A 57,671-nucleotide genomic window follows, 5' to 3' on the forward strand; every position below is an offset into this window, starting at 1 on the left:
CCGGGATGGTCTCCGAGCTGAGACCATCCCTGGAGATGTTCAACTAGCCCTTGCTGAAGGTGCATATCTCCCCGATTGGTCGCCTGCTACGAGACAGTGGCGAAATTCATTGGGGCTAAACACGTACCCCATATCTTTCTAAAACTAATTTTCAAGTATAAACCTTGGCCTCGTCAATCATACTCTAGTGAGGTAACTGTCTGTAGCATCCGCGTAATCACTGATGACTGCTTCCATATTTTCGATGTGCTCACGTATCTCCGAGATGTTCTCTACGGCTAATCCATCAATGTACGATCCAAAACTAAACAACCCACGTTCGTAGGTTCGTCCGTCGATATGATCTGGAATTGTACGCCGGAAGAAATCTACAAACTCGCCGTATTTTGATGTCGATGTTGTTGCTCCTGCTGGAAGCCGATCCGAACCATCCCGACGATCAGTAAGATAGACGAATGCAGTCCATACGCGTGCGTCAAAGATGGGAAACCGCTGGGAATATGCCCCCCAATCACTGTCGGCAACGTGAAGTACAAACGCAGGGGCGACTACAGTCGCATTGGCGAGGGCTCCGTCTGAGACGAATCGCTGTCCAAGTGCTTCGACAGCAGCATCGGAATCCATCTCTAAATACCGGTTGACGTCGATTGATTCAAGCGTTGGCTGCACCGCATCGAAAGGAACACCTCTACTGAGATCTTTCCAGTCCCACAATTGCGCCGCACGGTCAACAAGTGTGTTAGACTCGGTGAGCGCCTCCTCGTATACCTCATCATCATCTTCATTGGTCTGATAAAATGTACTCCAGTACTCGGCATTGATTGGTGGTACAGACTCTAAATCCATTTCTGTAATGTTTGAACTGTCGCTAATCATTAACACATTCGGTCACTGTCGTACTGAAATAGCCGTTATCAATTTAAGTACCATCCTCTATCTGGATAGAGTGCCCTCCCGGGGAGGGCAGTGCTCACCCATGACTGATATCACGTACGACGGCGGCGGCGAGCGGCTCGTGGCTGACTCCCACCACGACAGCACCGAAGAAGAAAAAGAAAAACGCAAGCGCCTCACGCGGGGCAGTCTCTGACGGCGGTGTAGGGTTCTGAGTCGAATCAAGGAAACACATAACCGTGGAATCCGGTTTCAATTTATATACTGAAGATTTCCTATTGGAGTGAATCATGGATACACATGTTACCTTCGTACTGGATTCATCAGGATCAATGTCGTCGATCGAAGACGACACCAGGGGCGGGTTCAACACATTTCTCTCTGACCAGAAAGACGAGGAGGGAACGGCGACAGTAACCCTGTTTGATTTCAATACCTCAGTTGAGTGCGTCTACCGTGGTCGAGCTTTGGAAACAGCACCGGAACTAACACATGACACTTTCACTCCTGGTGGGAGAACAGCGCTCCACGACGCTATCTCAGTAGCGATTACAGATACAGTCGATTTGTTATCAGAGATTCATGCAGATGAACGGCCTGACAATGTAATCGTAGTCGTTCTGACCGATGGGAAAGAGAACGCCTCCGAGACGCCCCAGGAACGAGTTCGTGAGCAGGTTGAGAAACGGCGTGAAGAGTTCGACTGGGAGTTCCTGTTCATTGGCGCGAATCAGGATGCGGCGCTCACAGCGAGCAAGATGGGTATGAATCAGAATAAGTCCCTGGACATGGCACACAGCGGTGAAGGGGCACAGGCGGCCTACGAATCGACATCTGAACGGATCAGTGAAGTTCGTCGTACAGGTGAGACGAGTGGGTACGACGAACAGGATCGGCAGCGTCAGGAAGACACAGACGGAAATTAATAGCACTTCATCTCAATTTTCGCTCTGCGTTCGGACACACCACTCGTATAGTGCTTGTTTTTGTTCATTGGTAACCTCTCCGAACAGCATACCAAGTCGCCATCCAAGATTGTACCAGGTGAGAGAGTCCAACGCGTCACCCATAGATTCTCCATTCACTGCTTTCGTCCAGCCGGATTTGAACGCGCCTTGGTGAGAACTATTTGGATTAGTAGTTCGAATATCCTCTTGATAATGTAACCCATCAATAGACGCTAATTGTCCAGAGGTGCTGGTTATATTTTCTGGGTTGAATTGCTCTCTAATAATCTCATCAGTATGTGGCTTGATCCCACCCTCCGGGGTAAAAATCACCTCAAGCGGGGTATGATCAGAGAGTTCATCATACTGATGAAGATACTCTGCAGTGGTGGGATCGAGGGCTTCGCTTGCAAACATGTGATCGAATCGGCGACGCCACTCGTTATCCCCGTTTTTTGTGACGAAGCTGTAGGCATTGTCCCCGTACCCGTTCACTGTTCTATAAGCGTCTGCAAGGTCGTGTTCTGCCAGGCCGACAATAACGCTCCGTTCACCCTCAATCCAGCGGTTTTCGCTTCCCCAGACAGTAACCTCACCGCTTGCACTCTCTTCTTTCGGTGAATTGAAATCACCACAGAGGAAGCGGTACTCTGGATGGTTATCGTCGGCCACCAAGCGCTGATATATCCCCTCAAACATCTCTATTTTTTCGATACCGAACATACTGCCGGGGAGAACGTGCACTGAGTGGCCTTCAATACGTCCAAATGGGGTATAGAATTCGGCTGATAGTGCATGATGTTGATACGGCATATCGAATGTATCGGGGGATAATACCCGGAATGGCCAACGGCTGGCAAAGGCGATTCCGGAACTGTTGTCTCCAGCACCGGGATTGAACTCATGGCTATGTGCCGCATACTCGAAACCATGTTTACGAAGCAATTCACGTGCTTGACGACCGGCTTTGATACCGAACTCCTGTAGAGCAATAATATCTGGGATCCGTTGATTCAGTGCTCTAAGTTGATCACCAAGTCGGTCGATACTGCTCCGTTCGATATTCCAGGAGATGAGCTTCAACTGTGGGTTGGACATCGTTCTTGTCATTACCTAATATTTACTGGACCCAAAATTTGTTCGACGAATTTTAACTTTATAATTCAAATCTATATGAACTACGGTGAGTATTGTATGATAAAAATCAGTATAGTATCCTTTACATATCAGAAACAACTATACTAAAAGAAATATAGAATTGAGATATGACTGAAAATCAACCTGATATTGACGATATCACGAAAGAGATCGACGACATTCTCAATGATATCACAGGAGACGAAGATACAGACGCGGCATCAACCGAAGATTCATCACCGCGGAATCGCGGTCACTTTGCGTCACAGTCGACCGCAGAACAGGTGTTAGAGGTTCTCCAAAAGGATGCTAGAGCATCGTATAAAGATATTGCTGACCGGGTAGGTGTATCAAAACCAACTGTGAGAAAATACATCAACCAATTGGAAGAGAAAGGAATAATAACTGGATATTCTGTCGACGTAAGTCCTCAAAACCTCACAGATACCACAATTTCGGTTGTAAGGATAGAAATCGAAGATGAAGATTTAGATGAGACCAGCGAAAAGGTGGCGGAGATCGATGAAGTCTTCTCTTTATTTACAATGCAGAACACATCTGGTATAGTTGCTGAAATCAGAGCAACTGATTTTATATCCCTCAGCAAAGTCGTTAGTGAAAAAATATCGACTCTTAGCGGAGTTAAATCAACCTCGTTGACGATACTAGAACGGCAACATCATTGAATTCAAACAACAGTCTTGAGTATACCAGTTTATTACAAATAATAAAAATATAATCGAAGATACATTTATTGACTTCCAACAACTGCCCTAATAACGGTGACCTGTTGTTCTGAAAGGCCATCGATGGCAGCGAGTTCTTGATCGCTCGCTGCCTTGAGGTCAGCACGTGTTTTGTATCCGGCTTCAGAAAGGGCATCAGCAACCATCGATGAAACACCCCGGACATCTTCTACTGGGAGATCGCTGCTCTCGCTACTCGCGTCGTCCTGCGGTGGAGATGAAGATCCCTCAGATATATTCAGTTGTGTTTCCGTCGGAGCCGAACCTGATTTCTCATTATTAGGTAGCCTATTAAGTGACTCTGGAGGAGTCTCTTTATTAATTGGTTTACCCTCAGAAGAAGCAAGAACCGGCGGTGACGGCCGGAACTCAGCTAATAGTGCTCTGGCACGCTGCAGTTCAATTTTTGTTTCGACAAGGACAGGGAGTGGTGTTTTCGAATCAGGAGAGACTGGCACATACCAAGCGTTGAGGTCAGACATTCGTTCATTCAATAGCCCGAAGACTGCCGGAGAAGGATGAGTAACATCAAGAAAATTAAACTCGGTGAGGCGTTTTTTGTTTCCTCGCTCGTCACGGTATTCACTGATACTTACACGGTCCGTGTTCTTCAGTTGTCCACCATACCCTGTCGTCTGTTCACCAAATCCTTCCTCGTCGATCATTGAACGTGTGTCTCGAACCCACTGCCTGAACGGGTCGGATTCCTCAAGTTCATCGAGACCGCTTTTCAATAGTGCTTTGTGAATGAGACAAAGGCTACGGAATGCATCATAATGTTCGACAAGCGGCGATGTAGCGGGAACTGAGTCTCCGTCAGTAGAGGTGGATTCAGAGTCCTGATCCGCCATTATTTACAACTCAGTAGGCAAAGCACTCACAACTATCGGTTTTATTGTTGATGCTATCAACCCAGTTTAAAGAAAGTGACAGAGATATTTACGACTCTATGTGCCATTTTTTCTTAAAATAGCATGTTTGGTATAATTTGTTACTAGAGCGTGTGCTACAAGTATTCACATGTTCAGTCTATCCAAGTACTAATAGGCCCTGTGTGCAAGTCCCAGGATTGATGAGTCGTTCGTGCTATCTACACTTTTTATTTTTTGTACTTTCTTTTATTACTATTCTCAGTCCAGTATACCTATTTTGCATCATAACAGATTAGCAGTGATTCTTTTAAATATAAGTTACATCAAAACTAAATTAGCAACTATATTGGATTAAAAAGTATAATTTTTTAGTATCTATTTATTATCATTTAGTATAACCCGTAGTTCATATTTAAGTAGCTACGGTAGGCTGGTGAGAACGAGTCCAGTGGAATTGACCCCGATGTCTCAATCACAAAAGAATCGGCGGCAGACCGTCCATCCGAGTCGTATAGCACAGTTTTATAGCCTGAATCAATGCCCAGCGTATCTTGCCCACGAGTATGGCGGTGTGATGGATGAGGGTGAAATCGACGATGTTCCCGTGAGCCCGTTGCTCGAAACCGCCGGAGCCTCCCACGAGCGAAGCCAATTGAAGGCGGTGTTAGACGCTAATGTGGAAGCAGTTGGACCACGGGATCACCGACTCGCTGAACGATTTGATCGAACATGGAGCGGAACTGTTAATTCCGACGTTGACACGGTCTCCGCCCTTGTCGAAGACGTTGCAGACGACTCAGATCGCGGACCTATTGTGTTACATGAAGCACCGATCAGTGAAACGATTGGAGCCTGGCCCGTCGAAGGCCGTGCTGATGTGGTTTTCCTAATCCCTACCGACCGCGGAGCGAGGATTCACATCGTCGAAATCAAATCAGCTTCTGAGACGTATACTCATCACAAGCTACAGGTAGCGGCCTATGCATTGGGATTCAAACAGCAGTTCGAAGACAGGCACGATGTTTTCGTCAGCGCAAGCGTGACCAACAGTGAACAAACGCTCGCATCAGTGGTAACTGCGAAAGCCGGAATCGATATCGAGGTGTTACCGAGAGTTGATTTACGCCCTCACGAAAACGACATCAAATTACTACTGGAGAAAGGGGGTCCAGTCGACAACACATTACCCGCAGGTGATGACTTACCACCGCATCAGCTCAATACGAGCTGTGAAGGATGTCCACACCAATCGAAGTGCTTGGGACACGACATCGTCAATCAAGACCTAGCTCTTCTACAATTACCAGAAAGCACGCAGCGAACACTCGAAGAACATGGAGTGACAACTGTTTCAGAGGTGGCATCACTGTACAAAATTCCCACCGATTCTTCTAAACGAACGCCGGTGAATTATAATACCCTGCAGCCTGCTAAACCGGAACTCGTAGAGAGAATTCAAAACGAGACGGATCGTTCCGATCTGGCTGAACTTGCGCAAATAGCCCATCGTTTTCGTCGTGAACTGGAACCAGCGTTTGACCGTGACAGACGACAGAATGCTGATGAGGGACCCTGGCCGCTCTCGCTGGTTGGGAGCGGCACAAATTTTCCTGATGACGACCCAAATGATGAGAACTGGGACGGTGAGTGGGATCGGTATCCGAAACGATCGCTCGTCCGCGTATACCCGACTGTCGTCCATGACGAGGTTCGGAACAGAATTGTCTATCTTGGCGCTGCGGTCACGTCATCACGATATGAAGATGCTGGTAACGACCCTGTGAAAGTCGTGGCAAGGCCGAAGGAACTCCCGCAAAGAGAGAAAGACAAAGATGCAGAGGAACGTAGGCTTCTTGAAACGTTTTTCAAGGACCTTTCAGATGCAGTCTCCACAGTGGCACCGGATCTCTCCGACGAGGATTCAAACTGTTCGAATGGCGATGGATATATCCATCTCTATTTTTGGAGCGAGCGTCATCGGGATGCGCTCACGGATGCAACGAAACGTCACCCCGACGCGACAGCTAGCACACCACTACGAAAACTCCTCGGCCTTCGTCCCGAGATCGATCAGGAGACAGTCAGTGTCCTCACAGCCGAGTTCCGGAATCGCCACGCATTGCGGTACCCAGGGCTTGGGATTGTACAGACGGTTGCACAATTCTATACGGGCGAACCGCTCGACTGGAATGATAACTGGAACCGTGATGACTATGATATTAAAGAGGTATTCGATGAAGGTCTCTTTCGGATGGCAGTGCCAGTGGAATCTTTAGGTGGGAACCGAATTTTACCACAGTTCGATGATGGATATGTGATCCCCGACGATCGCCTTGAGGACGATGTGTATCCTGTCCTATGGCGCCACCGTGATACCGTACCACTCGAGTATATTTGGGCCTCTCAAGAGTTTGATGCACTCCGACCAGAGAATGCCGATGACAGGGAAACGAGAGAACGGATTCAGCGATACCGCCACTACGACGGCCCGGAGACGCCCAGAATCACGTTATCCGATATCGACCGACTTGTCGAAGCATTATGCAATGCGACGATGTACGTTGAACGGGCAATCCATTTCAAAGACGAAAGTGTTCCAAAGGAACCGTTGGCAGTCGGAGCACTCGAATCAGAAGAATTCGCTGAGACTGCACTGCAACGGGCCTGTATCGAGTATCAACAACTAGATCACGGTGCAAAGAAGGACGCGATTGTAGAAACATACCGCCGTCCACTCCAACAACGTATCGCAGATGGTGACGCCGTAGCGTTTGAGTGCTCGCGCACACCAGCCGAGGGTGAGGCTACTATTCGAGGTGATATTATCACTAATATCGGGCGTGGCTCTTTCGGGACCGGGCCGCTCTCTATCAGTCCGGGAGACTGGGTTGTGATAACACCTCTGGAAGAAAACGACGGGCAACTCACGGAGACTCCTGACAAACCGTCGTACTATGGAAACTCGACTCTGGCCGTCGTCGAGCGAATCAATCACGACACAGTATCGCTATTTTCAATCTGGGACGAGGGTGACTGGCCACACTCGACGGACCCCAGTATGACCTGGCATTACGGGTGGACATCATCCGAGCAGGAAGCGAAAGAGGCCGAGCATTTCCGGAGCCAGGCAGGACGTAGATATGATAAGACACTGATCCGTCGCGGGACAAAATTTGTCGTCGATACTGCCATCGACGAGTACACTGCCTACCGATCTCGAAAAGCCCTCGAACATGCAACAGAGAATGTCATCCACAATCGGTTAGAGGCAGTGTATGAAAAAGAAGAGACTGATGCGCTTCAACAGACAGTGTGTCCTGAAGAACCCGTCGAGGAGTTCTTAGAACTCTTCGATGAGGTGATGCCAGACGATATAAATGAGGAACAGAGGTCGTTTGTTCGACAGGTCGATCACACGATTACTGCACTCCAGGGTCCGCCTGGAACGGGGAAGACCAGCATGGCATCGACCCCGGCTATGCTTTCTCGGGCCTTCGCCCAGGGATCAGGATTTAATGGCCTTTGTACAGCACACTCAAACACCGCTGTGGACGAACTTGTCAGCGATGCTGCGGAAGGACTGCGCCGACTTCAGAACGAGGGACACCTGAGCGATATCGAACTTATCAGGGTTCGGTCTGCAGCAACTTATCACAAGACACCGCCGAACGTGAGTGATATTCATTACCGGGAGGAAGAAGAGAAATTACTGGAACTGTTCAACGAGACAATGAGCAGCGAATCGAGCGTTATCATTTTCGCTACGCCAGTCACTTTGCGGAATGCTCTCAACAAAGTTGTGCAGTCTGAGAGCGAAAACCACGATACGGTAGAGGAAATGATGGCCGAAGGAAAATCTAAGCTGTTCGATGCAGCACTGGTCGACGAGGCCAGTATGATGGACCTTCCGGTGCTGTTTCTCGCGGGGGCTTTCATTCGTGATGACGGGCAGCTAATGCTGGTCGGCGACCATCGGCAGATGCAACCGATCCAGGCCCACGACTGGGAAACTGAAGATCGCCAGCCGATCGAAGAACATACACCTGCACTATCGGTCCTCGATTTCATCCGGTTCGCACGCGGTGATGTTGGTGCTGAACTGGATTATCTCGAGCGTGACCCACCGGAGTGGCCGAATTCAGATGCGGTTCTACCAATGGTGCAACTGACAGTCACGTATCGACTTCCTCAATCCGTAGCCGAGCTTGAAACGGACCTCTTCTACAGTCGTGACAACATCGGTCTTGAGAGTGGTATCGATAATCCCCCAACTATACCAGATGTGCGTTCAAATGTCGATACCGAGTGGCTCCGAGCAGCACTTGATCCTGATCCAAGAGTGACGCTCTTGATCCACGATGAAAACAGAGCCCGACAGGAGAGTCCCTTCGAAGCAGAATTAACACGACGTGTTGTGGACGCCCTGCCTACAGCATCCCCGGCAGACCGACAGGTCGGCCAGTCCATCAGTTCTGGGGTCGTCGTGCCTTTCCGCAGGCAGCGCAGGCGGTTACGGCAAGAACTGGCACAACACGTACAGGTCGATACTGTAGAGAAGTTCCAGGGGGGCGAACGCGACCTTATCATCCTCTCAATGACAGCCGGTAACCAAGGGTACGTCAACACACTCGCAGAGTTCTTGCTTGACCCAAACCGGTTCAATGTCGGAGCAAGCCGAATGCGACAAAAACTGGTCATCGTTGCCTCGAAGGCGCTGTTCCGGGCGGGTTCGACAGATGCCAGTGAGTACGCCGATCAGAAGTCTTGGAAGCTACTGTACAATCGTCTTGTCCGTAACGAAGCGTCAGACGCTAAAATAACATTCACAGATGCCGATTTCCCTGGTATAGACGGCCAGAGCGTGACACTGGCCGTCTACTCCGGGTTCCGTGACCGCGGAAACAATTAATACTGTACAACAGACATCAACGCCAATCACAAATAATCATGAAAACACCTCAAACTCGTCTCGACAACGCGGTTGACCGCGCGGCAGAAGTCACCTGGTGGAATCGGCAGATGACCAAATTAACAGACATAGACGGTGTCGGTGATCCAGAGTCGTTCGTTGCCAACGAGATCGTTGAGCGGAAAGGTCCTTACGTCGAATTCGTTGACGCCCCAGCTTTTCACGAGGCGTCTGCGGCCAAATTCCTTCATAACCTCGGATACCACGACCACATCATCGACGCGATGACTGCAGAATTATTTGGTGGCGACGAATCCGGATCACTCTATCAGCATCAGGCAGAGACGATATCCGCGATTGAAAACGATAACAAGGACAATATTCTGGCAGTACCGACAGCAGCTGGAAAGACCGAGGCGTTCTTCCTTCCAATCCTTGATCACTGTCTATCAACAAACGAACCCGGTCTGAAGTCTATCGTGCTATATCCGATGAAAACACTCGGCGTTGATCAGCTCAATCGATTTGTCACATATCTCGACCAGATCAATCGACGGCGTGATCCCGAAGACCGAATCACGATCGGGATCTGGGATTCTGATACTCCAAGTCGTGTTGGAACACGCGACCATGAGGTTGAGGCCGGTTCGTTCGTCCGCGGGCTCGAATGTCCGCGGAGTGGTGAGAAATTAAAAGTGCTCGGGGATATCAGCGTGGGCACAGACGATAATCAATATCCCTGGTTACGCGTAACACGGGAAAGTATCCGCCGCGGTGTCGATATTTTGCTCACCGGTCCAGAAGCTCTGGATTTCATGTTCGTTAGCGATAATGAGCAGACAAGGTCAATCCTTGGTGAGCAGCCTGGTGAGGCCCCACTAAGACATATCGTTTTTGATGAGGCTCACGTCTGGTCTGGTATCCAGGGCGCTGCGATTTCTCTCTTGTCCAGACGGCTCAAAGCGCACTACGCTGATAGAGACCCACAGATTACGATGGTGTCTGCGACAGTAGATAATCCAACTGAACTCGCCGCTGACCTCACCGGAACATCCGAAAATCAAATTAACACTGTGGAGTTTACGCCGCGAACCTTCGAGACGAGTGGGTCGCCCTTGTTCGACCGATTCGAACCCTGCACGTTACAAGATATCGTGACAACACTCGCAGTGATTCGGGCGGCCGATGAGATGGAACTCAACAATTTGGGACTTGAAAGTGCCCTTGCAACGTTGCAATCAGTCGGCCTCGTGACTGAGTCAGCCGAAGTCTCCCCCGAACATCAATGGCTGACGAGTACGGTTGATGAGGCGATCGACCGGGCAGTAGAACATCTATCGGACGATGACTCTGTGATGTCTGTAGAACGGTCAGAAATAGTGATGGAAGACCGTGGTCAGAAGAAAATTATCGAATCTGTCCTCGAGATGGGCGGAACTCAGTCAGAGTGGTTCGACTTCGCTGTAAAACACGTTCCTGAGGTAGAGCAACTTGCTGACTGGTTCAGTGAAGATACAACTGGGGTCGTAGAATTCAAACACTATGACGACCTCGTCGAGCGGATGGCTGAGACGGGTGTCGATGATCCAGAAGGAACGCTGCAGACGGTAATGTCATTCGGTCGACTCGCAGGTGTCGTGACGGAAAAGTATCACACTTTCCTCAAACCTCCGCACAAGGTCTTCTGGTGTCGAGAGTGTGAGCGGCTGTCCCGCGATAGCCGCTGTCCAGAGTGTGGTCATAGCCTTCCGGAGATACAATTCTGCCGCCGCTGCCACCAACCACACGTGGAAATCCCAGCAGAAGACGAGACATCATTCATGCCAGTAGGTGGCTACGCTTCCCAGAATGCCAGTCAAGAAGGGGAATGTCCTGGCTGTCACCGGTCCCCGCAGTTGACAGACATCGGCGTTCCAACCTCATCACTTCTTTCGTACATGTTGACTGAACTGTGTCGTGTTTCGCCATCGAAGAAGACACTCGTATTTTCTGACTCTCGGAGTACGGCCGAATCAGTTGGAGACCGAATCATCGACACAGAGTATGGTCTGATGGCTGAAACACTCTATGTCAAGGAACTTCTCGATAACGGAGGCCGGATGGATAACTACGACCTCTTCCGATCAGTGTCAAATCAACTACGGGAAGCATACTGGGACCCGCTCATCCAGAACAATATGAATGAGGACGGAACTGCCTACAATTTCTTGCGCACGTTATTGGATGAGATCGAAGGCAAGGCGATGCTCTCAAACTGTAGTAACTTGCTTGACAGCACACTCATCACTGCTGCAATAATTTACGATACCGACGATCTCGATAGGTTGCTTGTCGGTCATGCGCTGTATAAACTGTTCGTCGGGAAATCGAGCGCGTCGTTCTCTAAACAGCGAATGCAATTCGACGGGCTGACGCGATCAAAAATAATCGACCGACTCAGATCACGAACCGGATTCACTCAACAGACTGTCGAGGAACATCTTGACGCCGTATTAAAGGATTTGCTCGACAGCGGCGTCATTGGCGAAATTCCGTGGGAGGAAATTCGGGATACGATACAGTCATCGACACAAGGGGAAGCGGTCAAAGATGAAGTGTTCGATTTCATCGAGAACGCGCGCGAAACAGCACTCAAACATGGACTGACGGATGAGGGCGAAAGTGGGGTATTCCGCCGAACCCCGCGACAGGACGACACTGAAATCGCCCTTCTTCCACAGGTAGCGTTCTGTGAAGAGTGTTATCGGTCATATCCTGTTACGAGCAATGGTGAAAGTCTCGACCACTGTCTCCATTGTGGGCACTCGGTTACCACGCATACAAGATTTACAAAGAACAATGAGGGGCGCCTCGTAGCTTCTCCCGGGTATGCCACAGAGGTTGGAGAGTGGGAGTACGCACTCGATCACTGGGCACACGATATTACGATGCCAATCCGTGACGGTGCCGATCCAGAGTTTATCTCAGTAGGCATCCACAAAGGAAATATTCCACACACCCTCCGTGGGGCTATTGAGGAGGGATTCCGCAAGGACGACCCAGATGTTAATATCGTAAGTGCAACCCCAACAATGGAACTGGGCGTTGATATCGGGACTCTCGATACCGTCGCCCAAGTTGGAATTCCGCCAACATTGACTAATTATGTCCAGCGAAGCGGTCGGACTGGCCGAACACGTGGCAGTTCCTCGCTGGTCGTTACAGCAGTGCGTGGGAACCACCCCGTCGATAGCCACTACTATGGGAATCTGGAGACGTTCCTTGGGGACTTCGAACCGGTCCGAGTCCCAGATCCGTTTGACTTTGACGAATTGCTCGCGGGCCATGTAGTCACGGAAGTCTTCGCGTACTTAGCTCGTAATCCCCACGAAAGCAATGTCTTCGAACGGATGTATACCGTCGATGAACGGAAAGAGAACCTCGTCAATTTTGTGAACAAGGTGACAGAGCAACTCGACATCCTCCGGGAGTTCATGCTGGAGGAGCGGCGGCCAGCTGTTGAAAATCATATTCGTTCCATCTTCGGTGAGCGCGGTGTCGAGACACTTGAGTTGGTCTTCGAACAACACGGCCCTCTCTCGCTTGACAACCGGATGGATCGAACCTTCTCAAATCTCACCGATGTCGCCGCCGATGGTGAGCAAAATAAGGCGTTCACCGACCAGAACAACCGTTTAGATCAGTGGCTTCAGCATCTTGGCTATTTGGCTAATTATCGTTCCTTTGGCCAGAGTTTCCCAGTCAATTTCACAGGAGCGAATGACGGTATTGAATTCGAATCTGAGGGCCGCCTATACGACATGTTCCCAGGAGAAGAAAACGATCTTGGTGCCGTCCTGACACTCCACGGGACGGACTACATCGTTGACGATGTCCACGGAACGGCGACACCCCTCACAACAGTTGCGGTTTGTGAGAACGAAGAATGCGGGCGTCCGTTCCAGAGCTACGAACCGTCGGTTGATCATTGTCCACACTGCGAGACAGAACTTTCCGAAACAGAGGTTCACGGCGTGGGATCGGTTGAGTGTACCGCTGCCAAGGGTGGTCAGAAAGGCTATTCCACTCGAGGCTTGCAGTCCACCTACATTGAGGAGCCAACTACCGAATCTGCGGTCCGATCACGGGATGAACAGACGCTGTTCGGACTGGACTGCCAGCTTACCTTCGGCCAGTTGGAAGTGACCGATTTCGTTTCTGCCTTCGAACGCTGGCACTCTAGAGGGAGTTCCAAGGAGATACTCCGCTCGGAGGCCGTCATTGAACAGGATGAGGCAACTAGCACAGGGAGTGGCTCCTGGCGAGATCGGATGGATGATGCCGAAGAAGAGATCTATCGTCCGGTTGGCCAGCAGTACTTCACACAGGGACTTGTGTTGCGATTCGATAAGGCACCACTCCAGTCTCGCTACGAGACGCTCACCCACGAAACAGTCTCGTGGCCACAGGCAGTGGTGAGCTTGGAACAGGCCCTAGAGAAATCGGTCGCTATTGTCGCCGAGTGTGATCGGTCGGATTTCCGTGTCAAGACCACCACGACAGCGGACGAGGTGATTGTGTATCTCGTAGACTCCCGCCAGGGTGGAAACGGAATTACCTGGCAGGTCCTCCAGCAACTGGACAGTGTCGTACAGCGTGTCCGGGAGGTGGCCGGCTGCCAGCGCTGTAGTGACTACTGTGATGAGTGTCTGCTGCTAGCTCGGACTCCGGGATACTACCTGGATAACGACTTGCTGGACCGACGGACATTGGCAGCGATCATCGGTGATACAGAATGATACGTGACCGACTCCTGAGCGAAGTCAAGGATGCCGACATCGCCTACATGTACGACCCCCGAGAGAACTCCAGATGGGGTCTCTTGCGCGGAATCCCCGCTCTGTATTATCTCGGTGTTAATGACTTTACATACCCGACGTCTTGGTGTCAATTCAATCGGGGCGATCGCCATTTCGAGTTAGATTACGAGTACCACGTTGTCAGCAATGGACTGGACATCCCAGACTCGAATCCGGAGTTCGGCGTGGTAACAAACGATCACTACGAACACGAAACACCATACACGATTAAATACCTGATCAATCGGTATACAGTTGCTGACGCTACGCTATTCGTACTCACGGATAGCAAGCGATTTGAACCGCAGGACGCCAAACGCCCACTCTATCAGGACCCCTGTGCCGAACTGATCGGCTCGTACAACACCGTCTACGATGCCTTCGAGAGGGCATACAACGAGGCAGGATGGCAACTGCCGCTAACTGATACGAAGAATCTCTTTTTGCAAGACAATGCGAATCTCTTCGAGTTCGTCGAGGGCAGAACTGTGACTACCACAACAGAACTGTTCAGTAAACTGCCCGAAAATCCGTACCTGCCGCTATACGATGCAATGTCGAGCGTTTTCAGTCGGCCTGATGAACTTGGCACCGTGCCACTTGATGGTGACAACGGAAAGCCAGAGTTGGTCCGTTGGCTCAGACGACGAATCGAGTGGGACCGCGATACAGCCCGGGGGGTTGTCACGAACCTCAACCAGGCCGTTATCGACGATGGGAGTCGGTTCGATAAGGCTGCTGCAAGACGAACTCCGGCCGTTCGGGACGCTTACCTCGAAGCGAAGAAACTCGATAGCAACGACTCACCAATAAACAACCGATACACAACGTGGCTACAGCGATACAATCTATGAGCGAAGGATATATCCTAAACACACTACAGTCGCCAGCACTCCTCAAACCAGTGTACGAATCTGTCCAGAACGGGAACGTAACCCGAGAAGAAATCTCAGAGAATACTGGGTTAGACTCTAATGATATTCAAGAAGCAACAGGGGGATTACGCCTCGCACGATTACTTGGTAAGGAAGACGGTGAGTACTACACGGCAGAGGTACCGTGGGAGATTACAGATACAGAACTCGAGTTTCGAATCGGAATTCTTCACGGCCTGGCCAAAGAGTGCCAACCTAGTGACTGGGGAAAACAGGCAGTAGTGTTACTAAATTATCAGTATTTCATGGTTAAAGATATTCAGTACTTCAACCGGACAGATTCGGTGGTTTACGATACAATCAATGAGTGGCACCGGTCGGAGAAAGATTACGTCCCGACATCGAAAAACGGGGAAATTGACCTCAATAAGCACAAAATGGTCAACTGGAGTCGGATCGCAGAGTACTTGGGACTAATACACCAAGCTCGTGGCGCTGAATACACGGTGTATCCAGACCCGGAGCTTCTGCAGACTTCCATCTCGCTAGCGCTTGCTGACAGGGGCAGCGATAACCGCGTCGGAATTGAGGCCTATCTCAACTGGCTCGAAAGCAATCTTCTCCCAATCGAGTTGACCGCTGACGGTGATATACCAGCCCCGTTCGCCAGGGTACTCTTTAATCTCGTCAAACAAGAGGAGATCGAATTGGTTGAGTACGGAGACGCAGGGGCGATACAACTGGCACGAACTCCACGAGCGGACGGGATTGACCCTGATGCGAACACGATCAAGGTGATGAACAATGAGTAGTGAGAGCCGTAATTCATCGGTGTATTGCCCCCATCTAAAAGAAGTCGATAACGAAACACTCCAGCAACTGTTTAGCAAAGTTGCCGCCGTTCGATCGCAAAATCGAGAACTGTTCGATTTCACCCATCGGGAAATATCGGTGTTCCGAACAACCGGTAAGGATCGATCAGTAGTCTCAGAGAGAGAAGTATATGACCAGTTCGATCCTGACAGGCCGAAAAACTTCGCGGTTGTCATCGAGGGGGAGGTTGGCACCGGGAAATCGGAACTGTGTGCCTATCTAGCCCACCGACTCAAAGATGAGGGACGCCCTCTCCTGCACGTTGACAAAGAAGATGATCTGATGACTTTGTTGAGCGACCGCCTGCCAGAATTCTATTATGAGCAGTTCGGGATGGAGATGGAAGGTGCAGCACAGTTCAAACAGTTGCGTGAAGATATCGAGACGATGCCCAATGCAGTGGCAAACAGCGCTACTTCGACGGCAATACTGAATATTAAACGGCGTGGATACGATGTCACAGAGGGTGACGCCGACGTTGGGACGATAAAGGAGTTTGTCCAGTCTAAGCTTCAGTTGCTGGTCGAAAAGGGGGAGTTCGCCACGAAAATCCAATTTGTTACCGAACAAGAATATAAACAAGAAGACTTCTTGCAAATATTCGGGTCGGCAGTCGACGTTGCCGAAGCTGTCGAGGTCTTCAACGATGAGCTATGGCGTGTTGTTCGCGAACGGTACGATACAGCGTCACTTAGCGAGGTGCTCAAGCGTATTGGGAAACAGCTCGAGGATACGCGACCTGTCATCGTTTTCGAGGACTTTTCCATCACAGCCATGGAGGCGAACAAGCTTGCCAAGTTTATCGAGAGTGACCAGACGGAGAGCGCCTGGGACTTCATTATTGCTGGGACGAGAGACTCAACTGGCCCATTACACACCCAGACAGCGGAATCGAGATACGATTTCTACCAAACAAATGAACGTAATTCCCAGAGTGTCCTGTTTCTTGACCGGGATACTGCGGTTGACTTTGTCCGCCCGTATTTGGGGTATTTCAAGTCATTCGACGAGAGTGTCCGGTACAATGGTAAAGAAGACGGAGGTTTCTCCCTCCGAAAAGCACCGCCTGGTTCACGCTGTGCAGACTGTGGACTCTGTGAGGAACAGTTTCGTGATCTCTTCCCATTCAATGGGCCATTCCTAGAGCGCATTTATTCTGGTATGGAGGAAGCTGATAGACAGTCTCCTCGTGAATACATCATGACGGTTTTCGATGTTTTGAGTGACTATTACGAGGGAAAAGTGGACGTACCTTCTAACGCGGATACGTTGCGACCGCTCATCAATCGTGTCTCTGTGGCTGACGAAGTATTCGAGAATGCTGAAACATTCGCGCATCTGGCCCGGTGGTACGGCCGGCCGAACGATATCAACGACACTATAGAAATCGACAAACGCTTCGGAATAGCTTTTGAACTCTTCGAACGTGATGACGACGAGAGCAACCTTCCAAATCCAGTTCAATTCGATAATGGGAATATTGTCGTTCCTGCAGTTGGTGGATTAGAAGGCAAGTCGAAGGACACAGATCCCGAGCAGGAAGATGAAGACGATGATGACGAGAATGATGTCCCAGACACCGACCCCGTGGAAATTGAGTTCGAAGACAAGGCACCACTCATAAACTCCTGGCTTGAAGAGCCATCGAATTTCAAAGAAACGGGCAAATATATCGAACGTGGCTTACAGGATGCGATTGCTCGCCTGACCGACGAGTACACGTTGTATCCGGGAACGAAACTTGAGTATAACATCAGTTCACAGAAGCGTCCGTTCGTATTTTCTTCTCAGGAAAAGTTACCGGATAGTGACCAGATAGTTATCAATCTTGACGAATTCCGGCTTTCCGATTTGCGGGGTCTTCTCCGGTTTGGAATCGAACGAGAGAAAACACCGCGTGGTGCTGGTTACGAGGCGCTTTTGCAATCGATGGGAACACAGTTGACGGCGTATGCCCTTGCTTGGCGTAACGAAGTCCGTCATCAAAACTTGGAGAAGAGAAACAGGCTATACAAGCAGCACCCGAACTATGACTTCGCTGATTTCGTGATGGCGTACTATAGCTACGTCGTCATGATTGATTCACCGTGGGATGAGGTAACAGCCGATACCGTTCAGAAACATTTTGGTAGTGCCGATATCGACATCGACAACCGACTAGACGAATGGCTTCGGGATGAACTTGAGCATGAATCCTACCAGGCCATCCATCAGATGGTGGATGCTGCTGAAGATATTGAAAGAATGGTCGGCCACCTGTTCGGTGTCAGTAGCACGACGCTTGACGCACACCGGGTGCGTAGTTGGTTCGAAGACAATTCGCCGGAGGATATCCTCTCGAAACTCGGCCGTAGTCATATTAGGAATATTGATTCGAAGGTTCGGTTCAGTAATGGGTTCAAACTACGAGATATAGCAGATACAGCCTATGATGTCCGCAAAAGCTTCTCAGAGATACCAAACCGGTATCAGAAGTCAATCGTGGATGAGATTGCATCGAATCTTGATGGCTTCTCAATGAGTGATTGTGCGAACATCGTGGCCAACCTCGAGACATACGATGTTGACCCAGATCTAATGGAACCGCTCAAACGATTCAACCATCTGTCTCAGGAAACAGTCGATGAGACTGTGGATGCAGCATCGATGGCTAAGCAACTACACAATGGTTCGGGACTCGATCCGATACAGGCGACGCTGGCTAGTGTCGCGTTACGGGAAGGACAAGTCTATCAGCGGTATAGCGAGATACCAATGAAGTCTGCCAGTAGAACAAGCACGATTGGCAAGCGATTCCAAGAGGTGGGTGATCATTATGTCCAGTAATGAATCATTCGATCAGCAACTCGAAACGCTCTACGGACGATACCGACGCGAACATCTCGATGACCGACTGACAGAGCTTGCGGAAACGATGGAGGAAACATTGTTACACAAGGCTGTCGCTGACGCATTCTTCGAGGCGTCGGTCCAGATTGATACGTCGGTCAAGAAAACTGTCGAGGGAGCTATCGAGACACTTGAGTCAGGAGACTACGATACAATTGAAAACAACCTATCTGAGATTGAGGACGAGGTAGAACAGGCCGAAACCAGGGTAACTAATCAGGTTCAAGAACTCCGGATCAACCGAGAGGAAACAGTGACTGCAATGCAACGATTGAACGAGCGCGTCGACCGTGTCGATAGCGCGCAGGTCAAGGCTCTAAAGACTCTTCTCGACGATTGGAACTGGAGACCAATGGTGTATACCGAAGACAACGCGACGCTTGAAGAGCGTCGACAAGAAGCAACTCAATATGGGGAGGACATGTCGTCTGTGTATCACCAATTGAAACACGACCTCTTCAAGCGGTACGATGGGACTGAGCTCAGACCACTGGTCGACCGCTTATTAGACGAAGATCGTCTCCGACTCGGAGAACTCTCTGAAACAGAGCGGGAGCAATTGGCAAAGTCGGACCTAGCGGATGATATTGAATTGAAACTGTCGTAGACAACGGGGAATAGCTTAAAGCAACGGCGGTTTAATCAGAAGAGTATCAACGGTTCATAATGCAATATATCGATACTAATACTGACCCCGCTCGGGTTCCTGAGGATGTCGAACCTCTGTTGCAAGCGATGCTCTCGAATCAGCAGATCAGGTACGAGGGACAAGATGATCTAGCACGTGTTACTGATGCAATAAAATACGAACGGGAGCGACAGGATAGACGTCAAACGTCCCCATATACTGGAAATAGCGAGTTTGTCGAATCGATTATTGATGTCTTTGGGTTCGACCCACTAGATTTTCAGGTAGAGAGTTGGGAAACAGTAGATGCGTTGGCCGAAGAGTGTCATACTGGGAGCGAGAGCAAAGCGGCCATATTTTCTGCACCAACCGGGTTCGGAAAGACGGAGGCTTTTCTCGGACCGCTGTATCAGTTATTACGAGAAGAGCGTCAGGAGTCAGTGGCAATTGTCTATCCAAGCCGAGCGCTACTACAGGATCAACTCGGTCGTATTCTTGAACATATACACAGTATCAGAAGTGACCATGGCGACCAGCTCTCTGTCGGCTGTTACGTCGGTGGTATGCCGTGGGAACGCTCTGAAGTTGGCCAGAAGAATTTCTTCGAAAATAGTGGAGGCCGACCACGCTTTACACTCTGTAACTGCTGGTGTGGTGAAGCCGATTCTCACTCATTTGAGCTCCACGGGACGAGCAAATCGTATATGTTGCAGTGTGAGAATAACTCCAAGCACAGTTTCAACGACAAAGAGCTAGTGCTCTCCCGGAAGGATCTGGTATTTAATTCGACACCGGACATCGTGCTGACGACACTTGAATCGCTGGAAAACTTCGCACACAAACCCCACTATTCATTGGTGGACAAATTTGGCACGATCGTTCTGGACGAGGTACACCTGTACACAGGCCTCCGTGGTGCCCACGCATCACACATCATCCAGAATGTCAACGATATTTCCGATGACCCCTTGCTGTGGCTCGGTTCCAGTGCGACCATTGACAATCCAGAACGGTTCGGACGGCAGATTTTCGGCCTCAACTCGTCGAATATCGAAACGACTGAGCCGCCACAAACTGACTACGATGACAGTCACGACGATCACGAGCACTACTACTTCATGCTTTCTCCAGAAGATGGACCAGGAGTGACATCTATGGCCATCCAGCAATCTATGCTCTTGGGTCATACTATGCTTGAAGATACTGGGGGTAACCGGAGCAAGCAACTGTCGTTCATCGACAGTATTTCTCAAATAAACCAGCAACGCGTACAACTGTCGGATGCAGATGGGAGCAATGAGTTATGGCAATATCACCGTAATAACCAATTTGACGAAGACTGGGACACAGTTGCGGCAGATATGGGTCAGCAGTTTATAGACGAGTCGCTGGAATTAATGCCAGTCTATTCAGACGCAGGCTTTGACCGAGAGCGAGCAGCTGAGAGTGACATACTCTTGTCTACTAACTTTCTCGAAGTTGGTATCGACGTTGGAGAAATTAAGATTATCACACAGCATCGAACACCGTGGGATTTATCGTCCTTCCTACAACGAGCTGGTCGAGCTGCTAGAAAACCTGGAATGGATTCCCATATTGCTGTGTACCTTTCTAATCTCACAGGTGATGCAAATATGTTTTACCGGGCAGACCGGTTCCTTGGATCAGATATTCGGACCCCCCTCAACACAGACAATCGTGTCGTCAAGTGGATGCACGAACGGTTTAATCAGTACTACAACACGATAACAGAAATTAACGAGCAACGGTTTCGGTCAGCACTTGAAGAGCATGAGACGTTCTTAGAAACGTATCTGTGCGACGACCTGGGATATGAACCGTTCTATCGGATGTTGATGGAGCCACAGGCGTTTTTCAAAGAGCAATTTGGGATGGATGTAGAGGCTGACCGACTACTATCGTCGAATGTCCTCGAAGACATCTGTGGCCAGATTGATGAGTTTCAGTCGGAACAGCGGTCAGAAGTAGCAGATATTGAGGAGTACTTCGATATGGAGGACGGTGATGTGGTTCACGGAACCGATGCCGTCGATACGTTCTTGCTGAAAGTCCAAAATCAAACCTTGGAGGTAATCCACACCTTCGATGGCCAAGTATCCGGGTTCGAGAACGAACTTGAAGAGTACGATGCCAGTGGATATCAGACACTTGTCGCAGAACTTGATACCGAGCTCATGTCTGCTAAAGAGCGGGCCAAAACGCTCCCCGAAGACCCTTCGGTTGCTGTTAACCAATTTTCATCCCTACTGGCTACACTCTTTGGACTGATAGGAAAGCTGATGAATCTACGTAACATGGCCAATAATGCTTCTGACGATGCCTTACCACAAGTTGATCAGGGAAAAATTTCAGACCTGAGTGACATCGTCAATCAACTCGAAATCTTATGCGAAGACGAACGACTGGAAGAGTATTACAAACTTGAGGAGCAGATACACTATCTGGATGCCGCTCTCGACGAGTACGCTTCGTACCTGGACATGAAAACCCCGTACAATTCACTATACAGTATCAAAGACTTGCTTCGAAGTGCGTATTATTTCGATATCTACCTCCAGACCGTTGGTGACCAACTTGACGACGAGATCTGGTTTGTTCCGCCCGATTACTACGGGAGTGCCGGTCAATTTGTTAAGATATTCCGAGGTTCGAGTGATGACAAACGTCCAGAAGAATCTATCGATCAAATCGTCAATACCTATGCCCCGTATCGATCCGAGTATCAGGCGGAGTCTGGTATTATGGAAGCGTTCCTTCCGGAAACCAAAGTAACAGACGTCGGTGTCGTGATGGACTACACAGGTGATGTGACGGGGGAAGAACAGGGTGGCATCCTCGTTCCAGATACCGTCCAACTATCCCAAATGGAAGATCTTTCAGGTGAGAGTGCGATGGAGATTGTCCAGTACTGTCCTGAATGTTTCCAAGTAATTCAGGGCGGACTCGACGAGTGCCTTCGCCACGAAGAGCGTGAGTACGGTAAGATTCACTCCGAACCGCATGTCGACACCACGGTTACAGAACGCACACCGATCGACTCGACGGGTAATTTGACCCTGGCTAATCTTCAGGCACAAGTCTCTCTCCAGAGCGTAACTCTCGAAATTACACCTGGAAAGTACTATGGAGAAGAGATCGGTGTCGCATTCGACAGTGATGCCGATCGGTTTACTCAGGAACTCCAGAGCCCGGATGTGCCACTTGGGTTTCGAACCAGGACTCGCGGGCTTGCGTACGACATGGAATCGTTCCTGGATGGTCTCGAAGAGAAAGTCGGTGAGTACGTTAACCGCTACAAAGATACCAGTGAGTACGATATCTCATTTCTCGCATATCACACTGCAGCCCACTTCTTCATGCAATTCGTGACTGATGTAAGCAGCGTCAATAATCAACGAGTCTTCTATGGCTTCGACCAAGAAATCGGAGAAGTGTACGTTTTTGAACGAACTGAAGGCGGACAGGGAATCGTTGATCTAGTGTATGATGAACTGGAGTCAGACCCGGGCAGTGTGCTTGAGTCCATGAACCGCCTGCTGTATAACGAACAAGTCATCAGTGAGCGGCTTTGGGCGAACTCGGCTTTCGTCGCAGAGCTTCCAGAAGATAACACCGGCGAAGAGAACATTCGACCGATTGTCCAGGAGTATACCGGAATCCGCTTCAAAGATGTCCTCGACAGAGTTACTGAAGAAATTATATCGACGGTCGACCGTGCTCACCAGTTTGCTGCTGACGAACATATCGATAGTAGAGACAGCTACGAACTGAAACATCTCGTCGCGACAGCTCAGATCAGCGGAGAAGAGTTCCCCGAAAAAATGGTATCTGAACACGAATCTGATATAGACGATTCTGAGAGGGTGAAAACAGCCTTCTATTCGCCCGACATCGACGGCTGTGTAGAGAACTTGCACATTATGGAATGTATTGCCGCCGGTGATCAGAGTGATACATTAAGTTACGTTATATTAGAGGCGTTACGTGAACATTTGACTGAATCGGTGTCCTCAACTGAAGTGGTTGATGAAATGTTTGACCGTGAACTGCCACCAGGAGGTGAGATAGATGGTACGAGCATTTTCGTTGACTTCTGATAGCCTGAGTTATTTTATTGGCTATACTCTTATCCACTCATCCCGAACCGTGATAGTCTCGCCGTGGCTGAGTGACGTTGACCTTCGGTTCCCAGTCAACAATAATCTTGAAAGTCGTCATATGACTCTTCTAGAGGCAATACCACAATTGCCGGACACCGAGGTCACGTTTGTTGTCCGGAAGGGCGAGGATCACAATGACTTCGTCCGTGATAGACTTCCAAAGGATGTCGAAATGATTGCTGTTGATGATTTACACGCAAAAGTTGTTGTCTGTGATGAGTACGCCTACGTCGGATCCGCTAACGTAACACATGGTGGACTCACAATCAATCGGGAAATCTGTAAAATCGTCGAAAATGAGTATGGGGATGCAGAGAAGTATATCGGAGAAGAGATTGATGTGAATGTGGAGTAACTAAACAGCGCTATTCTACTTCCGTACGAGCCTCAGTCGGCACACCCTCTGGCGTCCGAATGTCCAGTATCCATTCTGAACCAACTTCTTCTTCGAGCAAATCTGCGATATCTTCTTCGTAATCCAGCAGGTCCCCTGAATCTAATGTCACCAGAATCCCCGAACCACCGTCTGCAGTCCATCCCGCTGCATCCGTCACAATTGTCGCATCATTATCGTTCCCGATGAGCCCATGGACAGCAAACTCTAGCTCAAGTGAGCCACTTGGAAAGACGATGTTGTCTTCCAGTTGTTGTTCCAGAAACTTGAGCCGTCGATCGATGGCTTTGAGATACCGACGGAACCGACGAAGTACCTCACGGCTGTCATCGAGGGATGCAAGCGTCATCTGTATATCTCGAACGTGTTTGGCGTCATTCTTGCCGATATAAACACGCCGGTCATCAAGCCCATAGTTTTCAATATCTCCTTCCTCCTCCATCAGGAATTCTACCAAGTCTTTATATATATCTGTTCTGCGATTGGAAACGTTATCCAGTTCGTTCTTGACGGACTCGCTAACAACGAGTTCGACCAGCTCAGACTCCACAAGTGACTTCGAACGAGTTGTCTCCCACTCCTGCTGGATGAAGTTTAGCAGGACACACGTATCGACGAATACCTCCTCTGGTGGTTTGCCCTCCATCATGCTAATTTCCAAAGTAGTCAGCGGCAAGATTGCGGAAGGCAGTCTCCATCTTGTCATCACCAGCGGGATAATCCGAGTATTCCGGAAGTAGTCCAGCGTCGTCCAGTTCGGCTTCGAAAGTCTCAATCCTCGCTTGCAGCTGTTTGTTAAAATCGCTGAGTTGCTGTTGACGCTCTTCTCGTAGTATCCCTGCAGAGGGACCAGTCGCTGTTTCCTGAGAGATTACAAGACATGGGTAGCGCCAGACATAGTAGTAATAGAACTCCTGCATTGACTGGATTGCCTCAAGATGTGCTTCGTCCAACTGATCAGGGTCCCTTTTCGAGAGCATCATGAGCCCATCCTCTATGACATCAGTACCGGCGACCACACCGTCAAAAGTCGGTGATAGAGACTCCGCTGTTTGAATCGTGCAATGGAGATCAGAGATCTCGAGCCCAACAGAGCGTACCAGGTCGTCGATTGATTCTTCAGGAGTTTCACCGGTAAGGTGGGCTTCAATCGCTTCTTCTATGTCCCGCAGGTGGATTCTGAGATGTGTACTCTGGACGTAGAGATCACGATACGCATCGGGTGCGTGAGCGAGATAGAAATTTTGAAGAAATCGCATCGTATTTTGGTGCCACACATTCGGGAGTTCCGAGATATAAAAGTCGATAATGTCATTCGTTCTCAGGTCCTCTCCCGACCCCCCAAGAGAATTTGACTCCGATTCTGACTCAGGACTATCCGAGAACAGGACTGGATCGATTGTCGCACCGTCGTCTGGGCGGGCTTCAGTAGAGAATTCTTCCGACAATGTGTCTGCACTCGTGGATTTATCATCTGCAGCTGTGAACGAATCAAGACTCTCTTCAGTGATATCGTCGAGTGTACTATGACTATCCGACCCGGCCAGCTCGGAGAAAGCAGTTTCAAGTGTGTTCGGTGTAGCCTGGTCTCCCGGTAGTACGGCTCCCGCTAGATACCAACTGTACGTGATTGAGAGGTCAAACTCATCGACCGCAAGATAGAGCAACTTTTGTAACTTCGTCTTGTTCGCGTACGCCGGGTCAATACCAGTCTCTGCCATCGCCTCGGCGATACACGTGACTAATGTGTTTATTTGCTCGTGCTCAGTGTTCGTTAGTTCGACCATCCCAGGCTTCTCGTTTCAAACAGGAGAGTCAACACTAATATATCTTTGTAGAAGCGGGGAGTGAAATTGATTTTAAAAATTGAAACTGTCTGGTGTGGTTATTACCGCGTGTAGCAAAAATAAAAATTTAGTTATTTTCTGGAATGTGGTTTTGAACGGTTTGCCACTGTCGCGAGAGGGTGACAGGACTGACAAATGCGATCGATGCCAGTTCCTCTTGAGTTATTGACTCTTCGTTACAATGTGCTGCGCCATACAGTAGTGCCGCAGCCATGCCCGTCGGGCTCTGCCCCACGTGGTCTTCGGACTCGATAACCCGCTGACCGATTTCATGTGCATGACGACGTACAGCATGTGGGAGACCAGCTTCGGAGGCAAACCGTGGTAGATAATCTGTCGGGAGCGGCGGGGCCAGTTCCACATCGAACTCCCGAACAAGCTTGCTGAAGGACGCACGTATCTCGTCAGCTCCAACAGGGGAAGCCGCGGCAACTTCTTTAATTGGGAACGGCCGACCGCTATTCCGGGCCGTAGCGTGCATGCACGCGGCGGCCATTGCCTCGATCGACTGCCCAACGAGCAGCCCCTCATCCGCAGACTGACGATAGAGATGTGCCGCCTGTTCAGTAAGGTCATCAGAACACTCTATGGCCGCTGCTACGGCTCGGAGTTCTTTGAGTCCGTGGCGGAGTGCTTCACGGTCATGTCGAAGGCGTTTATTCAAACGCGCCCATCGACCAGCGTCTGCATCGCCACCTGTTCCGATGGTTGTCCCCACCGCTATCCGCGAGGTAGTGCCTGAAGGCGCAGTGCGTCGCTGGTTCCGAGGTCGCCAGCTTGGCTCGGTAAATTCGACTTCGACAGCCGTCTGGACAGCGCCACAGGCCATACAGTACCATTCGCCTGCAGAGCTGCGTGCAAACGACGTGCTGCTGCACTCTTCGCAACCCTTTGTTGTGTCGAACGATTTTGCGTCCCGTTCAACTCGCGCTGTGGAATCTTCCGATGGAGACCGAGATTTGGACGCAGCGGTTGCTGTGCGATTGTATTGCGAACAACGCTGGTTTGACGATGCCATCAAGCCGTGCCGGGGATTCCGGCTATGACTCGTAGATTGAATCCGGCGTAGCGGGCTGAGATTAGTGCCCCGCGCTGCCTTCAATTAACATAGAGAACCGGGGGTACTTAAATTGTTAAACTGTATCCGTAGATTTCATCGTGCCCTTTGTATATGAGTATGGCCTCGATCAGGCCTCATTGGATCAGTTTGCATCTAGTATATCGAGAGCTGCTTCACGGGTTTGTTGCAGTGTTTCAATTATTTTCTGTCGAAGTGTTTCTTCGATAGTGTGCTCTGGCAATGTATTTAGATGGCCTTTTTCATAGACAGCAACAAGTTCACTAGCTCGTTGGTTGGACTGTTGCATGGCTTCTTTGATATGGACGAATGATGTCTCTTCGACATTAGATTCGATATTTGCAAGGATGAGCTCGTGTGTTGCACTGATAGCTTTAGGGATTGTGCTAGTGTTATCTTCGGTTATTAATACTTCTATAGTGTCATCAAGTTCCTCATATTTCCTACTAAATATATCCTCAATATTCCTACTAAGATTTGTCTCACCTGTGTCATTTTCAATATCAGTATAGTCCGAAAGATTAGTTTTCTTACTCTCTATTTTTGTCTGAGCAGTTTCTGTTTGTTTCGGTACGTCCACGGCCCTTAATTTCTTTTCACGCCTCGCAATTTTATCAGATGATTTCTCGGTGAACTGAGAGAGTAATTTCAATCCGACAGGTTCGTCGTGTAAGTTACTTGCTCGTCGAATCGCAGCGAGTGCCCAAAGTGCCCCCTCATCGTCAATACAAAACTCCTCATCTCGTGCGTGGTCAATCAATTCTTTAGATGTCTCCACCAGTGATGGGGGGAGATCACTGACGCTATTCACGTACTCGACTACCGCAATTGGATTGGATGGAAGTGTTTCAATCCCTCTGAGTGCCTGACGCTGTTCTTGATATCTGTTCCGTATCGTAACCTCGGAGACGTTAGCAACATCGCCGATTTGACTCTGTGTTACTTTTGATCCGACATCACGACAAGCATTGTACACGGCTGCTGCTGCCCACCCTGACGGACTTTTCCCGCTTGAAAGTCCTCTGTTTTCAGTGATCTCAACGATCTCGTGTGCTCGTTCTCCAATCTTGGCATCTAAATCCAGTTCACGACAATACCGGTCAATGTAGTGATCGCTCCCAAAGAACGCCGACGCGTTAAGTCCGACGGTAGTTGCGATGTCCTTTGATCGCCGAAGAAGTCCAGTCCGAGTTACAATTGTATCATCAGCATCAGCAATATCTGTTGGGTCAAGTGGGACATCTGTAACTTTGCAAGCACAATAGAGTGATGAGGCGGCCACCAATTCGAGTGCCGTCCCGATAAGATCCTCTCTTTCGTTTTTGTATTGTTCTATGAGAGATTTTGCCATCTCAACCGTAGAGGACGGAATATCTAGTTCTTTTGCTAACCAATCGATTCTGTCGCCCAATACATTTGTTCTGTCTGATTTTGATACTGACTGAACGACGGTGAAATCGCGTTCTGAGGAAGATTCAATCTCCGACTTTGAACTCTGTGGGAGGACATCATTTAAGATTTCGTCGATCTCATCCATTCGATCCGAAGCCATATCTTTTTACATATTTTTTAGAAGTGTATATATGCACGGCCAGAAGCTTTATATTTACCTCTGGTTTGGGAATCGATCCTAACTGACAATACCAGTTCACACTACTGCCTAATGCTAATGTACTCTCTTTGTGTGTACGAGTTGAGTGTATCCCCACATATGTCAATTTAATATTACAACTGGTTGTGATTTTCTCTTTCAATTTATATAACCTCATCTGACTCTACTGAGTGATGAAAGGGCTACTGTTGAGAAACCCCACCGGCTCAACCACTACACGTAACGACAACAGTCACACTGCCACTTCTTCATCAGCACAACTAATCAACCTATGAGTAGCCATAGATACGCGGATACGACCGAGATTCCGGAAGAATTGTCACACTTGATCAAGCGCGATGTCCAGCATATTTCCTTTCCGGACCGAATTTATGCGCTGGGCGGTGGCGGCCGGAAGATGGTGCTCGAGATGTTCGAGCAAGACTGGGTCGCCATCGAAGCCATGCGAGGCCGAACCCAAGACATTACTATCATCTTCATGGACTCGGCATCGGAAAACGAAGAGAATCATGCGGACGATGTCGCTGACCTTGTCCAGAAACTCGATTATCTGGAGCAAACACTGCAAGAGGAGACACCATCTGGAGTTGATGTCGGAGGTATTGAAATCAATGATCGACTCATCACTGACCAGGTGAATATCACAACGAGGGCGTCGCTTACGGGCAGTGAAACCGTCGACGAGGTCATTGAGCACACAGAGGCCGAGCACTGGTGGGTTTCTGAAGAACACTTAGATGCCACTGACAACTCTGGCGACTTCTACGATGTGAGCCAGGGTGCAGTCAAGCGACGTGCACTCGGCAAGGCCCTCCACTACAAAGCACTGGCCAATGGTGGACGTGAATACCGCGATTCGATGTACACGGCGGCCGAGGAATCCAATATCGCTGTCTTCACTGGCCTTGGCGGTGGGACCGGTAGTGGTACCTTCATCGATGTAGCGCGAATGATCCGTGACAGGAATCAAAGCGCCAATATTGAACTGTTTACCACGCTGCCTACTTCCGGCCAACGCGACCAAGCACAAGCAAACGCGTTTGCTGCCCTCTCTGAATTGGAGTATCAGAGTCTCAACGGGGAGACCATTTTCAACGATATGTATCTGTTCCCGTTAGAGCCTACGGAACTACGGAGTGAAACAACCGAGAGTCCAGAACTGCGTGAGTTCGATCAGGCAATGTCCTACGCAATTGTTGGCGCGTACAACAACGCTGACCGAGACTTTGCATTTGCGAATACCTCAAGTTATTCACCGTTCACCGTCGTGGTGCCGCAGGTATTGCGGTACAACCGAGACGAGATTAAACGGAAAAAAGAGGAGATTCACGCCCTCTTGGATACGAAACGGGAGATACTCAACCTCGAATACTATCATTTCGAGGCTGTCACGGAGTACATCTCTGAGTTCTATCCGAACGCCAGGTCAGTTTCGGGTAGCGACCTCAGCGATGACGCTCGACAGTATATTATTGATCGACTCAGAGAGTTCGAGCGGCTCATCACTAGTGACCTCCTGGAAAAACTGGAGATTGAAATAACGGATTACAGTACCCAACTCTTGGAAGATATCTACGGCGATGAACTAGATCCAGAGGTAGACACACTTACCGAAGTCATCCAACGTCGTGGGATCGACGACATTATCGGTGATATCGAATTCACCATCGAGCGACGGGATATCTCAGGCGGTCGAGTTGATAATTACGCCGAGTTTGGTGATGAGTATGTACGTGATATTGTTCACACGGAAATCTATCGACTGAAGGAGTCCTTTGATACCCTCTGTCGCTTGCGTGGCGCCGAGAAGGAGGCAATCGATTCATCAGGTGCTGAAGTTGCTACGGATGCTGACACGAAACTGCTTGAGACGATGCTCGTCCCCTCCTTCGAACGGGGAGCTGAAAAGAAACGCTGGCGGTCACTCGATACAGCCAAAGAGAACACGCAACAGGAACGTGATCAGACGATCGAGGATCTCGAATCCACAATAAAAGACCTTGAAGCAGAACGTGAGGAATTTGAGCAGGCTACCGAAGAGTACTCTGCAGAATTCTGGTCGAATGCCGAACCAATCATTGCTGACCTGATTACGCTTCAGGAGATGAACGTTGACAAAGTAGTCCGAGAATTCGTCTCTGAACTGGAACAGTACGCTGAGTCAGTGTCAAATGAGGAAGACCTCACAGCAATCCGAGACTCGGATGTTACAACGGCATTGGAGCAATTTAAAAAAGAGCTGGACGAGAGCCTGGACAGTGACGTAGGTCAGTCTGAAGGCATCGATATTTCGAACCTCGAAGAGGAGGTGTCGGAAAGTCTCGATATCGTTAAGACACTCCGTCGAAGGTGGGACGAACTCGAATCGGAATCGAGTAGCAGTGGATTGTTAAATCGGGTCCTCGGCTCGAATGGGGATGGGACGGTCGAGTCCGACCGATACCGAACGCCCTACCAGCAATTGAATCAGTATGCGCTTTTTGAAGCCCCGCGCCCGCCGAATCAGCAGACCACACTGGAACGGACGGAGTTCACTGTGACCGTCGAACGCGACCTCGAGACTGAAGTCACTCAGCAAATCGATCAGTTGCGATCCGAACTGTGGCGTGAACTTCGAGACCAGTACGAAGATTTGCTCTCACGACTCCCCGAATCAGACTCACAGACCACTTCGTCTGGAATCGCGGGTAGTAATGGAACCAGTTCACAGGAACTTACCGATGAGTTTGATACTCTGGTCACAAACACATCACCACAGAAACTAGAGTCAGAAATCAGGGAGCTGGTCCACAGAACTGTCGAATCCGAAATTACGACAGATATTGACCAGTACGAGCGTGAGATCGAGGAGCTAAAAGAAAAACGCGACTCGCTATCACAAAAATACGATCGTTTGGACCAGGCTCACGACGTATATGAAGAACTCACTGGGCGGGCTGAGACTCCACTCCGTGAGTTGTACCAGCGCTACCAAGATGACTTCAGCGACGAAATCTTCGATATCCCACACCAGCGGTCAACTCGACACGCAATCGAGAATCTCTACAAACATCAGGTAACTCCTGCAGATCTCTCGAGTGCAGTCAAACGGCCGTCACTGGCGGAGACCGACCTCCTCGAAACCCGGTCTGATGGGGAGGTTTCACAGGAGCGCCAGGACATCCGGAAATCGTTCAAGCGGATCGTCAGCAACCGCGTCCTTGACAACCAGTACAACGGCCTCGAGCGTGAACGGCTTCGAACTGCCGACGTGCCGACCTATCAGGACACAGGAGTCTATGTCGCATATGCCAGTGAAGCGCTTGATGAAAGTTCCAGAACGAGTGGGAAACTAAATCCGAACGATTTCGAGGAAATCCAGGAGTCACTCGAAGAGAACTTCCACATCGACGAGCCTGCCAACCAGTACGACGAGTGGTTCATTCAGAATGGCGACCCCTGGGAGGTGTCGATGTGTGTCTACATACAGGGAATCTCTTTCCTCGACAATCTCCGTGATGTCATTGCGATGGACGGCTACTGGTCAAAATATCAAGCGCTCACGAAACAGCGAAATGAAGCACAAACAATTGAGCGCCATGCGTACGGACTCGAACGCGGATTCTATCCCATCAGAACAGAGCTGGTGGATATTAACGGTAATACCGAGTTCTTCCTCGAGGAGTCATCTGACATCATCAGATCTGGCCTGCAAGATCGGTATGACCGGATTCGAATAGATGCTTTCGATGAGCAACCGGAAGAGCCAACTCTTGAGACCGGTCCAGAGGAGGAGGTGTGATATTTATGTCGACAACACAAACTATCGCCGGCCGCTACCAGCAGTACCGTGATGAAATTTGGCTATCCGTTTATACTCTCCTGATTCTCTTCTCAGGATATGTAATCGGGGGCGTTATCAGTCGGGCATTTGGCAGTTACAGTGGACTGCAAGAGAGCCTTCGAAACGTCATTGAATTCATTCCACTTTTCGACTTTGTCGCGTTCGTATCGGTTATTATCGGGGTGTATCTGGGGCTATTGACACTCTTGTTCCTCGATTTCAAAAAGCGGATTCAAACTCTGTTGCTAGGGTTTGGAACGCTCTTCAGTTTCCTAATCATCTGGAGTGAGGGGATCATGTTCACTGTGATGGGTCCAGTTGATTATGTGATCATCCTCCTCGTCGGCCTCTTTGTGACGTTCACCGTTGGTGGTGCGACGCTCCGACGACTTACTGTCAATCCGGACAATACGTTCAGAGTTCGGTCCTGGTTCACTACTGACGGAGACGAACCTGTAGAATTCCCGCAGGCAGCTCGGTATCTGAAACTGATCCTTGCTGTCTTTGTCTTTATATCGGTGTTCGAAGCGTATACGCAGTATAATACGTTTATTGTCCCGAGTGAAGAGTTCCTAAAAATCCAGACTAGTGCAATGGAAAGTTTTGAAGCCGGTGGGTCAGAGAGTGCAGTGGCTCGTGATATCCTGTTCAGCACACTCTTCGTTGGCGCATTCTGGCAGTTCCTGGACTACGAAGCTGGGAAACGGATCGTGTTTATCGGCCCCCCAAGAAGCGGTAAGACGCATCTCATCCTCGGTCTCTACACCGCTGCACAGAACGCGAACTATAATCCTCGAGGTGTGTCCAAATTCATCACCGATCAGAAAGAGTATATCATAAACAACCGCGAGTGGGCTGAAGCAACAGAAGAGCAGACCCATAAAATGGGTTTCAGTTACACCAGCCAGGATATTTTCAGCAAAAATATCCATATTGATGGCCTCGATTATCCGGGGGAATACTCGTATTATATCCCGGATGGCCTGGCCCTGATGAAAGATGGAATGGCACTACCAGACACTCCCATCGACAATCCGATCGAGAAACTTCCGCCTGGAATGGACCTCGCTGACGTGGGAGAGCAGTTTGCAAGTATCGACAGTGCCGACCCACAGTGGAATTTCCTAGTCGCAAACGCAGAAAATGGATTTGAGAGACAATATAAAGATCTGATTGACGAGATTGAACGGCAGCGGGACAGTCGGAGAGGTGGCGGCGGTGACCGGAATGCTGCCTATCTCCATCTTGTCTGCTCGGTACTCCCACGAGTCCGCGATGCCGACACGCTTGGGTTTATGTTCGATATGAGCCAGTACAAAAACTGGGAGACAGACGGTGGTGGTCGTTATCTCGAGGTTGAATACTATCAGCGGATCATCGATGAGGCGAACGCAAATCAGAGCATAGGTATTGCAACCAAAAGTGATACACTCAAGGGGGAATTCGTCGAAGATCGTCGAATCGAACCGGCGGACAATTACGATGAGTTCCAGAACTATGTCAACGAGCATCTTCTCAATTCGCCCTATCGTGGTGCGATACAATCGCTTCAGATCAAACCAGTTCCAATCTATATTCATAATGAATCTGATCGGCCTGAGGTGCCCGTTCGTACCTTCGGAATCGAACCACTGCTGACAAAATTTGGTGAGTGAATATGAGTGTCTTAGAAGTCTTTGACTCGCGTGGGCGCGCACTGTACCCCGACGACGGAAGCGACGATGCTGCAATGCGAGATTATTTCGATGATCATGTGTTTGCGATGGCAACGACAGATGAGGGTGCTGTAATCGAAATGTATCTCCGGGTCAAAACGGAGAACCAGCGAGAGCAAGTCTCACTTCGTTTCCAGGGGACGAATGCTGACACAATTTTAGCCGACTGTCGAAACGCTGTTCAGAGACTATTGGTGGATCAGCGCGGGTGGGAAATCATGGAACCGTATGGAACTGGACCTGAAGAAGTATTCTGGCATGCAATTTGGCAGTCAAACCAGACAACTGCTACCGACCAGTCCCTACCCAAGTTCTTCCGTAATGAACGACATGGCCTCGGACTGGACCCACTTTCCGTCGACATTCTCCAACAGTTTCCACTCGAAGATAATTCGCCGCCAGCACGGATTCTTGCATCAGACTACGAGAATATAGCAAATGCACTCGTGCTGTTTCAGGGGTCGGAATATACAGTTTCCGTCTCACGGGCCCGGAGAATACCACCAGAGCACGCACAGATTCATTTCTCACTATCACAGAACCAAGTGTCCAACTTCGAATTGCACTCTGACACTACTGGATTTATTGAACAGAGAAAGAGCCAACACCGAGAAGAAAAGCGGAAAGAGAAACTCCAGTCTCTTCAGGCCACGATCGGTGAATTGAATGAACTAGGTGCCAATCAGAGTCAACTAAAAGATTCCCTGTCAGGTGCACTTGGTTCTACGTACCCGGATCTGAAACTGCTTACAGCGGGGAAGCTGAATGAACTCAGGAAGCAGGCAAGGTCAACTTCAAGGCTGGAACCGAGTAAATCTTTGAAAGCCGGTCATACTGGTCCGTCTCCATTGAGAGGACTCTTTTCTGTAAAAAAAGGGGCACTACTACTGATACCAATAATCGTAATCATTTGTATCGGTATGATACTTATGTTCACATCGATTGGCATTCCGTTAATAGACAACAATGGATCAACAGATGCAGCATCCAGCGAGTTTACAATTGAACTTACAGAAGCAACTGAACAACTCGAAAGAGGTCAGTCGTTCAATGCCTCTATCGAGATTAGCAATACCGGAACTGTGTCAGATAGTCAACCGATAGTGCTATCGGTAACAGAGAATACGACAGATGAAACTACTGTCAATTTGGGCCCTGGTGAGAACCAGTCCGTGGACCTTTCGACCTCGGTAGCGGCTCTGAGTGAAAATGAATACGAATATTCCATTGAGTCAAACGACGATAGTATCGAGGGGACGTTCAATATCACTAATTAATATTTTCTGATTTGGTAGCATGTTTGAGTTAGATGGAAGCACGCTCAGAATTGCGACCCGAGCGCATCATCGCAAAAGTACGACATCAGCGACAATCCTTCTGTAGCATGTCGCAAGTGTATATACACCATATCGTCAGTCTGTGATTCCTGTCAACATATCTGCTTCGTGACCATCTCATAGTAAGTACTGGGAAAGCATATAAACTAATACAACGAATAAAAGTATGTCCAAGAGTAGCACCCATATGTTCTCATCAGAGATTTCGGTTTCTAACATAGTGGCGTCCGGTTACTCCGTCGCCAATGGGAGGGCAAGTTTGTATCCTAATCCTGGACAGGGAAAGAGTGTCAGAACCCGTGTCAGGTGTCAACAAAAACAGACCGAGTTCAAAAGACGGTGACTGAATGATAGAATGAATACATCTGTGTCTGACTCCCCTACAACGCCGGTAGAGAGTGACAAATCCTTGGAGCCAGTCGATGTGTCGGAGACGGATCACGAACAACTCCTGTTCTACCTGGCTGGCAGGGTTCCAGTTCCACTTCAGGAACTGGCCCAAGACACGAAGCAGTCCATCGCCGCGCTACGAGAGTACTTCAACGAGGAGTTACAGAGTGAAGTCGATCTCGACTCAACTTGCTTTGTTCGTCTCATGGATTCAGCTCGGAATCCGGTTATTCGAGCTTCGAAGCCATATATCAAATCTGGCCAGGGCCAATTCGATGCCGGTCAGTCATCGATCGACCAGGACTTATTTTACGACGCTCTTGAGCATTTCAAGAGGAGTATCACGATATTTGAGGAAATTCAATCTCGGTTCGAGAGCGTAAACTACGCTTCTAAGAAACTTAACCAGCGTATCGAAACTACACGAATCTCTATCGATGAAGCCGAAGAAGCAGTGGGGGACTCGGCGAATAGAGTCGAGACGCTCCTCAACGACGAGCAATCGGATGCAGATTCAAGAACGTCTCCCGAATCAGAGGCCCCAGGTTCCGGTACCGGCGACAGAGAGGCGATGCTTGAAGTCGTAAGGAACCTGCACGACCAGCTCGGGCGTGTCCCGAAAACGACCGAACTTTCTGATGACTGCGAGTACTCGCCATCCGATTTCTATAGTGAATTCGGGAGTTGGGACGAGACGCTGGAAGCCGCAGGAATTGATAAAGAACAGGCGCTGTTGGAGGATCTAGAACGGGTGGCAGAGAAACTCGGACGCGTTCCGAGTTCCACGGAGATGGACGAATATGGGACCTATTCGGGATCGACCTACTCGTCGTACTTCGAATCTTGGAGCACCGCACTGGACCGGTCCAGACTTGAGGTAGACCGCGACGGGAGGTTGCTTAAGACGATTCGGTCCCTTCACAAAAGCCTGGACCGACTTCCAAAGGGTACCGACCTCCGTGACGTGTCGGGCATCAGTCAGCACGACTACATCAAAAACTTCGGAAGCTGGGACGAGGCGCTCGAAGCCGCCGGAATCGATAAAGAGCAGCACCTCATTGACGATCTCAAGCAAGTCGCAGTGGAGGTCGGCGGCAAACCTAGAACGACAGATGCCGATCATTTTGGGGAATACTCATCTGGAATGCACCAGAAATATTTTGAGTCGTGGGACGCAGCACTGGAAGCTGCTGACCTCTCATCTATGGACACAGCGACAAGAGCGAGTGAAGAGACGGAAGAGGAGCCCAGTGGCACTGCGACGATAGCTCCATCTACACCAATCGAGAACATCACGTCTCAGGTTGACGGTGTCGGCCGCAGTACCATTCGAGCGGTCAAAAAGGCAGGATACAACACAGCGGGTGAATTGCACGGTGTCCAACCGGGAGAAATTACGAAATATAATGGGGTCGGTCGGACGAAGGCGTTCAAGTTGGTTCGTTTCGCTACTGAGTGTGTATCTGGTAACAGTGCCTCTTCGGGACAGTCCTCTAACTACCGCCCGAGTGCTGATCAGTCCTCTTCATCGAACCGAGGGGCGAATTCGAATCGAGTACATTCTAGCGCACTGAACAGTTCATGGGAGACGATTCCCGCAAACGAGCGGATTGATGGACAGTTCTTACTTCAGGTAACCAACGTCGATCAAGGAGTCGGCGATCGGAAGACTGCCCAGTTGGATGTCCGGGATCAGAATGGGCAGGAGTTCAAGATGAACGTCTGGTCGAAGCACGACATCGACCGAGAGTGGAGAGAGAATGAGTGGTACGCACTTGAGAACGCACGTGGAAAGGTGTGGGATTCAAGTGATGGAATGACACGGAAACAGCTCAGCAGTACGAAAGATCTTAACATCGACGAACTCGGTGAGGACTTCGATCCGAACGAGTCGTCTGCCGAAGAAACGTCAAAGCCAGCGTCTACATCGCAGCAACCGGGGGCGACACCTGACGAGGATATCTCCGAGACTACACCCAACTCCACGACGTCCAGTCGAGACACCGTGCCAAAAGTTGATGACGAAGAGTCCAGCGAGGATGACGGGGCCGACAACGATGGAGTACTCGGCGATATTATGTCTGACTTCGACGAAATCTAGCCGTTTCGGGCCTTGACAATATATTTCGAACAAACGGGGTTTAGTCAATGTTTTCTATCAATATAGACGAAGACTGAGGACAAACTTCCCACACCAAGATTTGGTACCACACAGGCGTGTCATAGATAGTTTCACACACTCTGTCTGTTCAAGTATTGACAGGAATCGCGTGCAAGATGCCGGGCGCGTATCGGACACTCTGTTTGGGTATTCCGCGACGGAACGATGATTGAAATCAATATCTTCGTAATAAACTATGGCTGCAGAAAATATCGCAGCACTGTTTCAAGACCAATAACCCCTATGGAGTATTAATAGGCAACCAGAACAATTAGTACTCTACCAGAAATAATTGCCATATATGTTTGAGAGTTTAGAAACCACCACTATATTTGAAGTCGCCCCGACGCGAAACGATGGAGAGCTGTTCTGGATTCACGAGATAGAAAACCCGAGTGGATTCTTCGTAGGATGTAACACCCCATCAGATGTATTGGACCAAATCATTGAATCTGAGAAGGATGTTGACGAAACGATCGAGACCTGTGGATATACGATGGTTTTAGATCGGCCCGAGGACCCATCTCCTGACAGAGTCGGAGATCCTCCTGACGGCCCGACTGTTATAGAGGTTACTCAGGAGGTTGAATACGATCAACTATTTTCGGTCACCGATACCGACCATAAAAATGGGAAAGGCAATGAGCAGTGGGATAAGCCGATTAGACTCTACAAAAAGTCGTTCTATAGAATTGAGGATCCTCCCACAGTATTCGGGAATACTTGGGGGAAAACGACAGAGATGTTCGAATCGATTCAGAACCGAGGAATCGATCCGATATTGATCTATGATGATGTCTCATTCATCTTCAACCGGCCATACGGGTCGTTGTGATAGCAATATCACTTCCAGCCAATTCGGACGTACTCGCCCCAAAATAGACGAACCGTTGTGCTGACTACACGCTCTATATTTTGCACTGTCTTCTGTACTCATACTCAGCCCAGCATTTTCCTCACACTTTTTGCATCGCAACAAATCGGCTGTGGGCTCTCTATGACAAGTTATTAATATAAATAATATTTTTTGACGTGCAATATATGTCGCCAACTGAGTATTTATTCTTCTGTCTCCAACCGACCATGTCGCTGGTCGATATCGTCTAGCATGTCGAGTGTTTTCCGTACCGAGGCACGAATGGCATCGCTCCGGTTGACGAATTTCTTATCATCCCCGACGTGTTCGTCCAAGTCGTTCATAAGTTCATCCGGGATCTCAACAGTCACCTTTGGCATATCTGGATATTCTCCAGGGAATACCAAAGTTTTTTCGAGAGACATAGTCGGACTATTCTCAGTGAGCGGCGTCTATGAGTTAGATTTAAGTGCAACGGCAATATTCTTCAGACATGGCTCAGGGAATATCGGATGTCGAAAAAGAGAATACACTTCTCTCAGAAGCAGGTGAAAGAACACTTCGAATTGGTGAAGACAAACCAATTCGGATCAGTACGGGACACCGAATACTCCACCACGACGGCGCATGTTCGCGGCCACACGGGCACAATTTCGAGATTACTGTCGAGGTGACTGGGACCCTGACAGAGGAGGGGTGGGTTGTGGACAAAGGGGTCGTCACCGATATTATCGACGAGTGGGATCACAGATTCATCGTTCAAAAAGGCGACCCACTGATTCCAGCGTTCAAAGAAGCAGGAGACGAAGACGGCCTCGTTGTCATTGAGGAACCTCCGACATCTGAAGTGCTCTCGGTGCTCCTCGAAAAACAGCTTGAAGAGAGGCTATCGGACAATGTCTCGGAGGTCAAAGCGACAGTCCGGGAAACGGGCGAGCTCTGTGCAACGTACTAATGCCGGTTGCCAGTGAGGTCTCAGACATCGGCTCAGAAACACCGCCGGAAGCAGATGCACTCCCGATTAACGAACTATTCTATTCCTTGCAGGGAGAAGGGAAATTGACCGGGACACCGTCGGTGTTCATTCGGACCTCTGGATGTAATCTCCGTTGCTGGTTCTGTGATTCCTATCATACCTCGTGGGAACCAACCGGGGCTTGGATGACCCTCGACGAGATCGTTGAGGAGGTGGAGTCGTTCGACGCAGCGGACCATGTGGTTCTCACGGGTGGTGAACCGATGATTCACGACGAGTGCGCTACGCTCCTCGATGAATTATCGGAACGTGGGTACCATACTACAGTCGAGACGAACGGGACGATCTATCACGACACCTCAATTGACCTCGCCAGTATCAGTCCGAAACTGGCTAGCTCGACTCCAACCGCAGACGTGGACCCGAAAGGCGATGGCGAGTGGGCAGAGAGACACGAGAATCAACGTATCGACATGGTGGAACTCTCGCAACTCGTCGATAGCTATGACACTCAACTCAAATTCGTGGTTACCGCGCGGGAGGATATGGAGGAGATAGAGAACCTCGTCAAGCGCGTCCGCAGTAATACGGAAGCGACGATTCGAGACTCGGATATACTGCTAATGCCTGAGGGCGTGACCAGAGAGCAATTGGACGAACGCCGTGGGGCAGTCGCCGAGTTAGCACAGGAGTACGGGTATCGATATACTCCTCGACTTCACGTGGACCTTTGGAACGATGCACCCGGGACGTAGCTGAAGAAAGCAAGATACCAATGAATAGAGATCACTCCCAACTGGAAAGTAGTACAGGCCAAACCTCTCCGACAACGACACCCGTCGATATGGAAAAAGCACAAAGAGGGACAAAACTACTCCTGGAAGCGATCGGTGAAGATCCAGAGAGAGGAGCCCTTGCTGAGACGTGGCAACGTCGAGTTCCAGACGTGTTGAAGACTCTGAGTGAGGGACAACGTACCGAAGAAAAACCAGTCCTTCGGACGTTCGAGGCAGATAACGAGGAGTTGGTGATCAAAACCGGGATTCCAATCTACAGCCTCTGTGAGCACCATCTCCTTCCGTTCCATGGCGTGGCCCACATCGCCTATAAGCCGGACGGAGAAGTGGTTGGCCTGTCGAAACTGTCAAGATATGTCCGATGGAAGGCGCGCCAGTTAACGATGCAGGAGGAGTTGACACATGAGATTGCGACCGGCCTGCAGGAAGAGTTAGGTGCATCATCGGTGTTAGTCGAACTTTCAGCGACACACCTCTGCGAGGCGATGCGCGGAATCGAAACGCCAACCGAAACGACCACGCGATCGACTGCGGGCGAACCGAGCGAACAAGACCGACAGCAGTTCCGAACTGCAATCCAAAGACATGACTGAGAACAACCGAGCTGTAATCCTCGTATCGGGCGGTATGGATAGTGCGACGGCCGTGTATGAAGCGATGGACCGTGGGTACGAGCCATATCTTTTGCACACGTCGTACGGGCAGGAGACCGAAGACAAAGAGTACGAGTGTGCAAAAGCGCTTGCAGAGGAAATCGACGCTGAAGACTTCCTGCACGTTGCCACAGAACATCTGGCAGCAATCGGTGCCTCGAGTTTGACCGACGATGAAATCGATGTCGAAGAGGCAGATCCAGACAATGAGGATATCCCATCCTCGTACGTGCCATTCAGGAATTCAAACTTGCTCTCGATGGCTGTCTCATACGCCGAAGGCAACGACTGTGATGCGGTATTTATTGGTGCACACTCGGAAGATTTCGCTGGGTATCCGGATTGTCGGCCGGCGTTCTTCGAAGCGTTTCAGGGCGTAATCGACGCCGGCACGAAACCCGAAACGGAGATTGAACTGATCGCACCCTTTGTCGAGTGGTCGAAGACAGATATCGCCGAACGTGGAGACGAACTGGGTGTGCCATACGAACTAACGTGGAGTTGCTATCGGAGTGAGGAACCTGCGTGCGGGACCTGTGATTCTTGTGCGTTCAGACTCGAATCCTTCCAGAATATCGGTGAGACAGATCCGATCGAGTATGCTGAGCGGCCGTCCTACGCTGAATCGGCCTGATTACCGATTATCATGCCGTTCGTATTGTTCAGCATAAGCCCTGGACTGCTCAGTTTACTTAAATTAATTAGGTAGTATTCGTTTATTTTTATCATGTCAGACAATCTCTTCCGCGTTACAGTAGATGAACCAAACTACGGCAACGTTCTTGGGACGCCACCAACGACTGAAAAACTGCGAACTGCTAATCTCGTCTCATTAGAAGGTTCAAGACTGTGGGCGCAACGTAACAGTGAGAATGGGCAACAGGTTTACGAAACAATGGAGTCTGGCGACGGATTACTTTTCTACAAAGTCAAACGAGGTATTGCGAGTGATGAAGGAATGTACGTCGGAACAGCCAGGGTAGAAAATAAACATCGACTGAATGAAGAGCAAGCAAAGGCCCTGTTTCAAACACCAGTCGCAACGCTGGCCTATACTGTGACTGGTTTTACCGAGATCAACAAATCAATTCAAGATGTCAAGGCGGTTCTTGGGTACAAATCGTATCCACAGAGTAGTCATCGGGTCACTGACGACAGGTATACATCCGTAGACAATGCTCTACAAACGCTGACTGAATAGGGGACGGAGTTGACAATGATCAGTCGCCGCCAATTACCTCCACATCCTGCTCAGACCGGTACGCCGACAGTTCCACAGATATGTCGGAGTAACCAGTCCTACGAAATTTTTCGCGGCAAATAAAAAAGAAGCAATTTGTTTAGTAATTATACGCCGTATCTTTCCCTAATTGAGCGAGCGTAAACACATCCATCCGAAATTACAATTCTGTATATTTTATTTCAATTACACGCACCAAGTTTATTACTCGGTCGACGATTGGGAATTGCATGGCACAAAGTGAACAAGCGACGGGTGACCCGACAGACGTCACCCTGACGCCCAGCGGCTTGGGCCAATATATCAGCTACTCTGGCTGTCCTCGCTTTTTTCGTTTAAAATACTTTGACCAGGATATTGTCAGTGAGCGAAATTGGTACGATCCGAACTCACGGAGCGATCTCTTTGCAGAACTCGGATTAGCGTATGAAGAACAGCAGTTAGGAACACTCGCAGCCGATGCCGACCGTGTCATCGGCGATGCAGAGAGTAATGGTGACCACATCACATATGACGAAACCTGGGTGACGGTAGACGCAGACCCTGGAAACACTACTATCGAGACGCAGTGGCACACTGGTGTTCACAAGCAATTAACTGAACTGCTAGAAACGCTGGCAGATCAAGATACAGAGGGACTCGATGGTCCTGTTGTCCTTTTTCAGACGCCTATGTTTGGCGAAATTGGCGTCTGGGATATCGCAGGCATTGCTGATCTCATCATGTTAGAACCACTCCCCGATAGCCGGGGTGTTCGGTCACGAATTCTGGAAGTGAAAACCTCTTGGAAGGAAAAAACATCACACCAGATCCAATCGACGATTTACAGTATCCTCTTAGATAACGTCGTCGCCGAACTTGAAATTGACCATGACCCGATCGCGACGGTTGTCAACCGCGAAGTTGATTTACGCGAAGAACCGCCAGCATCGCTTCAAGCGATCGATTTACCCTCACGGACAGCAGAAATCAAACGCCTTCTCAAGCGGGATGGAGAACTGCATCAATTGGCGAACCAGTCATTCGACGAGGCCGGGTACCGGCTAGAACGGAAGTGTGATGGCTGCCCGTACAATGGTGTGTGTTTCACGAAGGCAATCGAGTCTCGTGACCCTGCGTTGCTGAACCTTACACAGGGCAACCAAGAACGATTACAGACCAATGGGATTGAGTCAATGGCCGGACTCACGGAACTGTTCGAACGCGAAGAGGGGACGAAACCCTACGAGTATGATGCCTTAGAGGTTCGAGAGGCAGAGACTGTGAATGCGCTCGAAAGCGAGGGGACGCTCGCAAATCGGTTGGATGAGATTGTCCAGCGGGCGCAGGTACTCCGTGGTGAGCTGGATCCTTCGTATGAGTCATTCGATGATGTCGAATACCTCCGTGGCAGTGGCAACGGTATTTTGCCAGACGATAATCCGCACCCGCGGTTACCAGGGAGTGCGTGCGAGCAAAATGAGTTGATTCGAGTCTACCTGTATGTCCAACACGATCATATCCGAGACCGACTCGCGCTACTGGCCGCACGGGTCGATTGTGACAAGACGGACGCCCGGAGTGTTATCGAGTTCAGCAATCGTCTTCCGACGGACAAAGATGCCAGCCTTGAGACCGAGGGCGACTTGCTTGAGGCGTTTTTCGACGCGTTATTCGAGAAAATACAAGAGACTCAGGCAGAAGTGAGCGGAGAACCGGATCCAGGATACATCCATGTTTATACCTATTCTGGCCAGGAACGCGATGCGCTAATGGAAGCGGTGCAGCGGCAACCATCTGTGTTTGGAAGCAGTGCGGTCCGCGACCTGTTGGGCTTGCGTGAAGGGCTTGACCAGCCGATGGTATCAGTCGTCCACGGCGATATCACGGATCGACTGGCCTTGCGGTATCCCGGCACAGGTCTGATTCAGACAGTTGACCAACTGCAGACGTTCCCGGATGATTCGTATGACCGGCGCTGGTTTTCGGCCGAGGATTGGAAGGTGACCATCGATGGCGAGACGATCAATCTCCGTGATGTCTTCAGAACCGGACTCTTCGAAGGCCAGCGCCCATACGTTGAGCAAGGTGACTCGATTAGATTACTGCTCGGAGACGAGGCTGACCCTGATCGGGAGCCCGATGGGTTCTATCCGCTCTACAATCGGTTTGGCAACCAGATTCCGCTGGAATACCTCTGGGCCGCTCGTGGGAAACTCGATGACGTTGGCGACGCTGCGGACGGGTCGAGTTTCACAGCATACCAATACTACGACGGGCCGGAGTCACCGCCGATTGGTCCGGATGAGGTCAAAGCGCTTGCTCTGCAACTGACGGAGGCTCTCGAACACGTCGAGCGTGCGATTGAATACAAGAACTGGCAAATCGATAAACAACGTGTCGACCTTGGCCGACTCCCCGACTTCTCACTGGCAGATGTAGAATTGAACCGTGCCTGTCAAGAGTATCTCGATCTTGAGTATGCAACGGACCGCCAGGAGTGTCTTGAGCACTACATCCAACCGCCACGGAAGCGCATGCAGACGGGTGATTCGACGATGTTCCGCGTAACAAACGTTGAACCAGCAGGGCAGTGGGACATTAGAGTCGAGGGAAACCTTCTCTATGATGAGTTGTTCCGGAACCCGGACCAGGTGATCGATAGCTGTCGAATCAGTGGAGCTGACGACGGCGGGTCGGGAAGTTGGCGCGTCATGTCGAAACTCGACCGTGATGGGGATGAGGTCAGGCATGTGAACGCGACGTATCCGCGGTATATTGCGAACTCGATGAACGCGACCGTCGAAGAGTTCGATCGAACATCAAAAACGATCACTGTGAATGCCTCGACACATGGCGGGTATGGACAGGACCGATACTTAGAATGGCACCGGAGTGCCACGATGGATCCGGCGGAAGCGGCCGACGATGACTACACGACCCTCATCTCGGAAGGTGATTTGTTCATTCTTGATCCAAAAGCAGACTCATACCCTGCTGTCAGAGCCTATGATGCCCTCGAACGAACCGACTCGAACGCATTGTATCATCAATTGAACCGGGCATTCCGCGATGGCGAGGCTGATCACTTTGAAGAACGGTTCTGTCCGCCAGATGCGGTTGAGCAGTTTATTGAGACATTTGAAAACGCAACTGGCGGTCGACCACGTGGTAAACAAGCGGAGTTCGTCAAGCATGTCGACAACCGAATTGCGGTTCTCCAGGGCCCGCCGGGGACCGGCAAAACGAGTTATACGCTAGCGCCAGCAGTGCTCGCACGCATGGCTGCTGTTGAGTCGGACGGTGAGCGATTGTTAACCGTCGTGACGGCGCCATCACACACAGCCGTTGACGAAGCGATGGACGACATCGTTAAAAGCTGGGGAGGACTCACGGACAGTACAGCGGTCACTGCAGCGTCACAGTTTGTCCGAGTGCGGTCTGGATCCGGTGATGATACCGACGATAGTGGTCGGCATCCAGCAGTCGATGAGCACGTCGACTTCGTAAACTACTACAACAGCACCGATATCGTGCAGATGACTGACGCCCTTCGGCCACACGTTTTTGATGACGGCAGCGATGCAACTGACCACCTCGTCATCTTCAGTACACCAACCTCGCTTCGGGGCGTGATCGACAAATGTGCCGGGGATCTGTTCGAGCTCGACAGTGCCGAAGCAGTGATGGACGCCGGTATTTCGTTCGTTGATTGTCTGGCAATCGACGAAGCGAGTATGCTTGATTTGCCTGCCACGCTCTTGGCGAGTGCCTTTCTCGGTGATGACAGTCAAACGTTGCTCATCGGTGATCATCGGCAGATGGAACCGGTTCAGCAGCACGAGTGGGAGGGTGAGGACCGGCGTACTATCGAAGAGAATGTACCGTTCATGTCTGCACTGAATTTCGTTCGATTCCTACGAGGGGATTTGGAGGAGTCGGAATTTGCGTTTGCGAACTCACCGGAGGTCGGTGACGCGATCCCAATCACACGGTTGGATCGGACGTATCGACTCCATACGCGTGTCGCTGACCTGTTGACGAATCTCGTATACACGGATGATGGGATCACACTCAAATCGACACAGACAGACACGATCGACCGCTTGGTACCCAGTACGAATGGTGTCCAAGCCGCGATGGAGCCTTCCGCACCCGTTACACTCATTATCCACGACGAAGACGAGAGTCAGGATGCAAACCGGACTGAGGTTGCGCTTATCGAAGCATTGTTGAGTGCGTTGGATACTCCGCACCCTGATGACACAGGTATTGTGACTCCGCACAATGCCCAGAAGGGACGACTCAATCAACGGTTCAGCGAAAGCGCGACGATTGATACCGTCGAACGATTCCAAGGTGGCGAGCGTGACGTGATGGTCATCTCGGCGACGGCAAGCGACCCTGACTACGTGCGGAGTGAAGCCGAGTTCCTCCTCAATCCGAACCGGCTGAACGTCGCCATGTCACGGATGAAAAAGAAACTCGTGATTGTCGCCAGTGAATCTGTCTTCGAGGTTACGCCACCGGATGCCGATGAATTTGACCAAACACTAATTTGGAAACGGTTGTACGATGCGCTTGGTGTGACTGCAGAGAGTCCTGCAACTGCTGTGTGGGACGGGCGCCTCGGGGACTTCTGTAATGGAGCAATTGATATACCAGATGGAAAGGAGGATACTTCAATTGAAATCTACGCACTTTCTGCACACAGTGAAAAATAATATTGATTCGAATAAGTAAAAATTAGGTAAATTTATTGACAATAGGTAGTTGTAGCAGCATTGGCAAGACTAATTGCTGCGACTGTGTCGATCGAATACTGTCCAAGTCGAGAGAGTAATTTGGGAAGTAACGCTTTAAGATCAGGTCAGCGGTCGCGGTCTTGTTTGGCATTGAGTCAGAAACCCGTACAGTCACTGCCCGTGGTTCATCAATACACCATTGCTGTTCATATTTACACAATTTACGTATTTAAAATAAAATAACATAAGCCATCAACTATTTCAGAACGATGTGTGTAAAAAAGGTTGTGACAGAACTCGAACCTGAACTCAACGCCGACGAGTACGCAGAACGTCGTGACGAACTCGCACGGCATACACTTGCTATGAGGGTGAGTGAGGAGATGGATTATACCGACGTTTGGGAGGTATATGAAAATATTCTCATGGGATTTTACGAAGACTATCCGGTTAGTGTTATTGAGCACGCTTCAGTCGACCCAACCGGCAAAACTGTACTAGGTCTCATCGAGGGCCGTCCTGTCAAAAATCCACTCGAAGAACTGGTCGATCACGCCCATGCTGTCCTCGCTAATGACCTTACGCAGTATATTGAAAAGACACTCATTGCAGAAACAGAAATTATTGAAGTTGACCCTAACGTCGCAGATCCGGCCCAGGCCGCATCGTTAACAGAACAAGGGGAAAAATTCCTGTGACCAATTTGCGTTTGATTATTTCGTTCCTAATCCACGATCGATCAAGACTATCGGCTGTGGGTAAATCCGTCATTTGAGACGCGGAATAGCATACTGCAGCGAACTATTATCGATTTGCAAGTCATTGGGCGCAGTTGCCCGTTGAAACTCTGGACCGACTATGTCATTCAGCATAACGCAGTACTTGAGTGGGTTCACTTGATACCACCTTTATCAGTTAATAAATTCGCATATTTCTTGATTCCGCTATACAGTACTTTCGCATGTTACCTTGAATATATTTGTGAACTGATTCTAATATACTAACTAAGTATGCCGAACAACGAACAAACACAAAAAGTCTACGTCATACAGCACCAGCTCGGCCCCATTAAAATAGGGAGAGCCAAAGACCCACGACAACGACTCAAGGATCTCCAAGTCGCCTGTCCCTTCCAACTCAAACTTAGGAAAACACAGACACCAGACAACGCCCTTGAAGTCGAAAAATTCCTTCACAGGAAATTCCAGAAATACCATCTACAAGGTGAGTGGTTTGACGTACCGCCCGGACAACGAGACCTCGATATACCCACCAAAGTCAACAAACTCGGGATACCGAATAAACCAGTCGAAATATCAAACAATCGAGACACCGACAATGAGTGGGCTGAGATATTTGAAAGAGTACACAGAGCATTTAGAGACACTAAGTCAAGGACCTCAAACTATCGGCAACTACGAAACCAGTGGCAGGAAATGAAAAGTGACGACCCAGAAAAACAGGACTCAGAACGGTATCAATCCGAACTGAGTCTTCATGACATCAAAGAGGACACACCATCAGGACAGAAGCGATGCAGTCAGTGCGGGTTCCACTACGACCGCAGCGAACAAGGATGTCCTTTGTGTGGTGGCGGAGTCTTCACTGACGACAGGCAGTATTAACGGATCTGTAGGGTTCAAAATCTAATCTATAAAAGATAGGCTCTGGTGAATCACTAGACGGTGCTGGAACGAACCGTCAGAACGAGGAGAATGAAGCGGGAAACCGCGGATGATTCATTTCCGAAATCTACCGCTTCACGCAGAAAGTGGTGATGTTAGCAAAAAATGCTGTTGGTGGCCGAGGCGAAACTGCCGCCCCTGAAGGGGGTGGCGGCTTCGCCGACTACGCCATCGTTTCCCTACACTGTCTGCGGGTTTATCTTGAACAATCCTACCGTGAAGCAATTAACTGGCTGAGCGAGATGTCACAAATTCTGGCCGAGATCGGGCCTGAAACAGACGAATGTACCGAGAACGACTCAATGCCGTGCAGGACCGCGAGTCTGAAATCGAGCATCCGATTTTCGCCCTATTCGGGGAAGGCCATCGATTCGCACCAGCCTCTGGTGACGCTCCGTCGTTAGGCATCATGCGGACGATTACGTCAGAGGGTCGCAAGTTCGGGTTTGGACTCTGGATTATCAGTCAATGGCCGTCGAAAATCGATCAGGACGTGCTGTCCCAGTGTGGGACGCAGATATCGATGCAGATCCAGAATCCGAACGACCAAGACGCGATCAAAAACTCCGGCGAGGCTGCAGGTGTAAATTGACAAAAGCGTTTGGTTCAGCCACTGAATCACAGAACTAACGTTTCACATACATCAAATGCAGTCTACGATTCGTCCACACCCCTGTATTTGCGGTAATTATTCCGGATCGTGACTTCCGATAATCCCGACGCATCGGATATTTCTTGTTGGGTTATCGAATGCTGGCGCAAACGCGTCATCTCTACATAGAATGCGGCAGCAACCTCCGATAATGGATTCGTACTTCCATCATGATCCACTTTTTCCAGAAGGTCTTCCACTAACTCGCAGAGTTCTCCATCGTCTTCCACCTCTAGCTTGCGAGCCATATATGTGATGTAATCCCTTGGCTCGACAATGAGATCAGTGGCACTGATACTCTCCGAGAGATCTGTCTCTTTTAATAGACGGCTGATCTTCTTCCGAATCGATTTTTTCGTTTCATCAACTGCTCTTGCAATATCTGACAGTGGTCGATGGGCATCTGCCTCAATGGTGGCGATACGAACTGCCGCACCCAACGAACTCTCATGAGCGGCGCCTGGAACAATGCCCGCTGCGTGCCCTTTGGCATACAGGTCTGCGGCCCGGTACGTGACTACCGGGGAGAGATCCAGTGATTGAGAAACTTCGATCAGTGTCGGGGCCAGTTCAATTGCCAGTGCTTCTTGATAATCTCTATCAGATGGATCGAGATACCATCGCACTGGATCACCGTAGTTGAGATGGGCTGTGACTTCCTCTCTATCGATATCAGTGTCAGATTGTAGATCCGTCGTTTCGTTAATTTGGGTAGATTCGGGTTGAAATTGAGGGATATGTACTCCTCGACGACGAAGGGCTTCGACAGCCTCCCAGAAATCATCCTTAGCAGGATAATCCTGTTCGTCGGTGATAATTCCCTCTTCAAGAGCTACTAATTGGAGGGCATCGAGCGCAATCATCCCCTTGCGATAAATCCAGATATCGTCCAGAACACCCAACCGAGTTCCAGATTCGCTGTGGACCCACGAGGGATCGTATGAGTATGTCCCATCGGGATGCTCTTTGGTTTGTGTGCTCCGCATTTCAATATCAGAGGGGCAAATCTGATCGATAGCATCGAAAATATCTTGAATATCACTTGTCGTCTCTAACTCATTGAGTTCGGCACGACTCCGCTGTGGCTCTGTATTTCCACGGTCTGGCGTGTTGCTACTAATGGACGCAAACTCTTCTTCGAGCTCAGCAAGCATGGAGTCTCCAGTTGCGACCCTGGATGGTGTCCCTTCGAGATGGTCGCCAGTCATTGCAATGAAGTGATTCCGATCATAGACCTCCAAGGTCTGATCACCGGTGCCGTCAATCGGCCCGGTAAGTGATTTGATGTCTTCAGATAGGCTGCCGCGTAGGAAGATGTGGATTCCTCCTCCAGATATAGATATGGCTGCATGTGAATCAGCCTGTTCGATCAGTGATTTCGCCGCAGAGCTCGGGCATCCATTGACGATTACATCATCGAGGTCAAGGAATACAATATCATCATCCCGTGTGAGAGTAAACGCAAGCTCTAGGTCGTGGGGAAGCTTCGATTGCCACTGTCTGGCTTCGGAGAATGAAACCCAATTGTCTGGGTCCATAGCATTAACATATTGCAGAGGGTCAGCGGTTTCCCATGGTGCTCGTGGGATTTTCTGACCATCATCGGTTTCCGTCCACAGGAGCCATTGATCTCGATCTTTCAGTGCTTCCGGGTACCTTTTATCGCTTAATCGATCCCCGGCATTGGTCGTTAGACAATCTTCATCTCCGATATCCGTCTTTGATGCAGCAGCCATCGTAGCCTCTGGAGCAGAAGCAATCAACTCACCGTCTTCGTCTTGGCCCGATTCATCAGGTTCGATCGAGTGAGCGGTATCGTTGTCCGGGACTGAAGACTGATGCATATTTTCGGTTGTAGTCTCCACCGATGCGGCGTTTCCCTGAAATGTACTTGGATCAATGTTATAGCTTCTACGGGCCTTTTCTCTCATGCTTTTCGCGAGAGTCTCTCCCACATATCGGGCCTCAATTAGTGCATCAATTGATGCCGTTGCTACATCAGCAATGGTTTCGAATCCCGCCTGCATCAGGAAATGTCGATACGATATCGAATACTCTGTGAAGTTTACGATGGATTCAACAGATTCAGCGTTAAATAGCCGATTAAGTGTTTCTTTGGACTCTTCAGGTGTAACTCCAGCGCCAGCCAATTGCACATATGCATCCAAAACTTCTTCACGAGCTGCTTCTAGCGAGTTTGCGAACTCCGAAATGACGGTTGTTTGTTGTCCACACTCTTCTCGGGCCATCACCCAAATACATCGGGCACTATCGGCACCTATCGAATACACCTGAGCCAATTCCGCTTCAGATGCTTGTGCGACATCCTCTGCATCTTCATAACCCGCTCTTTTGAGATTCTCGGCACGTGTCTCTCCGATTCCGGTGACACCGTCAAGTGGGATCTTCCTGGCTACAGGTTGATCTGTAGATTCAGATTGAGCAGCTTCTTTAATTTCCTGTGTAGTGTTTGGTGATGACTCTTCCTCATGCATTCTCCGAAACTGTCCGGAATGCTGAAAACCGTGTGCAGTCCACGTATGCTCTCTATCGTCTTGGTCGGTAAAGTGGTGGATCACACGACTCAAACCGCCCTCGAATGAGCATTCCGTTGCCGGGCATAAGATATTATCAGTCATTATTTATACACCAACTTTTTCTGTAAGTGCCAGCCGTGCCACTCGGTAGCTGTCGTACGTACGTTTGATTACGAGTGATTCCCACACCAGATCGAACAAGAGTTCGAATTTCCTACTGTTTTCAGCGTTGGTCGCTTTCTGAACTAACTCCACGTGGTTAAGGACTGAAGTCCCTATTCCGGGTGTTTCATCGGGCATACATAAACACAGAAGAGTGGAAGCATACTAAATAATGTCAATTTACACAAATGTTCTGTAGTACTTATTCCAATTCCATTCCAGGGCTAAAGTGGATTACAGGGTTGTAATCAGTGCCCTATTGAAAACAAGTGGCTATGACGGGAGTACCCCGTAATGTGCTTGAGGAAACGATGTTGAGAAGGCGATTATGGGCGTCGCTTTACGACCTGCTTGAGATATGAGGCGGGCGACCATCCGTACGGTGTCGACGCTGGCCGGACCGCGGTCTATGAGGTCGCCATTGAACACGAGGACATAGTCTTGTTCGCCCAGTAGAGCGGCCCAGTTTCTTTTTGTTCGACAATCGGGTCGTGGTCATGGTAATCACTCAGCGTCAGGAGTGCATCCCGGGCAGTCTCAAGCAAGCCATGAATATCGCTAATACTCACGATAACTGGCCTAGTACCACCCGGAGACGTGTGTGTGTGGAGACGCTATCGCGGTACTCGCCCGTCATCGCATCGGCAGTGTCCCTCGAAAGCGGGAATCGTAAGCCATTACGGTTCCTGTTTCACTTGTCAGGTCACATCTACAAGCCACAATGGGCTGTGTTCCTAAAACATGTGCTACAGGTAGATACTGTTTTGATGCTGGAGAGAAACGTTAGACCAGATGTCGTTACTTTTCGACCATATGGTCGGGCACTTTTCGGTTGCTGACGCGACACTCCATACTGCGACTACCGACGAACTCGAGGATGGTGGTTCAGAGGTGCCAGTCCGACCCGTTGCAGAGTTCGCTGGGAACCACGACGAACTGACCCATCCGAAGGAAGACTGGACCTGTATACCCCTCCACGAAGAGGAGACCGCGACACTTACTGGTTCGTTCGTAGCCTTTACTGAGCATGCACTACACGGACCGATCTGTGTCTTCGAACAGAACGGGGAGCGTGAATTCATCGAGGTTGACGCCTTCGGAGTCACAAAACTCGCCGACAGAATCCGATTCTGGCACTCAGATTGGATACCCGAAACCTATCCGCCGACATACGATTCCCCGATCGACGATAACGAACCGGCTCGTAATCCAATCGACCCCGATCATCTGATTGACGCGTTGCTCGCCTACGTCGAAAATGAACGCGATGCGACGCGGGCCACGAATCGAGACAGCGCGACCCAGCAGTCGCCGTCGATCATATATGACTCAGGTGGCGACGCCATTCCGTCCATCAACCCCCGGGGGAAAACCGATAACGGAACGTTCCAGTTCCGTGTTGATCTTCCATCGCACCTTGAATCGCGCCGAGACGGTGATTGGGCGTTCTTCATCGAATCTGAGTTCGGTATCCACGAAGGTAATGAAGTCCTGCTACACGAGTGTGATGGGACTGACGCTGCTGATCGGATTCAAGTCCAAGCAGAGGTGACACGAATTCGTGGGTTGAATATCTGGCTTACCCTCGATTGGGCGTCAGTCGACAATGCGACCCAGGTTGGGAACGCACTGACAGACGGGGCTACAACATACGGGGTGAGTGCACTGCTAAACCCGGTTCCCTTTGACCGTGAACGAGAAGCAATCGAAGAGCTTAGAGAGCACCCATTTCGAGCGGTTTTAGCAGGAACGCGCCCTATCACGTTTTCCAACGGTGCTGCCGCCCAGAGTGAGCAACTTGACGCCGCACTCAATCAAGAACAGCAATTGGCCGTCGAACACGCACTCTTGGCTGATGATTTGTTTTGTATTCACGGCCCACCCGGAACGGGGAAGACTCGCACCCTCATCGAAATCGTGCGACGGGCAGCGGCTGCTGGTGAGAGCGTCCTCGTCTGTGCTGACTCAAATCAAGCGATCGACAATCTCCTTATCGGCACCTCAACAACAGATGACCCTGACCCACGGTCCTTACATGCACATGGTCAACACGGCGACGGTGAGTTTACACTGACACGCCTCAATGCTAGTCACTCCGACAATTCCAATGTCCGTCGCTGGTACAGTGATGTCCCTGGCCATCCCAACGTCGTCGCCGCAACGAACAGCACTGCAGCCACGACAACTCGGGAATTCGATCTCGTTGTCCTTGATGAAGCCACACAATCAACGGCGACGGCTTCGTGTATCCCACTCGCGCGGGCTGACCGAGCGGTCCTTGCCGGTGACCATCGTCAGCTGCCACCGTTCAGCGCAAGAGACGGACCCCCGGAATCTGCTTTCGGCCACTCCCTGTTCGAACACCTCTATGCAACAGGGGGTGTTTACGAGGGTGTTGGCCTCCAACTCCAGACCCAATACCGGATGCACAGAGATATCGCCTCGTTTTCGAATAAAGCGTTCTATGACCGAAGCCTCCGTAATGGCCGGACGGTAGCCCCACTCTCTGATCGAGCGCCTGTCGAAGGCTATAATATCGGCGGTGCTGTCGAAACAATCGATCACTCGAAAGCCAATCCGACTGAAGCTCGCTTGGTCACGCACCTTGTCACGGAATTATGTGAGGAACTTCCGCCAGAGGAAATCGGGGTGATAACGCCGTATACAGCGCAGGTATCACAGATACGTGAGATGCTCGCGACCAATCTTGAGGACGCTGACGGTGTGACTGTCGACACTATCGACTCCTTCCAAGGCAGCGAACGAACAGCAATCGTTCTTTCACTTGTCCGAAGCAATGCCGATGGCGACCTCGGGTTCCTCGGCCGAGCAGTAGATGGGCCCCGGCGCCTCAACGTGGCGCTCACGCGAGCGAAACGTTACTGCGCAATCGTTGCTGACTGGCATACCCTTCGATACGAGACCGACGAGAAATCCAATTCACTGTATCGTGAGCTCTACCAGCACTTTGAGACCAAGTATCGAATACGGACTGTCGATCCAGACTTTCTCCCCGTATGAACAGGGAGTTTAAAATCAACAGCTCAGGGGCGAATATATCAAAAGCACGCTATGCTTACGTTCAAACTCACCGACTATACACTGCCATTCGAATATTCGGGGTGTGAATCTGTCAGTTTCTGATCCAAGCTTCCCTAAACAAACTCTCAAAATGGAACCCTAATGATGAGTGTTGGTGTGAAAAAGGAATGACCATTCCGTATCGGTGCAAATGAGTTGGTGTCAAAGACTATTTCTACCAGCCAGAGAATGAAGTTCTGGTTCTAATCACTGAGCATACCAATATCGATGAGGTTTAGTGTAACGATCAATGTAGTAGTTTCAGTCTCTATTTAATCGATGTGCTCAAATCGTTGGTAAATAGATGTGTTCCTAGTGTAAGCTGTACATCAGTTTCGCAACTGTCCGTGTAACGATATTACAGGTCGTGGATGTCGGTCTGTGACCACACCTTCGGTTGGCTTATCATAACTTGAAATAGACACGCCTAATTTATATATGGACCTTAGCTACCTTTAAGTAGAAATGGGAAATGAACAACAAAGCGGTAATCAGAGAGAACATACAGCTCGGTTACTTCACCTCGCCGAAACAGATCCGGGGGAGGCACTCAACCATCTGTCTGATTTGCCGCCGTTGTTGACATCGCCGGATTCCGACGCTCGAGCGAATGCGACAGCCGTACTGGTGCAACTATCTGTCCACTATCCACTGGAATTGCGGTCAACGAGCGAGGCTATCCTTGCACGTCTCGACGATATTCATCCGAATGTCCGATACAACGTCCTAACAACAATCGCGAACCTGTCAACATGGTATCCGCAGGATTTTGCCGACGGAACGAACCTCATGGTAGAGTCCTTGCGTTCCGGCAATCACGACGAACGAGTGAGGGCGGCAGCAGTACTAACAAAAATAGGGTATTACCGCCCGGATCTTGTGACTCCTCGTGAGGAGGCGCTACGGTTACTCCAGCAAGTTCGTGAACAAGACAATCTCGACAACAATGCGGAGTTTATTATCCAGACGGAAATGCTGGATGGTGCGATACAGGCACTCAAAGGTGGGGATATGGCCAGTCGACCATTGGAGGACGATCTCGTCCCAAGTGGTAAGCGAGCGCCCCTGAGCAAGCCTGCTCGTGTCGGGATTACGGCGTTATTGTGGGGGCCGCTGTTTGTGCTATCATTTTTTACTTTAATTTGGCGGCTGATCAAGACTACTCCCAAGTATAAAATCTCGGGACAAACCTCGATTGCGGATGCTATCAAAATTACGGTACGGATGTGCGTTGATGCGCTCACCAAACTGAAATTTATCTGGCCGCTGTCAAGGGCACGATTGTATGTGCGCCAATCGTTTGTGGTGACGCCGACGCGGTTAGTTCCCTGGTTCGCAGGGACGACACCAATAAAAGACAAACTATCGGAGACACCGCCCTATCCCGAGGATTGGGCAACAGTCGCAACGCTGATACGTCAACGCGACGGTCACCAGTGTCGTAATTGCGGTGCACTTGGCGGCCCTCGCAACGGCAATACAGAGTTACATGTTGATCATCAACATCCGCGAAGTCGTGATGGGGAAGACCACCCAATGAATCTACGCACGTTGTGTCGGTCGTGTCATGAAGCCCGACACGGGAGGACATTCTAAGATGACTGAAACCTATTACGAGCGGTTGGGTGTATCACAGAATGCCGACCAGTCAGCAATCCAGCAAGCGTGGCAACAGGCGGTCAAAGAAACACATCCCGACCAGAACGACGACCCTGACGCGCAGCAGCAGTTCATTCAACTCAAGGAAGCACACGATGTCCTTTCTGACCCCGAAGAGCGCAAACGCTACGACCAACTCGGCCACGAGCAGTATCTCGGTGACCGACGGCATGGATCGACGGACACCGGAGATGCATACGAGCGTGACCGATCTGCGCGACAAGAGACTAACCAGGGGCAGAATGCTGAGCAGGCTCGGGCCGAGGATGGAACCGCTGGCAATGTTAACTGGGACGCGCATACACGCGGCCATGAGGCGGCTGAACACGTGTGGAAGGACGGCTCCGGACCAACCGCAAACACAGCCCCACCGACAGACACGGCTGACGCTGGATTCCTTCGCCGGCTTCTTGCCTACGGTGGCTTGGTGCTAATACCTGGATTTCTCTCACTGTACATCTTGCCAGTTTGGATCGGTAGTTCGAGCGAACCCGGACCTGTCG

The 57,671-nt window shown here is 50.0% G+C and carries 36 protein-coding genes and 1 pseudogene (1 of these 37 running past the window's edge); 28 read left to right on the top strand and 9 right to left on the bottom strand.

What is annotated here, in order from left to right; translation table 11 throughout:
• Window positions 1-177: 177 nt before the first annotated feature.
• Complete coding sequence (locus EOW68_RS15895; RefSeq protein ID WP_128226153.1) at window positions 178-876, bottom strand: hypothetical protein; 699 nt, start codon at window positions 874-876, stop codon at window positions 178-180.
• Window positions 877-1,184: 308 nt separating this feature from the next.
• Here EOW68_RS15895 and EOW68_RS15900 point away from each other — a divergent pair, with 308 nt between their 5' ends.
• On the top strand, window positions 1,185-1,820 hold the full coding sequence (locus EOW68_RS15900; RefSeq protein ID WP_128226154.1) for a vWA domain-containing protein: 636 nt from the start codon (window positions 1,185-1,187) through the stop codon (window positions 1,818-1,820).
• A gap of 12 nt (window positions 1,821-1,832) precedes the next feature.
• Here the strand turns inward: EOW68_RS15900 and EOW68_RS15905 are convergent, their stop codons facing one another.
• On the bottom strand, window positions 1,833-2,951 hold the full coding sequence (locus EOW68_RS15905) for an endonuclease/exonuclease/phosphatase family protein (protein WP_128226155.1): 1,119 nt from the start codon (window positions 2,949-2,951) through the stop codon (window positions 1,833-1,835).
• A gap of 155 nt (window positions 2,952-3,106) precedes the next feature.
• On the opposite strand from EOW68_RS15905, the gene EOW68_RS15910 reads away from it, so the two are divergent.
• The gene (locus EOW68_RS15910; protein WP_128226156.1) at window positions 3,107-3,664 is read left to right on the top strand and encodes an Lrp/AsnC family transcriptional regulator; all 558 of its coding nucleotides are present in this window, start codon (window positions 3,107-3,109) and stop codon (window positions 3,662-3,664) included.
• 65 nt (window positions 3,665-3,729) lie between these two features.
• Here the strand turns inward: EOW68_RS15910 and EOW68_RS15915 are convergent, their stop codons facing one another.
• Window positions 3,730-4,389 (bottom strand): hypothetical protein, encoded by a 660-nt coding sequence (locus tag EOW68_RS15915; RefSeq protein WP_431358986.1) that lies wholly within the window; start codon window positions 4,387-4,389, stop codon window positions 3,730-3,732.
• 670 nt (window positions 4,390-5,059) lie between these two features.
• Between EOW68_RS15915 and EOW68_RS15920 the strand changes: the two genes are divergently transcribed.
• The 8 genes from EOW68_RS15920 to EOW68_RS15955 all read left to right on the top strand — a co-directional run bounded on the left by EOW68_RS15920 (window position 5,060) and on the right by EOW68_RS15955 (window position 24,144).
• Window positions 5,060-9,505 (top strand): AAA domain-containing protein, encoded by a 4,446-nt coding sequence (locus tag EOW68_RS15920; RefSeq protein WP_128226158.1) that lies wholly within the window; start codon window positions 5,060-5,062, stop codon window positions 9,503-9,505.
• Between the two features lie 38 nt (window positions 9,506-9,543).
• Window positions 9,544-14,283 (top strand): DEAD/DEAH box helicase, encoded by a 4,740-nt coding sequence (locus EOW68_RS15925; RefSeq protein ID WP_431358987.1) that lies wholly within the window; start codon window positions 9,544-9,546, stop codon window positions 14,281-14,283.
• The gene (locus tag EOW68_RS15930) at window positions 14,280-15,197 is read left to right on the top strand and encodes a hypothetical protein (RefSeq protein ID WP_128226159.1); all 918 of its coding nucleotides are present in this window, start codon (window positions 14,280-14,282) and stop codon (window positions 15,195-15,197) included. The genes EOW68_RS15925 and EOW68_RS15930 overlap by 4 nt, the downstream gene beginning before the upstream one ends.
• The gene (locus EOW68_RS15935; RefSeq protein WP_128226160.1) at window positions 15,194-16,030 is read left to right on the top strand and encodes a hypothetical protein; all 837 of its coding nucleotides are present in this window, start codon (window positions 15,194-15,196) and stop codon (window positions 16,028-16,030) included. Before EOW68_RS15930 ends, EOW68_RS15935 begins: the two co-directional genes overlap by 4 nt.
• Window positions 16,023-18,917, top strand: coding sequence for a P-loop NTPase family protein (locus EOW68_RS15940; protein ID WP_128226161.1), 2,895 nt, complete (start codon window positions 16,023-16,025; stop codon window positions 18,915-18,917). Before EOW68_RS15935 ends, EOW68_RS15940 begins: the two co-directional genes overlap by 8 nt.
• On the top strand, window positions 18,907-19,587 hold the full coding sequence (locus EOW68_RS15945; RefSeq protein WP_128226162.1) for a hypothetical protein: 681 nt from the start codon (window positions 18,907-18,909) through the stop codon (window positions 19,585-19,587). The genes EOW68_RS15940 and EOW68_RS15945 overlap by 11 nt, the downstream gene beginning before the upstream one ends.
• 59 nt (window positions 19,588-19,646) lie before the next feature.
• A complete protein-coding gene (locus tag EOW68_RS15950) occupies window positions 19,647-23,726 on the top strand; it encodes a DEAD/DEAH box helicase (RefSeq protein ID WP_128226163.1) in 4,080 nt (1,359 codons plus the stop codon).
• A gap of 121 nt (window positions 23,727-23,847) precedes the next feature.
• Window positions 23,848-24,144 carry a phospholipase D-like domain-containing protein gene (locus EOW68_RS15955; RefSeq protein WP_431358988.1) on the top strand — a complete coding sequence of 99 codons (297 nt, stop codon included), beginning with the start codon at window positions 23,848-23,850 and terminating at the stop codon, window positions 24,142-24,144.
• A 10-nt stretch (window positions 24,145-24,154) separates the two neighbouring features.
• On the opposite strand, the gene EOW68_RS15960 is transcribed toward EOW68_RS15955, so the two are convergent.
• The 4 genes from EOW68_RS15960 to EOW68_RS15975 all read right to left on the bottom strand — a co-directional run bounded on the left by EOW68_RS15960 (window position 24,155) and on the right by EOW68_RS15975 (window position 28,645).
• On the bottom strand, window positions 24,155-24,832 hold the full coding sequence (locus EOW68_RS15960) for a DUF8169 family protein (protein ID WP_128226165.1): 678 nt from the start codon (window positions 24,830-24,832) through the stop codon (window positions 24,155-24,157).
• A gap of 1 nt (window position 24,833) precedes the next feature.
• Entirely contained in the window at window positions 24,834-25,970 is a 1,137-nt protein-coding gene (locus tag EOW68_RS15965) for a DUF8098 family protein (RefSeq protein WP_128226166.1), read from the bottom strand.
• Window positions 25,971-26,097: 127 nt separating this feature from the next.
• Complete coding sequence (locus tag EOW68_RS15970) at window positions 26,098-27,048, bottom strand: transcription initiation factor IIB (protein WP_128226167.1); 951 nt, start codon at window positions 27,046-27,048, stop codon at window positions 26,098-26,100.
• A 184-nt stretch (window positions 27,049-27,232) separates the two neighbouring features.
• Window positions 27,233-28,645, bottom strand: a complete 1,413-nt coding sequence (locus EOW68_RS15975) for a transcription factor IIIB 50 kDa subunit (protein ID WP_431358989.1) — start codon at window positions 28,643-28,645, stop codon at window positions 27,233-27,235.
• 346 nt (window positions 28,646-28,991) lie between these two features.
• On the opposite strand from EOW68_RS15975, the gene EOW68_RS15980 reads away from it, so the two are divergent.
• The 5 genes from EOW68_RS15980 to EOW68_RS16000 all read left to right on the top strand — a co-directional run bounded on the left by EOW68_RS15980 (window position 28,992) and on the right by EOW68_RS16000 (window position 38,981).
• Window positions 28,992-32,501: a tubulin-like doman-containing protein gene (locus EOW68_RS15980; RefSeq protein WP_128226169.1), complete on the top strand. Its 3,510-nt coding sequence runs from the start codon at window positions 28,992-28,994 to the stop codon at window positions 32,499-32,501.
• A 5-nt stretch (window positions 32,502-32,506) separates the two neighbouring features.
• Entirely contained in the window at window positions 32,507-34,198 is a 1,692-nt protein-coding gene (locus EOW68_RS15985) for a hypothetical protein (protein ID WP_128226170.1), read from the top strand.
• Between the two features lie 2 nt (window positions 34,199-34,200).
• Complete coding sequence (locus EOW68_RS15990; protein WP_128226171.1) at window positions 34,201-35,535, top strand: COG1361 family protein; 1,335 nt, start codon at window positions 34,201-34,203, stop codon at window positions 35,533-35,535.
• Between the two features lie 484 nt (window positions 35,536-36,019).
• Window positions 36,020-38,086, top strand: coding sequence for a homing endonuclease associated repeat-containing protein (locus EOW68_RS15995; RefSeq protein WP_128226172.1), 2,067 nt, complete (start codon window positions 36,020-36,022; stop codon window positions 38,084-38,086).
• A gap of 361 nt (window positions 38,087-38,447) precedes the next feature.
• Window positions 38,448-38,981, top strand: a complete 534-nt coding sequence (locus tag EOW68_RS16000; protein WP_128226173.1) for a hypothetical protein — start codon at window positions 38,448-38,450, stop codon at window positions 38,979-38,981.
• A gap of 224 nt (window positions 38,982-39,205) precedes the next feature.
• Here the strand turns inward: EOW68_RS16000 and EOW68_RS16005 are convergent, their stop codons facing one another.
• The gene (locus EOW68_RS16005) at window positions 39,206-39,382 is read right to left on the bottom strand and encodes a ribbon-helix-helix domain-containing protein (RefSeq protein WP_128226174.1); all 177 of its coding nucleotides are present in this window, start codon (window positions 39,380-39,382) and stop codon (window positions 39,206-39,208) included.
• 113 nt (window positions 39,383-39,495) lie between these two features.
• Between EOW68_RS16005 and EOW68_RS16010 the strand changes: the two genes are divergently transcribed.
• From EOW68_RS16010 to EOW68_RS16055, 10 genes and pseudogenes are all read left to right on the top strand, one after another.
• Window positions 39,496-39,957: a 6-pyruvoyl trahydropterin synthase family protein gene (locus tag EOW68_RS16010; RefSeq protein WP_128226175.1), complete on the top strand. Its 462-nt coding sequence runs from the start codon at window positions 39,496-39,498 to the stop codon at window positions 39,955-39,957.
• Window positions 39,957-40,733: a 7-carboxy-7-deazaguanine synthase QueE gene (locus EOW68_RS16015; RefSeq protein WP_128226176.1), complete on the top strand. Its 777-nt coding sequence runs from the start codon at window positions 39,957-39,959 to the stop codon at window positions 40,731-40,733. The genes EOW68_RS16010 and EOW68_RS16015 overlap by 1 nt, the downstream gene beginning before the upstream one ends.
• 89 nt (window positions 40,734-40,822) lie before the next feature.
• Window positions 40,823-41,368 carry a GTP cyclohydrolase I gene (folE, locus tag EOW68_RS16020; RefSeq protein ID WP_431358990.1) on the top strand — a complete coding sequence of 182 codons (546 nt, stop codon included), beginning with the start codon at window positions 40,823-40,825 and terminating at the stop codon, window positions 41,366-41,368.
• Entirely contained in the window at window positions 41,361-42,062 is a 702-nt protein-coding gene (gene queC, locus EOW68_RS16025; RefSeq protein ID WP_128226178.1) for a 7-cyano-7-deazaguanine synthase QueC, read from the top strand. The genes folE and queC overlap by 8 nt, the downstream gene beginning before the upstream one ends.
• 93 nt (window positions 42,063-42,155) lie before the next feature.
• Window positions 42,156-42,629, top strand: coding sequence for an EVE domain-containing protein (locus tag EOW68_RS16030; RefSeq protein ID WP_128226179.1), 474 nt, complete (start codon window positions 42,156-42,158; stop codon window positions 42,627-42,629).
• Between the two features lie 269 nt (window positions 42,630-42,898).
• The gene (locus EOW68_RS16035; protein ID WP_128226180.1) at window positions 42,899-47,371 is read left to right on the top strand and encodes a bifunctional RecB family nuclease/DEAD/DEAH box helicase; all 4,473 of its coding nucleotides are present in this window, start codon (window positions 42,899-42,901) and stop codon (window positions 47,369-47,371) included.
• Between the two features lie 308 nt (window positions 47,372-47,679).
• Entirely contained in the window at window positions 47,680-48,090 is a 411-nt protein-coding gene (locus EOW68_RS16040) for a hypothetical protein (protein ID WP_128226181.1), read from the top strand.
• A gap of 312 nt (window positions 48,091-48,402) precedes the next feature.
• On the top strand, window positions 48,403-49,017 hold the full coding sequence (locus EOW68_RS16045) for a GIY-YIG nuclease family protein (protein WP_128226182.1): 615 nt from the start codon (window positions 48,403-48,405) through the stop codon (window positions 49,015-49,017).
• A gap of 116 nt (window positions 49,018-49,133) precedes the next feature.
• Window positions 49,134-49,382: pseudogene (locus tag EOW68_RS16050) on the top strand (IS5/IS1182 family transposase); the annotation flags it as partial.
• On the top strand, window positions 49,361-49,669 hold the full coding sequence (locus EOW68_RS16055) for an ATP-binding protein (protein ID WP_431358991.1): 309 nt from the start codon (window positions 49,361-49,363) through the stop codon (window positions 49,667-49,669). The pseudogene EOW68_RS16050 and the gene EOW68_RS16055, both read left to right, overlap by 22 nt.
• 62 nt (window positions 49,670-49,731) lie before the next feature.
• Here the strand turns inward: EOW68_RS16055 and EOW68_RS16060 are convergent, their stop codons facing one another.
• Window positions 49,732-52,224, bottom strand: coding sequence for a helix-hairpin-helix domain-containing protein (locus tag EOW68_RS16060; RefSeq protein WP_431358992.1), 2,493 nt, complete (start codon window positions 52,222-52,224; stop codon window positions 49,732-49,734).
• A gap of 996 nt (window positions 52,225-53,220) precedes the next feature.
• Between EOW68_RS16060 and EOW68_RS16065 the strand changes: the two genes are divergently transcribed.
• The 3 genes from EOW68_RS16065 to EOW68_RS16075 form a co-directional block, all read left to right on the top strand.
• Window positions 53,221-55,449 carry a DEAD/DEAH box helicase gene (locus EOW68_RS16065; protein WP_128226184.1) on the top strand — a complete coding sequence of 743 codons (2,229 nt, stop codon included), beginning with the start codon at window positions 53,221-53,223 and terminating at the stop codon, window positions 55,447-55,449.
• 525 nt (window positions 55,450-55,974) lie between these two features.
• Window positions 55,975-57,105 (top strand): HNH endonuclease, encoded by a 1,131-nt coding sequence (locus EOW68_RS16070; protein ID WP_128226185.1) that lies wholly within the window; start codon window positions 55,975-55,977, stop codon window positions 57,103-57,105.
• A 1-nt stretch (window position 57,106) separates the two neighbouring features.
• Window positions 57,107-57,671, top strand: partial view of a J domain-containing protein gene (locus EOW68_RS16075; protein WP_431358993.1) — the 5' portion only. It continues 146 nt past the right edge of the window; 565 of the gene's 711 nt are visible here — the first part of the coding sequence; the start codon lies at window positions 57,107-57,109; the stop codon falls past the right edge of the window.

The sequence above is a fragment of the Halovenus amylolytica genome, from assembly GCA_004015825.1.
Classification (GTDB): Archaea; Halobacteriota; Halobacteria; order Halobacteriales; family Haloarculaceae; genus Halovenus; species Halovenus amylolytica.

Coding starts and splice junctions, on each gene's coding strand:
- EOW68_RS15985 (WP_128226170.1), top strand. CDS start 32,507: ATGTCGACAACACAAACTATCGCCGGCCGCTACCAGCAGTACCGTGAT.
- EOW68_RS16065 (WP_128226184.1), top strand. CDS start 53,221: ATGTCGTTACTTTTCGACCATATGGTCGGGCACTTTTCGGTTGCTGAC.
- EOW68_RS15905 (WP_128226155.1), bottom strand. CDS start 2,951: ATGACAAGAACGATGTCCAACCCACAGTTGAAGCTCATCTCCTGGAAT.
- EOW68_RS15980 (WP_128226169.1), top strand. CDS start 28,992: ATGAGTAGCCATAGATACGCGGATACGACCGAGATTCCGGAAGAATTG.
- EOW68_RS15940 (WP_128226161.1), top strand. CDS start 16,023: ATGAGTAGTGAGAGCCGTAATTCATCGGTGTATTGCCCCCATCTAAAA.
- EOW68_RS15970 (WP_128226167.1), bottom strand. CDS start 27,048: ATGGCATCGTCAAACCAGCGTTGTTCGCAATACAATCGCACAGCAACC.
- EOW68_RS15920 (WP_128226158.1), top strand. CDS start 5,060: ATGTCTCAATCACAAAAGAATCGGCGGCAGACCGTCCATCCGAGTCGT.
- EOW68_RS15915 (WP_431358986.1), bottom strand. CDS start 4,389: ATGATCGACGAGGAAGGATTTGGTGAACAGACGACAGGGTATGGTGGA.
- EOW68_RS16010 (WP_128226175.1), top strand. CDS start 39,496: ATGGCTCAGGGAATATCGGATGTCGAAAAAGAGAATACACTTCTCTCA.
- EOW68_RS15910 (WP_128226156.1), top strand. CDS start 3,107: ATGACTGAAAATCAACCTGATATTGACGATATCACGAAAGAGATCGAC.
- EOW68_RS15895 (WP_128226153.1), bottom strand. CDS start 876: ATGATTAGCGACAGTTCAAACATTACAGAAATGGATTTAGAGTCTGTA.
- EOW68_RS15945 (WP_128226162.1), top strand. CDS start 18,907: ATGTCCAGTAATGAATCATTCGATCAGCAACTCGAAACGCTCTACGGA.
- EOW68_RS16055 (WP_431358991.1), top strand. CDS start 49,361: ATGTACCGAGAACGACTCAATGCCGTGCAGGACCGCGAGTCTGAAATC.
- EOW68_RS16000 (WP_128226173.1), top strand. CDS start 38,448: ATGTTTGAGAGTTTAGAAACCACCACTATATTTGAAGTCGCCCCGACG.
- EOW68_RS15990 (WP_128226171.1), top strand. CDS start 34,201: ATGAGTGTCTTAGAAGTCTTTGACTCGCGTGGGCGCGCACTGTACCCC.
- folE (WP_431358990.1), top strand. CDS start 40,823: ATGGAAAAAGCACAAAGAGGGACAAAACTACTCCTGGAAGCGATCGGT.
- EOW68_RS16005 (WP_128226174.1), bottom strand. CDS start 39,382: ATGCCAAAGGTGACTGTTGAGATCCCGGATGAACTTATGAACGACTTG.
- EOW68_RS15925 (WP_431358987.1), top strand. CDS start 9,544: ATGAAAACACCTCAAACTCGTCTCGACAACGCGGTTGACCGCGCGGCA.
- EOW68_RS16035 (WP_128226180.1), top strand. CDS start 42,899: ATGGCACAAAGTGAACAAGCGACGGGTGACCCGACAGACGTCACCCTG.
- EOW68_RS15965 (WP_128226166.1), bottom strand. CDS start 25,970: ATGGTCGAACTAACGAACACTGAGCACGAGCAAATAAACACATTAGTC.
- EOW68_RS16045 (WP_128226182.1), top strand. CDS start 48,403: ATGCCGAACAACGAACAAACACAAAAAGTCTACGTCATACAGCACCAG.
- EOW68_RS16060 (WP_431358992.1), bottom strand. CDS start 52,224: ATGCATGAGGAAGAGTCATCACCAAACACTACACAGGAAATTAAAGAA.
- EOW68_RS15955 (WP_431358988.1), top strand. CDS start 23,848: ATGACTCTTCTAGAGGCAATACCACAATTGCCGGACACCGAGGTCACG.
- EOW68_RS16030 (WP_128226179.1), top strand. CDS start 42,156: ATGTCAGACAATCTCTTCCGCGTTACAGTAGATGAACCAAACTACGGC.
- EOW68_RS15975 (WP_431358989.1), bottom strand. CDS start 28,645: ATGGATGAGATCGACGAAATCTTAAATGATGTCCTCCCACAGAGTTCA.
- EOW68_RS15900 (WP_128226154.1), top strand. CDS start 1,185: ATGGATACACATGTTACCTTCGTACTGGATTCATCAGGATCAATGTCG.
- EOW68_RS15960 (WP_128226165.1), bottom strand. CDS start 24,832: ATGATGGAGGGCAAACCACCAGAGGAGGTATTCGTCGATACGTGTGTC.
- EOW68_RS15950 (WP_128226163.1), top strand. CDS start 19,647: ATGCAATATATCGATACTAATACTGACCCCGCTCGGGTTCCTGAGGAT.
- EOW68_RS16015 (WP_128226176.1), top strand. CDS start 39,957: ATGCCGGTTGCCAGTGAGGTCTCAGACATCGGCTCAGAAACACCGCCG.
- EOW68_RS15930 (WP_128226159.1), top strand. CDS start 14,280: ATGATACGTGACCGACTCCTGAGCGAAGTCAAGGATGCCGACATCGCC.
- EOW68_RS16070 (WP_128226185.1), top strand. CDS start 55,975: ATGGGAAATGAACAACAAAGCGGTAATCAGAGAGAACATACAGCTCGG.
- queC (WP_128226178.1), top strand. CDS start 41,361: ATGACTGAGAACAACCGAGCTGTAATCCTCGTATCGGGCGGTATGGAT.
- EOW68_RS15935 (WP_128226160.1), top strand. CDS start 15,194: ATGAGCGAAGGATATATCCTAAACACACTACAGTCGCCAGCACTCCTC.